This window comes from Pantoea sp. PNA 03-3, assembly GCF_003201175.1.
Taxonomy (GTDB): domain Bacteria; phylum Pseudomonadota; class Gammaproteobacteria; order Enterobacterales; family Enterobacteriaceae; genus Pantoea; species Pantoea stewartii.
Genome location: NZ_QICO01000005.1, coordinates 115,344 through 173,014, shown reverse-complemented (window position 1 = coordinate 173,014; position 57,671 = coordinate 115,344). Strand labels below are relative to the sequence as shown.

The 57,671-nt window shown below is 51.7% G+C and carries 50 protein-coding genes (2 of these 50 cut by a window edge); 21 read left to right on the top strand and 29 right to left on the bottom strand.

What is annotated here, in order from left to right; translation table 11 throughout:
• Both C7433_RS15585 and ascF read right to left on the bottom strand, forming a co-directional pair.
• Positions 1-1,257 carry the 5' portion of a 6-phospho-beta-glucosidase gene (locus tag C7433_RS15585; protein WP_033742371.1) on the bottom strand. It extends 174 nt beyond the left edge of the window, so only the first 1,257 of its 1,431 coding nucleotides appear in the window; it begins with the start codon at positions 1,255-1,257; its stop codon lies off the left edge, out of view.
• Between the two features lie 29 nt (positions 1,258-1,286).
• Positions 1,287-2,735 carry a PTS cellobiose/arbutin/salicin transporter subunit IIBC gene (gene ascF, locus C7433_RS15580; protein ID WP_110268504.1) on the bottom strand — a complete coding sequence of 483 codons (1,449 nt, stop codon included), beginning with the start codon at positions 2,733-2,735 and terminating at the stop codon, positions 1,287-1,289.
• A gap of 315 nt (positions 2,736-3,050) precedes the next feature.
• Here ascF and C7433_RS15575 point away from each other — a divergent pair, with 315 nt between their 5' ends.
• Positions 3,051-4,058 (top strand): LacI family DNA-binding transcriptional regulator, encoded by a 1,008-nt coding sequence (locus C7433_RS15575; protein ID WP_110268503.1) that lies wholly within the window; start codon positions 3,051-3,053, stop codon positions 4,056-4,058.
• A 15-nt stretch (positions 4,059-4,073) separates the two neighbouring features.
• Here the strand turns inward: C7433_RS15575 and C7433_RS15570 are convergent, their stop codons facing one another.
• On the bottom strand, positions 4,074-4,823 hold the full coding sequence (locus C7433_RS15570; RefSeq protein WP_033742378.1) for a DNA-binding transcriptional regulator YciT: 750 nt from the start codon (positions 4,821-4,823) through the stop codon (positions 4,074-4,076).
• 58 nt (positions 4,824-4,881) lie between these two features.
• Positions 4,882-6,144, bottom strand: a complete 1,263-nt coding sequence (locus C7433_RS15565; protein WP_110268502.1) for a DUF1479 domain-containing protein — start codon at positions 6,142-6,144, stop codon at positions 4,882-4,884.
• Positions 6,145-6,369: 225 nt separating this feature from the next.
• Between C7433_RS15565 and C7433_RS15560 the strand changes: the two genes are divergently transcribed.
• Positions 6,370-7,191, top strand: a complete 822-nt coding sequence (locus C7433_RS15560; protein WP_033742381.1) for a Cof-type HAD-IIB family hydrolase — start codon at positions 6,370-6,372, stop codon at positions 7,189-7,191.
• Between the two features lie 264 nt (positions 7,192-7,455).
• Here C7433_RS15560 and C7433_RS15555 read toward each other — a convergent pair whose 3' ends face one another.
• Positions 7,456-8,139, bottom strand: coding sequence for a hypothetical protein (locus C7433_RS15555; RefSeq protein WP_006121996.1), 684 nt, complete (start codon positions 8,137-8,139; stop codon positions 7,456-7,458).
• Between the two features lie 158 nt (positions 8,140-8,297).
• On the opposite strand from C7433_RS15555, the gene C7433_RS15550 reads away from it, so the two are divergent.
• Positions 8,298-8,609 carry a hypothetical protein gene (locus C7433_RS15550; RefSeq protein WP_039339500.1) on the top strand — a complete coding sequence of 104 codons (312 nt, stop codon included), beginning with the start codon at positions 8,298-8,300 and terminating at the stop codon, positions 8,607-8,609.
• 209 nt (positions 8,610-8,818) lie between these two features.
• A complete protein-coding gene (locus C7433_RS15545; protein ID WP_110268501.1) occupies positions 8,819-9,880 on the top strand; it encodes a diguanylate cyclase in 1,062 nt (353 codons plus the stop codon).
• Between the two features lie 63 nt (positions 9,881-9,943).
• On the opposite strand, the gene map is transcribed toward C7433_RS15545, so the two are convergent.
• From map to C7433_RS15530, 3 genes are all read right to left on the bottom strand, one after another.
• The gene (gene map / locus C7433_RS15540) at positions 9,944-10,729 is read right to left on the bottom strand and encodes a type I methionyl aminopeptidase (protein ID WP_006121994.1); all 786 of its coding nucleotides are present in this window, start codon (positions 10,727-10,729) and stop codon (positions 9,944-9,946) included.
• Positions 10,729-10,971, bottom strand: a complete 243-nt coding sequence (locus C7433_RS15535; protein WP_039339494.1) for a ParD-like family protein — start codon at positions 10,969-10,971, stop codon at positions 10,729-10,731. The genes map and C7433_RS15535 overlap by 1 nt, the downstream gene beginning before the upstream one ends.
• 221 nt (positions 10,972-11,192) lie before the next feature.
• The gene (locus C7433_RS15530; RefSeq protein ID WP_110268500.1) at positions 11,193-12,095 is read right to left on the bottom strand and encodes a LysR family transcriptional regulator; all 903 of its coding nucleotides are present in this window, start codon (positions 12,093-12,095) and stop codon (positions 11,193-11,195) included.
• A 98-nt stretch (positions 12,096-12,193) separates the two neighbouring features.
• Here C7433_RS15530 and C7433_RS15525 point away from each other — a divergent pair, with 98 nt between their 5' ends.
• From C7433_RS15525 to C7433_RS15510, 3 genes are all read left to right on the top strand, one after another.
• A complete protein-coding gene (locus tag C7433_RS15525; protein ID WP_110268499.1) occupies positions 12,194-13,759 on the top strand; it encodes an NADH-quinone oxidoreductase subunit L in 1,566 nt (521 codons plus the stop codon).
• Between the two features lie 34 nt (positions 13,760-13,793).
• On the top strand, positions 13,794-16,334 hold the full coding sequence (locus C7433_RS15520) for a YbcC family protein (RefSeq protein WP_110268498.1): 2,541 nt from the start codon (positions 13,794-13,796) through the stop codon (positions 16,332-16,334).
• A gap of 1,605 nt (positions 16,335-17,939) precedes the next feature.
• Entirely contained in the window at positions 17,940-19,019 is a 1,080-nt protein-coding gene (locus C7433_RS15510; protein ID WP_039339626.1) for a site-specific integrase, read from the top strand.
• A 60-nt stretch (positions 19,020-19,079) separates the two neighbouring features.
• On the opposite strand, the gene C7433_RS15505 is transcribed toward C7433_RS15510, so the two are convergent.
• Positions 19,080-19,475, bottom strand: a complete 396-nt coding sequence (locus C7433_RS15505; protein ID WP_006121986.1) for an H-NS family nucleoid-associated regulatory protein — start codon at positions 19,473-19,475, stop codon at positions 19,080-19,082.
• Positions 19,476-21,250: 1,775 nt separating this feature from the next.
• Between C7433_RS15505 and C7433_RS15500 the strand changes: the two genes are divergently transcribed.
• From C7433_RS15500 to C7433_RS15490, 3 genes are all read left to right on the top strand, one after another.
• Positions 21,251-21,811: a non-canonical purine NTP pyrophosphatase gene (locus C7433_RS15500; protein ID WP_033742402.1), complete on the top strand. Its 561-nt coding sequence runs from the start codon at positions 21,251-21,253 to the stop codon at positions 21,809-21,811.
• Entirely contained in the window at positions 21,808-22,602 is a 795-nt protein-coding gene (locus C7433_RS15495; protein ID WP_033742404.1) for an SIR2 family protein, read from the top strand. Before C7433_RS15500 ends, C7433_RS15495 begins: the two co-directional genes overlap by 4 nt.
• 113 nt (positions 22,603-22,715) lie before the next feature.
• Positions 22,716-23,030 (top strand): YebG family protein, encoded by a 315-nt coding sequence (locus tag C7433_RS15490; RefSeq protein WP_006121982.1) that lies wholly within the window; start codon positions 22,716-22,718, stop codon positions 23,028-23,030.
• A 349-nt stretch (positions 23,031-23,379) separates the two neighbouring features.
• Here C7433_RS15490 and C7433_RS15485 read toward each other — a convergent pair whose 3' ends face one another.
• Positions 23,380-23,718: a cupin domain-containing protein gene (locus tag C7433_RS15485; RefSeq protein ID WP_058702524.1), complete on the bottom strand. Its 339-nt coding sequence runs from the start codon at positions 23,716-23,718 to the stop codon at positions 23,380-23,382.
• 156 nt (positions 23,719-23,874) lie between these two features.
• Here C7433_RS15485 and C7433_RS15480 point away from each other — a divergent pair, with 156 nt between their 5' ends.
• Entirely contained in the window at positions 23,875-25,806 is a 1,932-nt protein-coding gene (locus tag C7433_RS15480) for a methyl-accepting chemotaxis protein (protein ID WP_110268497.1), read from the top strand.
• A 56-nt stretch (positions 25,807-25,862) separates the two neighbouring features.
• Here C7433_RS15480 and C7433_RS15475 read toward each other — a convergent pair whose 3' ends face one another.
• Both C7433_RS15475 and C7433_RS15470 read right to left on the bottom strand, forming a co-directional pair.
• Complete coding sequence (locus C7433_RS15475) at positions 25,863-27,137, bottom strand: Glu/Leu/Phe/Val dehydrogenase (protein ID WP_054687846.1); 1,275 nt, start codon at positions 27,135-27,137, stop codon at positions 25,863-25,865.
• Between the two features lie 495 nt (positions 27,138-27,632).
• Complete coding sequence (locus C7433_RS15470) at positions 27,633-28,514, bottom strand: LysR family transcriptional regulator (RefSeq protein ID WP_033742412.1); 882 nt, start codon at positions 28,512-28,514, stop codon at positions 27,633-27,635.
• Positions 28,515-28,618: 104 nt separating this feature from the next.
• Between C7433_RS15470 and budA the strand changes: the two genes are divergently transcribed.
• The 4 genes from budA to C7433_RS15450 all read left to right on the top strand — a co-directional run bounded on the left by budA (position 28,619) and on the right by C7433_RS15450 (position 32,490).
• Positions 28,619-29,401 carry an acetolactate decarboxylase gene (gene budA / locus C7433_RS15465; protein WP_033742414.1) on the top strand — a complete coding sequence of 261 codons (783 nt, stop codon included), beginning with the start codon at positions 28,619-28,621 and terminating at the stop codon, positions 29,399-29,401.
• A gap of 15 nt (positions 29,402-29,416) precedes the next feature.
• A complete protein-coding gene (gene alsS, locus C7433_RS15460; RefSeq protein WP_110268496.1) occupies positions 29,417-31,096 on the top strand; it encodes an acetolactate synthase AlsS in 1,680 nt (559 codons plus the stop codon).
• A 25-nt stretch (positions 31,097-31,121) separates the two neighbouring features.
• Positions 31,122-31,895, top strand: coding sequence for a (S)-acetoin forming diacetyl reductase (locus C7433_RS15455; RefSeq protein ID WP_033742618.1), 774 nt, complete (start codon positions 31,122-31,124; stop codon positions 31,893-31,895).
• Between the two features lie 178 nt (positions 31,896-32,073).
• A complete protein-coding gene (locus tag C7433_RS15450; RefSeq protein WP_006121976.1) occupies positions 32,074-32,490 on the top strand; it encodes a hypothetical protein in 417 nt (138 codons plus the stop codon).
• 215 nt (positions 32,491-32,705) lie between these two features.
• Here C7433_RS15450 and C7433_RS15445 read toward each other — a convergent pair whose 3' ends face one another.
• Positions 32,706-33,179 carry a nuclear transport factor 2 family protein gene (locus tag C7433_RS15445; protein WP_033742417.1) on the bottom strand — a complete coding sequence of 158 codons (474 nt, stop codon included), beginning with the start codon at positions 33,177-33,179 and terminating at the stop codon, positions 32,706-32,708.
• A gap of 86 nt (positions 33,180-33,265) precedes the next feature.
• Complete coding sequence (locus C7433_RS15440) at positions 33,266-33,700, bottom strand: 6,7-dimethyl-8-ribityllumazine synthase (RefSeq protein ID WP_006121974.1); 435 nt, start codon at positions 33,698-33,700, stop codon at positions 33,266-33,268.
• Between the two features lie 431 nt (positions 33,701-34,131).
• On the opposite strand from C7433_RS15440, the gene C7433_RS15435 reads away from it, so the two are divergent.
• The gene (locus C7433_RS15435) at positions 34,132-34,839 is read left to right on the top strand and encodes a phage antirepressor KilAC domain-containing protein (protein WP_033742419.1); all 708 of its coding nucleotides are present in this window, start codon (positions 34,132-34,134) and stop codon (positions 34,837-34,839) included.
• Between the two features lie 58 nt (positions 34,840-34,897).
• Here the strand turns inward: C7433_RS15435 and C7433_RS15430 are convergent, their stop codons facing one another.
• The gene (locus tag C7433_RS15430) at positions 34,898-35,695 is read right to left on the bottom strand and encodes a MetQ/NlpA family ABC transporter substrate-binding protein (protein WP_033742422.1); all 798 of its coding nucleotides are present in this window, start codon (positions 35,693-35,695) and stop codon (positions 34,898-34,900) included.
• Between the two features lie 239 nt (positions 35,696-35,934).
• Here C7433_RS15430 and C7433_RS15425 point away from each other — a divergent pair, with 239 nt between their 5' ends.
• A complete protein-coding gene (locus C7433_RS15425; protein ID WP_006121972.1) occupies positions 35,935-36,336 on the top strand; it encodes a cupin domain-containing protein in 402 nt (133 codons plus the stop codon).
• Positions 36,337-36,466: 130 nt separating this feature from the next.
• Here C7433_RS15425 and C7433_RS15420 read toward each other — a convergent pair whose 3' ends face one another.
• The 6 genes from C7433_RS15420 to C7433_RS15395 all read right to left on the bottom strand — a co-directional run bounded on the left by C7433_RS15420 (position 36,467) and on the right by C7433_RS15395 (position 42,331).
• The gene (locus tag C7433_RS15420; protein ID WP_033742424.1) at positions 36,467-37,147 is read right to left on the bottom strand and encodes an SDR family NAD(P)-dependent oxidoreductase; all 681 of its coding nucleotides are present in this window, start codon (positions 37,145-37,147) and stop codon (positions 36,467-36,469) included.
• Position 37,148: 1 nt separating this feature from the next.
• Positions 37,149-37,619, bottom strand: a complete 471-nt coding sequence (locus tag C7433_RS15415) for a YhcH/YjgK/YiaL family protein (protein WP_033742426.1) — start codon at positions 37,617-37,619, stop codon at positions 37,149-37,151.
• A 4-nt stretch (positions 37,620-37,623) separates the two neighbouring features.
• Complete coding sequence (locus tag C7433_RS15410) at positions 37,624-38,781, bottom strand: exo-alpha-sialidase (RefSeq protein ID WP_006121968.1); 1,158 nt, start codon at positions 38,779-38,781, stop codon at positions 37,624-37,626.
• A 1-nt stretch (position 38,782) separates the two neighbouring features.
• Entirely contained in the window at positions 38,783-40,204 is a 1,422-nt protein-coding gene (locus C7433_RS15405; RefSeq protein ID WP_006121967.1) for a sodium:solute symporter family protein, read from the bottom strand.
• 77 nt (positions 40,205-40,281) lie between these two features.
• Positions 40,282-41,163 carry a dihydrodipicolinate synthase family protein gene (locus C7433_RS15400; RefSeq protein WP_033742431.1) on the bottom strand — a complete coding sequence of 294 codons (882 nt, stop codon included), beginning with the start codon at positions 41,161-41,163 and terminating at the stop codon, positions 40,282-40,284.
• Between the two features lie 22 nt (positions 41,164-41,185).
• Positions 41,186-42,331 (bottom strand): iron-containing alcohol dehydrogenase, encoded by a 1,146-nt coding sequence (locus C7433_RS15395; RefSeq protein WP_033742434.1) that lies wholly within the window; start codon positions 42,329-42,331, stop codon positions 41,186-41,188.
• Between the two features lie 502 nt (positions 42,332-42,833).
• On the opposite strand from C7433_RS15395, the gene C7433_RS15385 reads away from it, so the two are divergent.
• Both C7433_RS15385 and C7433_RS15375 read left to right on the top strand, forming a co-directional pair.
• On the top strand, positions 42,834-43,820 hold the full coding sequence (locus C7433_RS15385; protein ID WP_006121964.1) for a D-threonate 4-phosphate dehydrogenase: 987 nt from the start codon (positions 42,834-42,836) through the stop codon (positions 43,818-43,820).
• Positions 43,821-44,674: 854 nt separating this feature from the next.
• Positions 44,675-46,147 carry a mannitol dehydrogenase family protein gene (locus C7433_RS15375; protein ID WP_110268494.1) on the top strand — a complete coding sequence of 491 codons (1,473 nt, stop codon included), beginning with the start codon at positions 44,675-44,677 and terminating at the stop codon, positions 46,145-46,147.
• A 38-nt stretch (positions 46,148-46,185) separates the two neighbouring features.
• On the opposite strand, the gene C7433_RS15370 is transcribed toward C7433_RS15375, so the two are convergent.
• The 4 genes from C7433_RS15370 to C7433_RS15360 form a co-directional block, all read right to left on the bottom strand.
• The gene (locus tag C7433_RS15370) at positions 46,186-47,220 is read right to left on the bottom strand and encodes an alpha/beta hydrolase (protein WP_110268493.1); all 1,035 of its coding nucleotides are present in this window, start codon (positions 47,218-47,220) and stop codon (positions 46,186-46,188) included.
• Positions 47,221-47,508: 288 nt separating this feature from the next.
• Positions 47,509-47,595 (bottom strand): magnesium transporter protection protein MgtU, encoded by an 87-nt coding sequence (gene mgtU / locus C7433_RS24140; protein ID WP_353247409.1) that lies wholly within the window; start codon positions 47,593-47,595, stop codon positions 47,509-47,511.
• A 9-nt stretch (positions 47,596-47,604) separates the two neighbouring features.
• On the bottom strand, positions 47,605-47,700 hold the full coding sequence (mgtR, locus tag C7433_RS24135; RefSeq protein ID WP_110268492.1) for a protein MgtR: 96 nt from the start codon (positions 47,698-47,700) through the stop codon (positions 47,605-47,607).
• Between the two features lie 597 nt (positions 47,701-48,297).
• The gene (locus C7433_RS15360; RefSeq protein ID WP_110268491.1) at positions 48,298-49,182 is read right to left on the bottom strand and encodes a helix-turn-helix transcriptional regulator; all 885 of its coding nucleotides are present in this window, start codon (positions 49,180-49,182) and stop codon (positions 48,298-48,300) included.
• A 169-nt stretch (positions 49,183-49,351) separates the two neighbouring features.
• Between C7433_RS15360 and C7433_RS15355 the strand changes: the two genes are divergently transcribed.
• Positions 49,352-50,257, top strand: a complete 906-nt coding sequence (locus C7433_RS15355) for a DMT family transporter (RefSeq protein ID WP_033742446.1) — start codon at positions 49,352-49,354, stop codon at positions 50,255-50,257.
• 4 nt (positions 50,258-50,261) lie between these two features.
• Here C7433_RS15355 and C7433_RS15350 read toward each other — a convergent pair whose 3' ends face one another.
• Positions 50,262-50,606 carry a gamma-glutamylcyclotransferase family protein gene (locus C7433_RS15350; RefSeq protein WP_033742448.1) on the bottom strand — a complete coding sequence of 115 codons (345 nt, stop codon included), beginning with the start codon at positions 50,604-50,606 and terminating at the stop codon, positions 50,262-50,264.
• Between the two features lie 312 nt (positions 50,607-50,918).
• Between C7433_RS15350 and C7433_RS15345 the strand changes: the two genes are divergently transcribed.
• The gene (locus C7433_RS15345) at positions 50,919-52,577 is read left to right on the top strand and encodes a methyl-accepting chemotaxis protein (RefSeq protein WP_033742450.1); all 1,659 of its coding nucleotides are present in this window, start codon (positions 50,919-50,921) and stop codon (positions 52,575-52,577) included.
• A gap of 252 nt (positions 52,578-52,829) precedes the next feature.
• On the opposite strand, the gene C7433_RS15340 is transcribed toward C7433_RS15345, so the two are convergent.
• From C7433_RS15340 to C7433_RS15330, 3 genes are all read right to left on the bottom strand, one after another.
• Complete coding sequence (locus C7433_RS15340) at positions 52,830-55,904, bottom strand: efflux RND transporter permease subunit (RefSeq protein ID WP_110268490.1); 3,075 nt, start codon at positions 55,902-55,904, stop codon at positions 52,830-52,832.
• Positions 55,901-57,034, bottom strand: a complete 1,134-nt coding sequence (locus C7433_RS15335) for an efflux RND transporter periplasmic adaptor subunit (protein ID WP_110268489.1) — start codon at positions 57,032-57,034, stop codon at positions 55,901-55,903. Before C7433_RS15335 ends, C7433_RS15340 begins: the two co-directional genes overlap by 4 nt.
• Before the next feature lie 117 nt (positions 57,035-57,151).
• Positions 57,152-57,671, bottom strand: partial view of a cell wall metabolism sensor histidine kinase WalK gene (locus tag C7433_RS15330; protein WP_110268488.1) — the 3' portion only. It continues 668 nt past the right edge of the window; only the last 520 of its 1,188 coding nucleotides appear in the window; its start codon lies beyond the right edge, outside the window; it ends in the stop codon at positions 57,152-57,154.

Below are 57,671 nucleotides of genomic sequence, written 5' to 3'. Positions count from 1 at the left end.
GGTATAACCCAGTACGGGAATACCGTCGCCAATCGCGTCAGCCATGGCGCGAATATGCTCACGCAGGTAGCTGATACGATAATCGTCTATGATTTCGCCTTCTGGTGTTAACTCGTCACGTGCACCCAGACCGTTCTCGACTAAAAACAGCGGTTTCTGATAGCGGTCGTACATCATATTCATGGTGATGCGAAGTCCAAGCGGATCAATGCCCCAACCCCATTCACTGCGTGCGATGTGCGGATTAGTCAGCGATTTGACGACATTGGCTGCGCTGCTGTTCTGGTCATGCATATCAGCAGATGCGCAGCGAGAGGCGTAATAACTGAATGAAACAAAATCGACAGTGTTTTTAAGGATCTCCGCATCGTCTTCCGCCATAACGATCTCAATGCCTTTCTCTCGAAACAGACGCGCGGAATACGCGGGGTAGGCGCCCCGTGCCTGCACATCGATAAAAAACAGATTTTCACGATCCTTTTGCAGTGCCGCCCAGACATCGTCGGGTTTACTTGACCAGGGATAAAAATTGCCGCCGGCCAGCATGCAGCCTACCTGGTTGGCCGGGTTGACCTCATGAGCAATTTTCGTTACCAGCGCACTGGCAACCAGTTCATGATGGGCGGCCTGATATTTAACCTGCTCGGTATTTTCACCCGGTTCAAACACCAGTCCAGCGCCTGAAAACGGACTATGCAGCATGATGTTAATTTCATTGAAGGTAAGCCAGTATTTCACAAGGCCGTCGAATGCCTCAAAACAGCTTCGTGCATAGCGTGCGAAAAACGCGATCATTTTACGATGACGCCACGATCCATATTCCGTTACCAGATGCATCGGCACGTCAAAATGGCACAGCGTCACCAGTGGCTCAATGCCATAGCGACGACATTCGGTAAACAGATCACGGTAAAACGCCAGCCCCTGCTCGTTGGGCGTTAATTCATCCCCTCGAGGGAAAAGTCGGCTCCAGGCGATAGAGGTGCGAAAGACGGTGAATCCCATTTCTGCCATCAGCGCAATATCTTCGCGATAGCGATGATAAAAGTCGATAGCGGTATGGCTGGGATAAAATTCATCATCGCGCAGTGTGACGCGTTTTTCCTGCCCCAGTTTCACCGGCATGCGTGCCGGGCCAAGCGGTAACATGTCAACGGTCGTTAATCCTTTCCCGCCTTCAAGAAAGGCGCCCTCTGACTGGTTTGCGGACAGGGCACCGCCCCATAAAAATCCTTCCGGGAATACTGACTCAGACATGACATCCTCTTTGATACTGTAATCATTAATTAACTGGCGTTAACCGCGTTCGCTTTTTCTGCGGTGACGACGGACGAGGGCGCAGACGGCTGGGTCGTTTCAGGGATATCTTCAAACCCCAGAATGAGAGTAAGAATGAACGACAGCACGACAGAAAGCACCATTACCGCCACGACCCAGACAATCGACAAGGGGTTGGACGGATCAAAAAACTGCACGCTGGTAAATAATCCTGGCGAAGCCATTGAATGGCTGGCAAGCCCGCCGATTCCGGCAACGGCACCGCAGATAAAGCCACTCATCAGGCTGGCGATTAATGGGCGTTTCAGGCGCACGGCGACACCGTAAAGAGCAGGCTCAGAAATACCGGCCACAATAGCGGAGGCCGCGGCTGCAAGCGCCGTTTGGCGTAATTCGCGGTTTTTCGTTTTGAAGGCGACGGCCAGCGACGAACCGCCAAGTGATAAGTTGGCCCCAATTTCTGAAGGCATCACCATGCCTTCTTTACCTGTTTCTGCAATCGTCTGGATGATGGTAGGGGTAAAAACCCGGTGCATGCCGGTCATTACCAGTAGCGGCCACAGCCCGCCCATGATGGCCACGGAAAGCCAGCCCAGATAGCCGTGAATGGTGTAGACCAGCGCAGAGATACCGCTGCCGATCCAGATGCCAATGGGACCTATTAATACAATCGCAATCGGTGCCGCAATCAGCACAATCAGCATGGGCTTGAGGAAGTTTTTGGTGACGGCAGGCGTAATTCGATCCACGCCACGTTCGATATGGGACAGAATCCACGTCATCACGAGGGCGGGGATCACTGTATAGGTATATTTCACCGCCGTCACCGGAACAGAAGCAAACTCGACATGCTGGCCTTGAGCTGCTTTGGCCATTAAATCGATGAAAGTGGGGTGCACCAGGACGCCGGCAATAGCAATCGCCAGTGACATATTGGTTTTAAATTTCAGTGCGGCAGAAGCCGCTACCATGACCGGTAAAAAGAAGAATGCCCCATCCCCGATAACGTTCAGGATGGTCAGCGTGGACGAGCCTTTGTCAAAAACGCCCGCCATATCCAGAATCATGGCCAGCAGTTTGACCATCGATCCGCCAATGATCGCCGGAATCAGTGGTGACATGGTACCGACAAGCGCATCGAGAATACCGGCACCAATGCTTTTCAGCGTGATACGACGTTTAACTGGCGAAGCGCTTTCAGCCTGCGGTTGACCGAGGGCCAGAACGGCCTGATAGGCTTTGGCAACATTATTCCCGATGATCACCTGATATTGTGTATCGGTATGCACGACGCCCATGATGCCGTTGACGGCCTTCAGGGCCGCCAGATCGACACTGTCGTCGTCTTTCACGACAAAACGCAGGCGCGTCATACAATGCGTAATGGCGCTAATGTTGTTCAGGCCACCTAAGGCGGTAACGATGGCCTGTGAAATCCCGGCATAATTTCCTGACATGATGTTTCTCTCGTAGGGTAGAGGGAAGTGCGTTCTGGTTTCCGCTCATGACGGCTGCCTTATTGTTTTACGTCTTTCGCCAGGGGAACGTTGCGTGACCACTGACGATCGGCACGGCAAAATAGGAAACCGGTTTCACAAAATCATGAAGCTGTTTTGGGGCTGACACAAGCGCCAATAATCACCCTGTGTTATTTCTGTGATTAAGGTCACTGTCAATGATCTGGCGCGCCCTGTGGGCTGGCGTGTAAATATTTCAAATAATGAAAGACTTAGGTAGACTGCTTTCAGGCTGAGAATTCTGGCGATCCTCATATGACAACGATTTCAGAAGTGGCAAAACGCGCCGGTGTCTCAAAAGCAACGGTTTCCCGGGTGTTGTCGGGCAACGGTTACGTCGGCAAAGAGAAACGTGAACACGTTTTGCAGGCTATCGCTGAAACAGGCTATCGGCCCAATTTACTGGCCCGTAATCTGGCAAATAAAAGTACACAAACCATAGGGCTGGTGGTGACTAACACACTGTACAGCGGCAATATTTTCAGCGAGTTAATGTCGCATTCCGCCAGGATTATGGAGCAGCAGAATCGTCAGTTAATTCTGGCTGACGGGAAGCACACTGCCGCTGAGGAGCGCGCGGCGATTCAGTTTTTGCTCGATCTACGCTGCGATGGCATCATCATCTATCCGCGCTTTCTGAGTATTGATGAACTGGATGCTATTATTTCCGACCACAAACAACCCATTCTGGTAATCAATCGCCGCCTGCGCATTCATGAAAGTTTTTGTGTATTCAGCGACCAGCAGGCAGCAGGGCGGCTGGCTGTCAATCATCTGCTTGAACAGGGGCATCGTGATATCGCGTTTATCACCGGCTCGCTGGATTCTCCTACCAGTCAGGAACGACTTTCCGGTTATCAGGCTGCATTAAGCGCGGCGGGCATTGCGCCTAATCCCCAGTTGATTGTGCAGGGTAAGTGGACCGCACAAAGCGGCATGCTGGCGGTCAAATCCCTGCTCGCCAGCGGCGAGTCTTTCAGCGCTATCGTAGCCAGCAACGATGAAATGGCAATTGGTGCCATTAAACAACTCACGGAAAACAACATTGCCGTACCGGCCAGAGTTTCGGTGATAGGTTTTGATGACATCCCGCTGGCTCCGTATGTGATTCCCTCGCTCTCCAGCATGAAGTTTCCGGTTACCGACATGATCAATGAAACTATCAACCGGCTGGTCGCCATGCTCGATGGCGGCGAGTTAATGCAGCGTAAGCCTTTTATCGCCAGTCTGGTGTCGCGCGATTCTGTCAGCGTCGCACCCTGAAACCGATAGCCACCTTTAAGCGATCGTCACCGGTATCACCTCGGTGCCTTGCTCTGTAAGCCGGTTCACGGTATCCGCGGGCAACCCGTGTTCCGTGATGACATGACGCGGCGCATAACCGGGCGATAAAGGATAGGGATAAAGCTGTCCGAATTTACTGCTGTCTGTCAGGACATAGCTCTCAGCGTTTTTTGCCAGTACAGCGTCCACCACGTCACACCGTAGCATGTCGCGACCGGTAAAACCGGTTTCCGGGTGCCAGCCATCAGCACCAATAAACGCTTTATGAAAGTGGGTCTGCTGAATGCAGTAACGCGTCAGTGGCCCGGTCATCGATTCACTGCTCTTTTGTAACCGGCCTCCCAGCACAATGACCTCACAATCGGCTTCTTTCAGCAGATGAGCGATATAGTGACTGACGGTGATAAGCGTCAGATTTTTTCGACCGGCAAGCGCAAGTGCCAGTAAGGCATTCGTACTGCCGCCCTCGATAAAAACTGATTCGCCCTCATTGACGCGTCCGGCGGCATAACGGGCCAGAGCCTGTTTGATGCTGAAACGTGTGTTCATCCGTGTGCTCACATTATCACTGTCCAGGGCGATGGCTGCACCGTGAACGCGACGTAACACGCGCTGCTGTTCAAGTTGTGTTAAATCCTGCCGTATCGTCACCTCAGACACACTGACAACGCGAGCCAGTTCACTGACGGTGATGCTGCCACGCGCATTGACCAGTTCGATAATTTTTTCCTGGCGCGTATTCATACCGGCTCCCTTTATCCTACTGAACCAAAGCGGGCATTAACCCGCTTACTCTTCTTTATCAGGACTGGCACAGGCTGCGTTTCCCGAGTGAGTTAAGATCGGCCAAGGTAAAGCGATTCTTCCAGTCAGCTTCGTAATGCTCCGGTGGGAAATCCGCAGGGGAATGACCTTGCTTCAGCGCATGCGCCACATGATGCGCATACGCACGGTTTTTATCGCACATCGGCGCAGCAGGAATATACATCACATTTCCCCAGCCTTGTTGGTTTTCGACCGGCGCGACCGCGTGAATAAGGTCACAATGCCACCAAACGGAATCGCCGGCGGTAATAGCCGGTACCGGGCATAAGCCCTTCATCAAATGGGGATGCCATTTTTCATTAACAGGCAGGACGCGGCCGGGTGCGACACCGCACAGTTCATCTTCCGGCACATCGGAGAGCAGTGGACGTAACAGAAGATAGGCCATTGCCATGGGGACGGGCACAACGTGAAGTAAACCCTGACCCGGGATCATATCGGACAGCGCGGTCCAGCCCTGGAAAGTGCGAAAGACAGAACATTTTGTGGTGTCCGGTACATCGTATTCATCGACGTCGCTGCGGTGAGCGGCATTCCAGGGATCGTAGCGATCAATATCCCCGTTAAAAACGGCGTGAAAGACGCGTTGATAAGCAGGCAACAGCCACCGTTCCAGCGCGCCTGAATCGGTATGCGCACCCAGTCCCTTTGACGTGGTGCCCGGTAGCCGTCGACGAATACGGTCTGGATAGAGGATATTCACGTCAGGATCAAACCATCGCTGCCCCTCCGATTCATAGGTCCATAACCGGTTCAGAAACGACTGTACCTGATGCATTTCCGGGCGTTGACGGGCCTGCATTTGAGCCTGAGACCAGTAAATGGGGTAAATTTCTGGACGGGATGCCTCAAGACTGCCGAAAAAATTGTCTCCTGGCCCGCGGTACTGTGCATCAAACTGGTTTTCATCCAGATAACGCAACATGTCGGCGTCCCAGGCCAGTGCCTGCTCACGGGGGAAATGCTGCCGGACGACGACACAGCCGCGCCGCTTGATACGCGCCCGCGTTTCCGGGGAAACCGTGCCTGAGGCTATCGCCTCGCCCGTGACGATGGGCCAGGCGCTCCCGGTTTGAGCCTCTTCCTGCCTCGCTTCGGCAATGGCCTCTTCTGTTTTCTGACAGACTTGCCGAAATACGCGCTCAACGTCGCCGATCTGCTTACGTGCGCGCTGCTTAAAGTTACGGATAGAGGCAGAGATGTCCTCAGGAAGTGGGGTGTAGTGAAGTCCTTCGCGCATAGGTTAACCTCTTAACAGATGATGTTATTTCGAATGAAATTTATGTAACCTTCATTCGAAGGTGATGGTCATTATTAACAGAGCTTTAACTTTCAATCTGGGCGCGACGGCACAATTTGCCATAACAGGCGGAAATTCAGCGTTTGTAACTTTCAATAATCCTTACAGCGAGTAAGCTTAACCACACAGTTAGCCTGTTAAGGCCGGGAGCAAAGGGGGAGTAAAATGGCAGTAAGGATGATTGCAGTGGATATGGACGGTACCTTTCTTGATGAAAACAAGCAGTACAATGTCCAGCGCTTTTCACGCCAGTATGCTCTGCTCAAAGAAAAAGGTATTCATTTTGTGGTCGCCAGCGGCAATCAGTATTACCAGTTACAGCGATATTTTCCTGACATCAAAAATGAAATTGCCTTCGTGGCAGAAAACGGTGCGTGGGTGTCGCATGGCGATGAAGTGATATTTTGTGGCGAGCTGGCAAAAGAAAGGGTACACAGCGTACTCGATATTCTGGCCAGAGAACCGGATATCAGCGTCGTTGTTTGTGGCCGCAAAAGCGCTTATGTTCACGCGTCCATGCCGGATAGCGTGATCGGCATGCTAAAAAATCATTATTACCGACTCGAGAAGCGCGACAACCTTTACGATATTGATGACACTGTCTTTAAGTTCTCGCTCAATCTGGCGCACGAAGGGATTGAAAGCCTGATGACGCGTTTGCATACCCAATTGGGCGAAATCGATCACATCATGCATCCCGTTTCCAGCGGTTATGGCTTTATTGACCTGATTATTCCGGGTTGCCATAAAGCGCACGGTATCGCTTTGCTTCAGCAAAAATGGGGCATTAGCGATTGTGAAGTGGTGGCTGTCGGCGACAGCGCGAATGATATCGAGATGTTACGTCAGGCCTGCTTTAGTTTTGCAATGGCCAATGCGGGTGAGGCTGTCTCGGCTGTCGCGCGTTTTAAAACCGAGAGTAATACGGACGAGGGCGCGCTGAATGTGATTGCCCGCGTTCTGGCTCGTGAATTTCCATTCGACTGATTTCACTAATCAGATATCAACCAACCCAAATCACGTCTTACGGAAACCAAAGGTGACGTTGTCACTTGTAGCGATGTTTTCAGGGGCTGCTCACTCATCGTGAGCAGCCTCCCTGACGAGCCTGAACGTAAGCTGAGCATCAACGAGGCATAATATAGTTACAACATACTTTAAGCGTTTTAAGTTATCCCTGGCATTAACCTATGTGCCTGTTTCGCCTGCCAGATGCAAAGGCTGGCCCGATGCATATCGGGCCATGGAAGGTTAGCGATCGGCTTTATTTTCATCAACACCGGAGGGATCGTTTTCAGCCTCTGACTGCCACGGTTTCAGGAGCTGAATATCCAAAATGACATAAACCATCGTACTGATAAACAGTGAAATGACGCTACCAAACACACCGCTGGTGGTGAAGGTAAGGTAGTTATAGATGATTAACCATGTGAGGCAAATGAACATCGCGAGCGCCAGCATGATGGATGAAAGCGAGTAGTTGCTGGTACCCGCGCCTTGCTGATGCGTCAGTTTAAATACATGACCTGTGGTATACCTTTCCAGAATCAAAAGTGTTCGTTGCCAGTTACGGCGTTGACGTGAACCCGCGCGCACAAGAAACAGGTAAAGCACAGAAATAAAAAAGCCGGAAAAGGCGATAAGCACCGGCACGGCTTCTAACGCGTATTCAATACTTTTGTGACTCGCCCCGGCGGGACTCAGGTCCAGCGTCAGTGATGCACCCAGCGCCGCATAGAGAAAAACGAACAGGGCCAGAAACGTGATCGTCCGTTTCCAGTCTGCCTCAGCCTCATGATTTTTTTGCTGTAGCGCGACAGTATAAGCGCGATCAATGTGTTCAGCGTGGGGAGAGTGCATCTCAATGACGTCAACGGGTTCGTCCAGAAGTGCGGTGATAAATGCTTTATGATCGTCAGGCAGGGGGATTTTCATTATCCAGATTCTCGTTGTTAATTTTCGCTTATTTTAGCTGTCCTGAGACGAAATGATACTCACGTTCCCGGTTAAAATGCGTTAAGAGGCAAGCAAATGCCTTTTATTCATCCGGCTTGTTGTACACTGCCGATGATCCCACGACGAGGAAAGCGACGATGAATGACAAGAAAATGATTTCCATCGATCAGTTCAGCGATGAAGAGCGACTTGCCGTCAATGAAGTGCTTCATCATTTGATTGAAAAATACCGCCAGCGTACGGGTAAAGAACCGGACGTCAAAAAAGAGAAAGCGCTTAACCTTGAAGCGCGTCAGCAGGTGATGGCGGATAAATTGCTTAAAGAAAAAGTAAAAGCAGAAAAGGAAAACAAAAAACCTGTCCGAAAAAAGAAACCGTCCTCACTGACTGCCAGTGAAGTCAGCGATTTTAACTGGTCTGCGTCGGTCGCGAAGGGCCGCAGGAGATAGCGGCAATGTATTGCTAAATTGACAGCCTGATGCATGACAATGAGGTGATGTTGCGCGTTGGGCTTAAACGTATTTTTTAAATGCGGGCAGCTAACATTTTTTCTCGTCAGAAAAGATAATAAATAAAGCGGAAAGAATCTTAAAAAGTCATGCTGCCTGCTCTTTTTGTAGATAAACTGCATTATATAGACTGCTAATTACGCCTTCGAATGACCTATTACTCACCCGATGATAATCATCTCAAAATGCGATCGACGCGATTTGTTCGTCGCATGTTCGCAATGCGCCAATTAGGGACGATTTTATGTGCCATGCCAATCGCTTCTGTATTAGTCGAACAGGGTCACGGCATCTCTATTTTTGCGTTACTGATCGGTAATGTCATCGTCTGGCCGTCTCTGGCCTATCGCCTTGCGGCTTCCGCGCGTGATTCAACCGCGAGGGAAAGAATAAATCTGACACTTGATGCGGCGTTTGGCGGTATCTGGGTCGCGTTGCTGGCGCTGAGTCCCATGCCGTGTTTTGTGATCATGGCAGTATTAATTTCCGACCGTTACGCAGCAGGCGGCTGGTCACAGCTCTCGTCCGCATTTCAGTCATTTCTTTTTGCCTTTCTTCTGGTCTGGACGCTTGAAGGTGCGCCGGTATCAATGACGTTCAGCCTCCGTACAGCCTGGCTGACATTACCGCTGGCGACCTTTTATATGCTGGCGTTAAGCGTTGTATCCCATAATCTGACGTATATGCTGCGTCAAAAAAATCGCGAACTTGAACGCATTGCATTAATGGATCCGGGTTTGCAAATTCCTAATCGACGTCTTTTTGAACGTCGACTCGAAAGCGAATTTCTTCGTACCCGCCGTGGAGACAGTAAAGCCTATCTGATTCTGATCGATGTTGACCATTTCAAACATGTTAACGATACCTATGGTCACGAAGCAGGGGATTTTCTTCTGGCGGAAATTTCAGGTTTATTACGTGACAGTGTGGGAATGAAAGACACACCGGCGCGGTTCGGTGGCGATGAGCTGGGCGTCATTGTCCGTGATGCTGATGACGCTGGCATCGTCAAACTCGCTGAGCATATTCAGTGGCGCATTACGCAGTTACGGTTGCCTGCTTCGCCCGATTTTACCTGTTCAGTCAGTATTGGTATTGCCTGTGCAGAAAAAGCCAGTTCGATACACGAATGGTTGCGCCGTGCCGATGAAGCGTTATATGACGTTAAGCGCTCAGGACGTAATGGTTTAAAGTTATGGCAAGGTCTTTAAGCACAGGGCGCGATATCTTATACCGCAAAAATAAAGCCGCCTGTTAAGGGCGGCTTTATTGACTCAGATAGCGGGATAATCGCCCGTTCCCTCGGGCCAGGGCGTGAGCAGGTCAAAACCCGTGTCGGTAACGGCAACGGTATGCTCCCACTGTGCGGAGAGTGATCGATCCTTCGTGACTACCGTCCAGCCATCGGAAAGCACGCTGGTGCCCGCTTTTCCGGCATTGATCATCGGCTCGATAGTAAAAATCATACCAGCTTTCAAGGGCATCCCTTCACCGGGCGTACCGTAATGCAAAATTTGTGGGTCGGTATGATAAATCTCGCCGACGCCATGACCGCAATATTCTCTGACAACCGAAAAGCCGGCATTTTCAGCAATGCGCTGAATGGCTGCCCCTATATCGCCTAAGGTCGCGCCAGGACGGACAGTTTTTATACCGGCAACCAGCGACTGATAAGTGATATCGACCAGGCGTTTGGCGCGCACGGACGGTGTGCCAACAAAATACATGCGGCTTGTGTCGCCATACCAGCCATCTTTGATAATGGCGACATCGATATTCACGATATCACCGTCTTTCAGTTTTTTTGCCGCAGGGATGCCGTGACAGACAACGTGGTTTACAGAGGTGCAGGTGGTTCGCGTATAACCGTGATAACCGATATTAGCCGGCGTCACGTTGAGTTCATTGACAATAAAATCGTGGCAAATATCGTCCAGCTCTTCCGTCGTAATGCCTGGACGAACGTGCGGTGTGATCATGGCCAGCACCTGTGCTGCAGCATGACCTGCCGCGCGAGCTTTTTCGATTTCTTCGGCGGAATGTATTTTCACTGTTCCCATTACACTTCTCCCTGTGGGGCCAGGTCACTCTTATGCAGCACCTGGCGAATATCAGCACCGCCGTTCATTTCTATACGAATGAGCGTTTGCGCCAGTTCATTTTGCGTTAACTGCGGATAGAGCTCGGCCAGCATGCCCAGTTTTAACCAGTGCTCAGCCTGCGAGTTGATCGAGCGGCTCATTGCCTGACTGGCAATACGAAGATTCTCATGCATCACGTCGGATATTTTTACGATGCCCATACTCATCCTGTATATAAAATGTATGCGTTTTATATACAGGGTAATGCCTGCAGTGGAAATTGCAATGAAAATTCATGGGCATCTGAAAATGTGTGAAATTTACGCGACGTTCTTCTGTATTTTTTACACCAACGCCTATTTATATTTTAGTGTGAAACCTCAGAATTTTAGCTATTGGACGATTCAATACATTGCCAGGCAACCTGCAATCGGCGTGATACTCAGTTGGGCACCTGTAATTTTTGCGCCCCTGCCAGCAGTTGCTCCAGCACTTCAATACGATGCCGGTGTGGTGTTGTGATGGCAAAGAAGCGCTCCTGCAGTTCATCTGACTGACCCACGGAGACAAGAATGCCGGCGCGTAGCTCATCCTGAACCACAACCTCGGGCAACACGGTGAGCCAGCCGCTGTCGCGGGCGATCAGACGCAGCATCGCCATGTCGTCCACCTCGGCTCGCAGTCTTGGCGTCACGCCGGCCTTAGAACATAAAGCATCAAATTGCGCACGCAGGGCATGGCGCGGGCCGGGCAGGGCAATCTCCACGCCATCCAGGTCTTCCGGGATGCGCAGGCTTTGTGACGCCCATTTGCTCGCGGGGCCGACGACGGAGATAGACTGGCTGCCCAGGAACACGCAGCGCAACGGACGATCGGGATCGGCAGGTACCGTCTCATTAGCCAGCACCACATCCAGTTTATGCTGCGTCAGCCTGACCAGCAGGCCCTCCAGTAATCCGGACTCCAGTGTCAGTACTATGGCAGGGTCGGTAAGCGCGGGCCGAATCCAGTTTTCCTGATAATTGCGCGACAGCGTTGCCACGCTGCCCACGCGTAACCGTGTAACACCGGCTGACGTGCCTTTTAACCGTCCCAACATCTCCTGGCTCAGACCAAAGATGTTGTCGGCATAGGCCATAACCAACTGACCTGTGTCTGTCAGCATCAGACGGCGACCTTTACGGATTAACAAACTTTCTCCAAGTCGATCCTCTAGTTGCCGAATTTGCACCGAAACGGCCGATTGCGAGGTGGCCAACTCTTCGGCAGCCCGCGTCAGATGCCCAAGCCTGGCCACGCGCCAGAAATAATAAAGGTGATGAAAATTCAACTGGTTGAGGTTCATTATTCGTTTTTTAATATTGAAATGTGCAAATAAATATATTTTACAGAATAGTTCAGGTCAATGATCATACAGCTAATTAAGCGTATGAGGGAAATACAATGAATATCCTTGATGTTCTGCATCTGGTCTGTTTTTTGGCGCCTGCATTTTTAATGGCCGCATTAGCGGGGCTGACGCGGTTTAGTTGGATTACCACGCCGATGCTTTGGCGTGTATTACAGGGAGTTTCGTTGAGTACCATTGCCTTAACCGGACTGTGTCTTGCCGCGGGCATCAGTGGTACGCAATGGACGGGCGTAATAATGGCAACCTCTTTTGGCCTGGTTTTGGCTTTACTGGTACAAGTGCTGGGTAAGGTTATCGCTTCATTTTCTGCGCGTTACCTTGAAGGGGAAGCCAATCAGCGAGGCTATATTGGCGCACTGGCCGTTGTGCTGTGCAGCGTGCATCTGCTCGTGATCGCCGATAACTGGCTGCTGCTCATCGCGGCCTGGGCCGCAGTCGGTGTGGCACTTCAGCACTTGCTTTGCTTTTATCCCGATCGGCCTTTTGCGCGGCTTGCGGCACACAAAAAGCACATTGCGGATCGCATGGCTGACGTGATGTTGCTTGGCGCTGCCGCGCTCGCCTGGTGGGATGTAGGTAGTTTCTCGCTGTCAGCTCTGGGGATGCATATCGCTCAGCATGGCATGTCCCTGTCCTTACAGGCGAGTGCCGTTCTGCTCGTAATGGCGGTCATCTTTCGTACGGCCTTGCTACCCGTGCATGGCTGGCTGATACAGGTGATGGAGGCGCCAACACCGGTATCGGCGCTCTTGCATGCTGGCGTCGTCAATCTGGGTGGCTTTGTGCTTATGCGCTTCGCTCCCATGTTAGATCAGGCAAACGCTGCGCGCATCCTGTTGCTGATTTTCGCGCTGGCGACCGCTGTGCTGGCAGGCATTGTCATGTTGACTCGCATCAGTATCAAAGTGCGGTTGGCCTGGTCGACCGTTGCGCAGATGGGCTTCATGCTGCTCGAATGCGCGCTTGGCCTTTATACGCTGGCGGCACTGCATCTGATTGGCCATTCACTCTATAAAGCCCATGCTTTCCTGTCGGCCTCGGAAGGTGTAAGGGACACTCGCCTGCAGGCTTTGCACCGGGCCGCTTTGCCCAGCACCCTTAGCGTGTTTTTTGCCCCCGTGCTGACAATTACCGCCGTGTTTCTGGTGCTGATGCTCTCAGGTCTTGCCGCCTGGCCCTGGTGGTGGAGTGTGGTGCTTGGTATGGCCTGGGCACCGTTACTGTGGTTACCCGAGGCTTCAGAGGGCGGGTCTGGAAAGTCGGCGCAGCTTCTTTTCGGGTGCGTCACGGTGATCGGTCTGACGACAGTTGCGCTGTCAGCACATGCGCTGCCGCTTGGCCTGCAGGATATGCCGGATGACAGTCTGGGTCTGATCGCGCTGGCAGGGATGGCGGCCCTGTACCTCTGTCAGGTGTTATTGCAAAAGCAGCCGCAACACCTGTCGCGCTTGCGTCAATGGAGTTATGCGGGTTTTTACCTTGACGAAGCCTTCACACGTCTGGCGCTGCGCTTATGGCCAGCTAACCTCACATCCCGGGTTTCCATACACGTTGAACCTGAAGTGCCAACCGCGCCTGTTGCTGACAGGCTGAGCTGAACTGAACCATACGAATAAACTGGAGAGCCTACTGATGGATACCTTAGTCAATAACGAAAAAACCGGTTCGGCGAGCCTGACGCAATCGACACAAAACGCCTGTTCCCGGCATGCTGCAATTGAGCAGGCTTGCAGCCAGGCCTGCCAGGCGATTGCACCAACATGGCCGCTGGATCGCGCCATTGCTGTCAACCCTCACTGGTCGCGTATTGGCATGCCGGTACGCAGGGTGGCCGCCCGGATGGAGGTACTCGGCGGTATCCGGGTATTCCCATCGCGCGATCAGCAGTTCCTGGCCTGGCGCGAGGGCCGTATCAGCCTTGCCGATCTCAATCTGGCGCTACATCAGCTGCCCGAAGCACAAGCGACCGGTCTGACGGCTGAACAGTGCCTGGATGCGTTACAGGCAAGAACCTCACCAGTGCAATTGCCGCTGCTAATCGATGTGCTCGACAACGATCCTGATCGGCACCAGAGATTATCCTGGCGGCAGGCTATCACGCACCAGGTTGGTCAAACCTGCGCCGCCTACTTCGATGAAGATCAGGCGAACTGGCAGCCTCAGCGACAGGGCTTATATGCCTTCTGGCGGGATACGCTGGGGCACGATCAGGGTATCGGTTTGTTAATGGGGTTGCCCCATATCACAAACGCTATCAATGCCTTACCCGATAATGCTACCGATGCGGAGCGTTGGCTTATCGCACGTCTGGGCCTGCCTGAAGCTGTATGGGCGGATTATCTGGAATCGGTACTGCTTACCGTGAATGGGTGGGCTTCCTGGTGTGCCTTTCTGAGCTGGCAGGCGGGACTGGCGGGGGGTAAGGACCCACACCTGCGCGAGTTGCTGACGATTCGCTTAGCCTGGGGCGTAATCCTGTTGGAATGCAAAGATGATGCAGCAACCCGGCACGCGCTTGCTTCGCTTCAGCACGCCTGGAAACAGGCTCACCAGGTGCTGGAGGCGGCGGAACAGGCGATGCTGGTTGACGAAGTATGGCAACTGGCGCTGGAGATTGGCTATCAGCGTGAGTTGGCGCATCGGCTGGCCTCGGCAAACGGTCATGGTACGGAACATCAGGCAATCGAAGCCCAGGCTGCTTTCTGCATTGATGTGCGCAGTGAACCGTTGCGACGTGCGCTTGAGACCGTGAGTGCTGGTATACAGACCATCGGTTGTGCAGGATTCTTTGGCCTTCCCGTGGCCTACACACCGCTGGGCACGCAAGCCCGCCGTCCCCAGTTACCCGGCTTACTTGCCCCTTCCCTGGAGGCCGCTGACCGTATCGTGGAGGCGGGTTCGCAATATAAAGCCGATGCGGCACTGCAAAGCCAGGCCAGTCGTTCGCGTCACGCCCGATTTGCCATGGCCGATCAATGGAATGCGATTAGCCGCTGGCCGGGGGCTGCCTTCTCGTTTGTGGAAGCGGTTGGACTGGGCTACTCGGTCAAGCTGGTAAACTGGTTACGCCCGGGCAATAAAGCACGTGCCAGAGATGATCTTGCTGGCTTACCTGCGCGGTTTCGGGAGACGTGCCGCCCACAACTGGTTGGGCTGGATACTGAGGCTAAAGTTAAGCTCGCTGCCGGGGTTCTTCATGCCATGGGCCTGGAACAGCATCTGGCACCTATAGTGCTCCTCGTTGGACATGGCAGCCAGTCAGCTAACAATGCCCACGCAGCGGCACTGGACTGTGGTGCCTGTTGTGGCCAGACCGGTGAAGTGAATGCACGCAGCCTGGCGCAATTGCTTAACGAACCACAGGTTCGCCAGGGGCTGCAAGCGCAAGGAACAGTGATTCCGGACTCTACGGCGTTTGTGGCCGCCCTGCATAACACCACTACCGACGAAATCGAGTGGTTTGATCTCGATTTGTTGCCGCAAAGTGCCCGCGCCTGCTGTGAGCGATTGCAACCGATTTTTAATCAAGCCAGTGATCAGGTCCGCCGCGAGCGGGCACCCGCCCTTAAACTGGACCCGCGTGCGCCCGAAGATGTGTTGCTCGGACAACTACGTCGTCGCGCTAATGACGGGGCGCAAACCCGTCCCGAATGGGGACTTTCGGGCAACGCAGCCTTTCTCATTGCCCCTCGTCACAGAAGTCGTGGCGTAGTCCTGGGCGGGCGCAGCTTTCTGCATGACTACGATGCGAGTCAGGATAGTGATGGTACTTTACTGGAAGGCCTGATGACCGCACCCATGCTGGTCACACACTGGATCAACTGGCAGTACCACGCGTCCACATGCGATCCGCAAAGGTTGGGGAGCGGTAATAAGGTGCTGCACAACGTAGTGGGGGGCCGTATCGGTGTCTTTGAGGGCAATGGCGGCGATCTGCGGATCGGTTTATCACGTCAGTCGCTCCATGACGGCGAGCACTGGATGCACGAGCCGTTGCGCCTGACCGTTGTTATCGACGCGCCGCAAAGCGCCATTGACACAGTGATTGGTAAGCATGAGGTTATCCGGAAACTGCTCGATAACGGCTGGCTCCATCTCTGGCGCTTTGAGGAGGCCGGTCTGGCACGCTATGCACAGGGTAACTGGCTCCCACTGAGTCTGGAGAGTCTATAAGAACGCCTGTGTGCTAAGGCCTTCGCTGAAAAAATGAAGCGACTGTCTGCCAGACCAAAAAAAGTGACAGTGTAACTAGTAAATGATTTTTTTATTCTGTACAAAGGGGCAGTTGTCCCCCTTTTTACAGACATAAAAATCGTTCCAACCATTTTCAGGATAACGCGAGCAGGCCAGTTAACGGCCTGCATTTTTTTGCCGGTAAGCTGGCGTTCAACATGACGTGGCGATCAATCCTGTATGGCACACGAAATTGAATGGGTGTTTTAGAAAGTGATGTCTGTCTAACCACCTGAAAAATAGGGATTTATCGATGTCATCCAGGCGGCAGAATTAACGACTGTCGTCAGGGTGAACAGGCGAGTCGTCCACATGCAGCACGGCCATAGCCGTCACCTTCAGCCTTTGTCTCGCGGTGGCGAAACCGGAAATCGTATTGACAGAGAGCAGCGATAATTCATCACGCAACGTTTTTAATAATGTCTACATGCCAGTACGGAATTTTAGTACGCCATCGGGCGGTCTGTAGGCCATAATACGCATTCGGACATTTATTGCAGTGAATGCTTATTTTGCCGATATCATAAGAAGATAGTACAACCCTTGTAACACAGCGCGATGCAACGCATGTCAAACTCATCTCCGGGAACAACGTAATGCGATCACTAATTATCATGGGCCTGGTGTGGGTTCTTGCTGCATGTTCTAACTCTGTGGGACACAATTTCGATACGGCGACTATTCAGAAGATTAAACCCGGTCAGACGACACGCGCGGAGCTCATTCGTATGTTTGGACCGCCTGATACAGAATCACCTTATCCCAACGGGCAGCAGGTCATGATGTGGAAATACAGTCAGGCCAGGGCCCTGGATACATCGGCGGGAAAGACGCTTACTGTGCAAACTCAAAACGGACGAGTTTTTAACTATACGTTTAGCAAGAGCTGAAGCGGCTGGTGTTACGCGCAATTGTTTCATTTTCAATGTTAGAGTGCGGTGCCGCTGTATCAAATGCATTCTGACCACATGGTCAACCCGAGAGTGCCTTGTTATCGATAATCTCTCCCGTAGCCCGAGCCAGGTATTGCAGAGATCTTACTGGCGGTGCGCCTCATAATTTATGGCAGGGGGCGTACTCATGAAGCGGTAGCACGACGATCAGAACCCCGTAATTTATCTGCGCCTCCTGGTATTAGTGAAGCTATCTCACTTGCTATTACTGCGCCTGTTCATCTGAACGTGCGCAGAGGTTTCCTGCCCGGATCTCCGTACAGCGAATAGCTGTCAAATGCACAAAACGCATCGCGGAATTTTTGACCGCATACTTTTCAGTTAGCTGACGTATCCCATTCATCGTCTTTATCTCCTGAGAAAGCGCCGTTGTGGAAATAATCCATCATTTATCGCGTTGTTCTCTGCGGGTTTATTAACCAGTCCATTTAAAAATAATGAGAGTCTTTTCCTTAATGACTTTCTTAAAAAGCGCACAGCGCTACCATTGTGACTCCAGACTTAACAGGTCTGGAGTCACAGGCTGTTGGAAGGTAGAATCTGGCCGACAGTTTTACGATCAGGAGAGGCAGTGGCAGAAATTTTGACAGAAATGACATCGCCGCATGTGGGCCGTCACGTCATGTGTTGGCTCAATCAGATCAGACATGCTTCCTTGTCTGATCTGGATAATTTTGGCGACGAAGGAACAGTGGAGCAGGTTATCCGCGTGTGGGTAAAACTGTCGTTGCTTGTCACCCGACGTCGTCCCGAAATTGCCATATCATCACTACTCAGGCATGTGTTGCCGAATATTGGCACTTTACCGCTAAAAAACCTGACGCGTTTACGATTAAACAGGCTCTATAACGTCCTGATTTCTGAAGGTAAAAAAGAGGAAGCCCGGCGCGTTTTTGCTCTGACTAAACAGTTTTTGTCCTGGGCCGAAATGCAGGGTTACCTGGCGCATTCGCCCGTGGCTTCACTGAGGAAACGTGATATTGCGGGCCGTGCGTCACCTCCACGAAGCCGGCAACTGTCAGACGCGGAGATTTGGGTTTTCTGGCATGGTCTGGATAACTGGTCGTTGTCAGAACAGGTACGCTGGGCCTTACGTCTGTGTCTGGTCAGTGCCCGTCGGCCTGACGAAGTTGTTCAGGCGCGGAAATCAGAATTTAATCTGCAATCCGGATTATGGAAGCAGGGAACACGTAACAAGTCCCAGCGCGAACATACTTTACCCATTTCAGCGTTAATGCGCCGTTGTATTGAGGCCTTAATTGCCGCCAGCGATCCGGCTTCTCCCTGGCTCGTACCTGCGCCGCGTGATGTCATGCAGCCGCTTTCGAAAGGTGCGCTGAATCAGGCACTACGCCGGATGTTGCGTGCGCCTCGGGGATTAGGGCTGGAACCTTTCACGCCGCGTGATTTACGTCGAACGGCACGTTCGAAACTCGCCGCGCTGGACACGCCAAACGATGTGGCAAGAAAAATTATGAATCATGCATTAGAGGGAATCGATCGGGTTTACGATACGCATGATTATGTTGTGCAAATGCGGACTGCGCTGGAGCGGTATTCAGAAACGGTTGAGCGTATTACTGAAAGCGACAGCTACCATCATCTCCCTCATCGGTATGAGAATGAGACGCTACAATTAGCCAGTTCATCAATAATGATGATGAGCAGATAATCTCTTAAAACAATGTTTCCAATAAAATGCGCGGTATCGAAATCAATACCGCGCATTTTGTCAGATCAGGAAATCGTCAAGCGAACCGCCAGCGTCCAGCGCCTTTTTAATTGGCGATGGTGTACGGCCCTGGCCTGTCCACGATTTAGTTTCACCGTTTTCATCGGTATAGCGATATTTAGCAGGGCGAGGTGCGCGCTTAGCTTTTGTTTTTGTCTCTGTGGGCAAATCAACCAGTTCAGAAATATCAATGCCGTCATTCATCAGCATTTCTTTATACTTAGCTAACTTATCTGCTTTCTCGCGCAGCATAGCTTGCTCAGCTTCTTCTTCTTCACGGCGTTCAGCGACAACGACAGAAAGCTTTTCGAGCATTTCATTTAACACATCAAGCTCAATTTCCCGGGCTTGTGCGCGTAGAATACGAAGGTTATTTAATGCTTTGAGCGCATCCATTGGTTAATCCTTAAATTACAGCGAATATTTAAACAGGGTCATTCTACGAAAAATAATCAAGGAAAGAAATATCTCTTCTGTCTGAAATGTACAAATTTGTTACCGCTTAGGATTATTACGGCATTTTAAACGCATTAAACATACATAAAATTTAAATGCCAGACGCATTGTCAGCGCCTTTTTCGTTGAGGTCCAGGTGATAAACGGTAGCATATTACGGTGACGTATTGAAAATAACGCCCATTTATTTACTTAAAAAAGCAATAAAAATCAGTGTGTAATGCATTGCCTCCTTACCAGTTACAGGGATATTACGGCATAATAAAGTCGCTTCATTCCAGCGCAGGTAAATGATAACGTCAGGTTAATAATCCCCCATGATAAATTGTCCTTATCTTCATTCTGCTCCAAAATGGTTGTGTCTTAATCGCCGGATAATGCGTTAACCGTCTTGTTCATTCCTGTTCACGGGATTAGTTTTTGTGAAGCCAGACGATTACTGAAGTCTGCAACTTTTCTTACAGGACAAATCCTTCTTTTAACACGGTTAGTCAGCGCAATATAGATCGCTATGATGGATAACATTGTGGGTACGCGCGCCTGTCTGTCTTAAGGTTTAATCACACATTTCGTGCTGTAAAGCAGAGCTATAAGCGGAGCGTTGACAAGTGACGGCAAGAATAAAAACGGGTAGCTAATATCATCCTGATGGCCTCTCTCCGTCACTGTACTTAAAGCCAGTCGGGAGGTTATCGTCGCTATAAGAATTTATCAGATCAACAACATTTATATGGCTGCGGACGTGATGCCGTTTGCTTATGAAAACACAACGTATTGCTGCCATTAGATTCTTGCACTTTTCGCTAAGGCGGATATTGTCATCTTTTCCGCTATGGGATGCTTTTCATTCCACGTCTGAAAAGTGAGTCGCTCTGTCTGACAGAATAACGTGCAGGGGGTTTCTGGAACCATTCAAAACCGCTTTTCACAAAAACATGCGTAGTGCGGCGTCTTTATCATTTTCCTCAGGATGAATTTTGAAATGCCGGAAGGGTGAACAGTCGGTGTGAAGGGCGGCACTGGTCTGCACATGCCGTACATCAGCAATAAAAGATATAAACGTTCATCGCTGCCGTTTGCAAAACAGCTTTGCCACCGATAAATACACAGGTCCTTGTCAGGGCGTCACGTCCGACTTTCTTCCCGATTCTTTTATACAGCCTCGCCAGAGCACTCTCTGCCAGTGAAAGACAGGTTCAGCCCCTGACGAGTGATGCGGCTTTGACGAACGGAACAGAGAGCGCAGGATAAACGGCTTATGCTATGCGTAATATTTTCGATTCATCTGTCAGGCACTGGATGGAAAATAAAACGTCAGTGACTTGATACTGTCAGTACTATGATGACGCCTGCATCAGTCTGGCTGGCGAACAGAGCCCCTGAAAGAACTTCGCGGCCGGTTTCTCTGTGGCTTACGGTATTTCCGCGCTTTGGAAAGGTGCAAAAACGCAGACGATGCGCAAAAGATGGTGTGTCTTTAAATAGCCAATGCAGCGGGTGCTTATTAAACGGAGCGGTGTTTTACATCATGCCTTATTCGGACTTATTCACGTCCTGCGTTGTTCTGTTTTATCCGCTCTACTCTGTAACCCCGCGTTTTGCGCAAATGTTCACGCCAGAAAGGCGCGAATTTGCGCTACACTCACCAGCGATAACCTCTTGTTCTGTCTCAATGATAAATTTGACTGAGGCAGCGTAATCAACGTGGAAGAAGCATGAAAATCAGATTCCTTTCGGCCAATGAGCAAAAACTGGCGGAGGTCCGCGGAATACTGGAACCTGTGGGCGTGGACGTCGTACCCATCGCGCGTCGCATTGAAGAAATTCAAACGGAAAATGAACTGGATTTAGTGCGAGATAAACTGACGAAGGCCTTCTCTATTATCGGACGTCCGCTTTTTGTTGAGCACACCGGGCTGTATCTGGATGGCCTGAATGGTTTGCCTGCGGGGCTGACGCGTATTTTCTGGAATCGCCTCGGTGCCGATCGCTTTGCATCGCTGGTACAGGGCCTCGACAGTCAGGGTGTAACCGCCAAAACCGTACTGGGTTATTGCGACGGACGCAAAATGTACCAGTTTTTCGGCGAATTGCGCGGCACTATTGCACCTGAACCTGCCGGTCCCCATGGATTCCAGTGGGACTGTATCTTTATTCCCGAAGGATACGATCAAACCTTCGCTGAGATGGGCGAGAAGAAAAACGAAATTTCCAACCGTCGCATTGCGCTGGATCGTTTTGCTGCCTTTTTAAAAACTGCACGAGGCGTGGCATGAAACCTGAGCTCAAACGCGCATACGATTCCGGCAAGCTCATTCTGTTTGCCGGAGCCGGTCTTTCCCGTAATCTCGGCCTGCCTGAATGGCATGAGCTTATCGCTCATCTGGCTAATGAACTGGGGTACGATCCGAAAATTTTTAATACTTACGGTACGCACCTCTCTCTGGCTGAGTACTACAAGCAGAAAAAAGGTTCGTTAGGACCGTTACGAAGCTGGATGGATCGCGAATGGCACCGGCCTGATATTGATGTCCGCAGCTCTGAAATTCATACCATGATCACTCAGGGCAACTTTTCACGCATCTATACCACGAATTACGATCGGTGGCTGGAAGCCGCGCATGAGGCCCATGGCGTGCCTTATTCAAAAGTGGCGAATGCAGCCGATCTGGTTTCACTCACCGAAGATAAACGTCATATCATCAAACTTCATGGCGACTTTGATGACGATACTTCTATCGTACTGGATGAAAGCAGCTACTTTGAACGCCTCTATTTTGATTCGCCGTTAGATATCAAGCTGACCCATGATGTCATGGGCAATTCGGTTTTGTTTGTTGGCTACAGCATCAGTGATTTTAATATTCGTCTGCTCTTCTATCGGCTGACAAAAATGTGGGGGCGCACAGGCCTGGCAACCGCCCGACCCAAATCTTACCTTTTTACCAATCGCAATAACCCGGTGGCAAAAGAAGTATTGGGGCAATGGGGAATCGAAATGATCGTGTCGGAAGAGGACGATCCCCGTAAAGCGCTGGCTGAGTTTATGGAAGAATTACTGGCCTGATGCACACCGAATGGCGTAAGCAGGGCAGGTTTAACCGTTGTGTCTTCTCTTCACTGGAAAACGTCGCCGACTGTGTTATACTGTATAAATAAACAGTATGTGAGGGCAATAAAATGGCTGTCGAAACCAAATTTGTAGTAGTCAGAAAGGGTGAAGAGAAGATGACATTTGCCAATAAGAAAGAGGCCGATGCCTACGACAAAATGCTGGATATGGCAGAGGCGTTCACCGACTGGTTACTGGCACACCAGGCCGATATGGACGAATCGCAGGCTGAAACCTTAGGGTTGTTGCTGGCAGAGCAAAAAGACGCGGTACAGCATATTCTTCGCACCAGCAAATTACCTGGCACGGCGCAAAATGTGTCAGAAACAGCTGACGCGACTGCGCAAAGTGAGAAAAAAGTCCGCGCCGTTAAAGCGGCCTGATGGTTCATTCCTGGCAGTTCATTACCTGTGAACTGCCTGCCTGTTATCCCGCACCACGCTCTCTCCATAACGCTTCGCGCGCACTGACTGGTTTACGCCGTGCTTGCCTGCATTACGATCAGCAAGTCAAATGTGTGATGGCAAAAGCGTAGTGATGGAGATATCTGGCAAGCCAGCCAAAACAAAGCGCAGAGCTGTGAAGCCAGCCAGTATGATTCCACATGAATAAGTCCGGTTTTAATCCCGCCAAAAAAGAGGGCACAAACTGACATATTTTTTCCGCCCGTTTATTGTTTCAGGTCAAAATCATCGCGATAAGTTACCAAAATTTCACTTTCCCGCCCGGTGTTCAGACGACATCGTGACGATCGCCACGCGTTGTGGGATGAGAAATGACTAAAAAAGTGACGCTGTTATCGCTGATATTGCGAGCCTGATGTTTTGCGCCGGGGGGAATTTCAATTCCCTGTTGCGTCTGCAGATGATGCACCACACCTTCCACCTCAAGGCTGAGCTGGCCTTCCAGCACAAAAAAGAACTGCCGCGATCGCACATGATAATGCCGTATTTCATGTGTTGCAGGCGGCATCTGCTCATAAATAATGCTCAGATCGTGTCTTTTAAGCAGATGCCAACCCTCACACTGCTCACCCCAGAAATAATGTTCTGCGTTCTCTTTCGAAATCATGCGCTTTCCCCCTGATGATGAACGTTGTGATTAAGGTCTGACTTGAGTCATGAGAATTAAAGTTCGTTTATTGAGCGCCGATAGATCCTTAAGGAACATAAAAGCGTCTGTCTGGCAGGGAAGTCAATTAAGCCGATCGATTTCAGGGGAATCCGCATGACTTCTCAACCCGCAAAAAAAACACTGACCACCCGCACCCAGATGCTGCTTGCCGGTGGCCTGACTATTACGCTTGGTTTTACCGTCACCATTGGCGTCCTGAGCTGGCAATCGGCAAAAGAGCAAAAAAACTTAGCGGAAAATTATCTTCAACAGATTGCACAAAGTCGCGGCCTGCAGATTCAGCAAGAGCTGAATTACGCGCGCGATATGGCACACAGCCTTGGCCAAAGCCTGATTGCCTTACCAAAAGCGGGCGTTAATGACCGGAAAATTGCCGACAAAATTATGGAGTATTCCCTCAGGGCCAACCCTGACTATCTCTCTATGTCCGTGATTTTTGAACCTGACGCGTTTGACGGTCGCGATGCGGAGTTTGTTGGTCAGAAAGGACAGCCACCTCAGGGCCGCTATGCCTGGTTTGTTGACCGCGATCAGTCCGGCAACTATGCCATGCATCCGCTGCTCTCCTATTTGACGCCTGGCCAGGGGGATTATTATCTGGTCCCTCAACAGTCGCGTAAAGATACCCTGATAGAGCCTTACAGCTACCCGTACAACGGCGTGCCAACCTTACTGACCTCGGTTGCCTCACCCATTATCGATCAAGGCAAGCTCATGGCGGTGGTCACATCGGATATTTCGCTTGCGTCATTACAGCAAAAAGTGAACCAGATAAAACCCTGGCAGGATACGGGTTATGCGCTGTTGCTTTCGAACAGTGGCAAAGTGGTATCTTCACCTGTCAAAAATGACGCTGGTAAGGAATGGAAAGGCGACAAAGACAATTTTACCCGTCAGATCGTCGAACATGATGATCCGGTGTTGGGTGAAAGAGCCATGTACACCTGGTATCCGGTGGTGACAGGCAACAGCGATAAGCCCTGGTATGTGGGAATTGTCGCCCCTGTCAGCCAGGTCATGGCCGCCGCAAACCGCCAGCTCTATTGGGCTATCGGTTTAATGCTTGTGAGCATCCTGCTGGTAGGTGCCGTACTGGGGTTATTGTTTAATCGCAAAGTAATGCGCCCGCTTGGTGGCGAACCCGCAGAAGCAGCCCGCATTGCGCTGGCCGTTGCGGAAGGCAAACTCAGCAATGACATTCAGGTCGCGCACGGTGACAACGCCAGCCTGTTTTACGCCCTGCACACCATGCAAAGCCAGTTGCAATCCATTGTGGGCCAGATTAAAGATGCCAGCGCGTCTGTCAGAGAGGGGGCCAGTGAGATAGCCAGCGGCAACCTGGATTTAGCCTCGCGCACCGAACAACAAGCGGCAGCACTGGAAGAGACAGCAGCCAGCATGGAACAAATCAGCGCCACGGTTCGCCTGAACGCGGATAACGCCCAGCAGGCTACGCACCTGACCGGAAATGCGACAACCATTGCCAGCCGGGGCGAAAACCTGGTGGGCCAGGTGGTACAGACCATGTCGCAAATTGATGATAGCTCAAAGAAAATTGGCGATATCACGACCATGATCAACAGCATTGCCTTCCAGACCAATATCCTGGCGCTCAACGCAGCCGTTGAGGCGGCCAGGGCGGGCGAGCAAGGGCGCGGATTTGCGGTAGTGGCCTCTGAGGTCAGAAACCTGGCGCAACGCAGTGCCGGTGCGGTCAAAGACATTGCCGCGCTTATTGAGGAGTCCAGTGCCCGGGTACAAAGTGGCGTCACGCTGGTCAATGAGGCAGGCAAAACGATGCATGAAATGACCCAGGCTGTCTCCTCTGTACAAAGTATCATCAACGAAATCGTTGCCGCGTCAGATGAACAGGCGCGAGGAATTAGTCAGGTGACGATTGCGTTAAATGAAATGGACGGAACAACGCAGCAAAACGCGGCTTTGGTGCAACAAATGTCGGCGGCAGCCAGTTCGCTTGAAGATCAGGCGCAACAGCTGGCCCAGACGGTACAGCAATTCCGTTAAGCGAAAGCCGCTGAATAAAAACAACCCGCGCACATCGCGGGTTGTTTTTTACTGGCTTAGCCCGGATAGATACCGCGATCTTTACGGGCCATCAGAATACGCTCACAGGCAACGATATAGGCTGCGGTGCGCAGAGAGCAGTCTTTCTCTTTGGCTTTTTCCCAAACATGAATCATGGCTTCAGTCATGATTTTATCAGACCGTTTATTAATCTCGTCTTCACTCCAGAAGAAACTGGCCATATCCTGCACCCATTCGAAGTAACTGACCGTCACACCGCCGGCGTTACAGATAACGTCTGGGACCACAATCACGCCACGGTTTGCCAGCACATCGTCAGCATCCGGATAGGTAGGACCGTTGGCACCTTCAAGTACCAGTTTACAGCTCAGGGTCTCAGCGCGTTCACGCGTAATCTGACCTTCAAGGGCTGCCGGAATGAGAATATCCATTTCCGTGTGCCAGAAGGCCTCTTTATCAATGCTTTGTGCGCCTTTGAAGCCAGCAATCTGTTTGTTTTCGGCCTGCCATTGCGTCAGTGCATCCATATCAATACCGTCGGCATTGAACAGGGTAGCGGTATGATCCTGAATCACCACGACGCGTGCGCCAGCCTGGCTGAACAGACGTGCCGCTTCACTGCCAACGTTACCGAAGCCCTGAACGGCGACGCGCGCACCTTCAATCTCAATACCGGCACGGCGCGCCACTTCGCGACCTGTAACAAATACGCCGCGACCGGTGGCTTTTTCGCGACCCAGCGATCCACCCAGGTGAATAGGTTTACCTGTCACGACGCCCGTCACGGTGGTGCCCAGATTCATGGAGTAGGTATCCATCATCCAGGCCATCACTTTACCGTTGGTACCGACATCGGGTGCCGGAATGTCTTTTTGTGGACCGATGATGATACCAATTTCGCTGGTATAGCGGCGGGTTAAACGCTCAAGCTCACCTTCAGACAATTTGAAGGGATCTACACGAATCCCGCCTTTAGCACCACCATAAGGCAGGTTCACAGCGGCACATTTGATGGTCATCCAGGCGGAGAGTGCCATGACTTCATTCAGGTCAACATCCGGATGATAGCGGATTCCGCCTTTGCCGGGGCCGCGTGACAGATTATGTTGAACACGGTAACCCTCGAAATGACGAATTGTACCGTCATCCATTTGCAAAGGAATATCAACAATTAAGGCACGTTTAGGATGACGTAACGTATCGATCCAGCGAGAGAGATCGCCCAAATAAGGTGCAACGCGATCGATTTGTTGAAGGTAGGTAGACCAGGCGGATGTACTACTGTCAGACGCGTAAGATAACTTATCCATACAAAACCTTCTTATCGACGTTATTTATTGTGTTGAGCCGTGGAAACAACACGCTTTTCAGCGCATGTATAATTTATCACTGCCAGAAAAAATATGATGTCGGCCCGGCACGCATTATCGCTATGCTATTTCGATTAACGCTGAATAAGAGTGAATAATAGTGCAGATAAACCGGGTAAAATCCCCGCGCTGGTTGCATAAGAAATGCATAAAAGATGCATAAAATAAAAAATCAGCCATTTATCAGTTCTTTGAGAAGGTTCAAAAAGTTAATTAAATGTTAGAAATGGCATTGACTTTTTTGCACCAATGTGGTGCATTAATTCAGCTAATGCGAATGAAAATTTCATTTATGTGAAAACACAAAGGCAACATGAAATAGCCCCAATGACGCATCAGGGGGATATATTCGCAGCGCTTATTTCCCCTTTTCATACTGCATCTTTTATTTTTCCCGCTTCGTTTCTGCCACCGAAAGGAGTGATCGCTGAGTGTTTAACGCGCAGGAATGAGTGCTAATAAATGGTTCACGGCCTTGGACGCATTATTACGCCGCCAGGCAAAAGCGACATCCGTAAAGAGCGTATTCTCTGCAATGTCACGAAAGCAAATGTGGGGATTCTGTACGCAAATCATGGATTCAGGGATCAGCGCAATCCCGCAGCCCGCGCCGACCATCCCCAGCGAAGAGCTGATTTGCGGGGCCTGCTGGAAAGAGGAAGATGAAAAACCTGCCCGTAAGCAGGCACTGACAATGAGTTCATACAAACTGGGCGAAACTTCACGTGGAAAAATAATCAACGTTTCGTCTGCCAACTCACTTAGCGCAATGGCCGTTTTATGTTTCAGATGATGGTCGGCAGGCAGTGCCAACACCATCCGCTCGGTCGAAATAACCCGCAAATTAAATGACCGACTGCTTTCACAGGGTAAACGAATAAACGCCGCGTCCAGTAGTCCTTCCTGAAGATCCTGTATCAGTAAAGACATGTTTTCTTCGCGGGTCATTAATTCCAGTGCAGGATAGCGGGCTTTAAAGTGCCGAATGATTTCGAATACACGAGGATTAAACGCCACCGAACTCGCAAAACCTAATGACATTTTTCCGCTCATCCCACGGGCAACGCCTCTGGCTTTCTCCAGGGCATAATCGGCCAACTGAACAATTTCAATCGCGTCTGTCAGAAAAGTCTTTCCAGCCTCTGTCAGTTCCACACCACGTGTCAGCCGCTTCAACAGCGGGGTACCAATTTCATGCTCCAGGCGCTGAATTTGTTGACTCAGCGGCGGCTGCGAAATGCCCAGTAGTTCAGCCGCTCGGGTGAAGTGTTGAGTCTGTGCGACCGCAACAAAATAACGTAGATGGCGCAGTTCCATATTAAAAACGTCTCAAAGTTAACAGGTTTTGCTATTGGATTCTGTCGGCAAACGGGACCACCATAATGTTAACACGGCTTAACAGTTAACCCATGAGGCATCCAATGAGCAATTTTGTAACTGATTGTTCCTGCGAGGATCAACTTAAAGATACGGTGAACAAACTGCAAAAAAATATGCCAGAAAGTGTTATGTATCAAACCTCTTTGATGAGTGCACTTCTGAGCGGTGTTTACGAAGGTGAAACCCGAATTGCAGATTTACTGCGTAAAGGCGACTTTGGCCTGGGCACGTTCAACCAGCTCGACGGAGAATTGATTGCATTCGACAGCAATGTTTATCAGTTACGGGCGGATGGCAGCGCCCGTCCTGCCCATCCTGAGCAGAAAACGCCCTTTGCGGTTATGACCTTCTTCCAGCCTCAGCATAAACACACTTTCGAACGTGCTGTTCCACGTCATGAGCTGCACCAGTTAATTGACAGTGAAATCACCTCAGACAATCAGTTCTGTGCCTTACGTGTCAGCGGCCACTTTTCATCGGTACAAACCCGTACCGTTCCGTGTCAGTGCCGCCCATACCGCTCGATGCCAGAAGTGCTCGGCAATCAGCCCATCTTTGAATTTTCTCATCGCAGCGGTGAGCTTATCGGGTTCCGTACGCCACAGTACATGCAGGGCATTAACGTCGCCGGGTACCACGAACATTTTATCACCGACGACAGAACCGGAGGCGGTCACATTCTCGACTACGTGCTTGAAGAGGGCACGCTGACCTTTGGCGCCATCAGCAAGCTGGTCATTGACCTGCCGGAAAACAGTGATTTCCTGCACGCCAATTTGACGCCCGAAAACCTGGATGACGCTATCCGTTCTGTCGAAAGCTAATAACGAGGCCTGAATATGAAAACCCTCTCAGATACAACCCTCTGGACCTGCGGCGCCGACCTGGTTGTCGCGCAACTGGAAGCACAGGGCGTCAGCCATGTGTTTGGTATTCCGGGTGCAAAAATCGATAAAGTCTTTGATTCATTGCTGGATTCGTCTGTTCAGACCATTCCCGTGCGGCATGAAGCCAATGCTGCGTTTATGGCCGCTGCGGTGGGCAGACTGACCGGAAAAGCAGGGGTGGCGCTGGTCACCTCCGGTCCTGGTTGCTCCAATCTGGTGACCGGTATGGCGACCGCGACCAGCGAAGGCGATCCGGTTGTGGCGCTGGGGGGCGCCGTCAAACGCTCTGACAGCGCCAAGCAGGTTCACCAAAGCCTGGATACCGTCTCTATGTTCCGCCCGGTCACAAAATATGCGGTAGAGGTGACCGATCCCTCCGCCCTGGCTGAATGCGTGTCAAATGCCTTTCGCCATGCGGAGCATGGTCGCGGAGGCGGTGCGTTTGTCAGCCTGCCACAGGATATTGTCGACCAGCCGGTGACGGGCAAAGTCCTGGCCAGCAAAGGCGGTATCACCCTGGGGGCGGCACCCGACGTCATGCTTGATGCGGTCAGTCGTGAAATAGCCAAAGCAAAAAATCCGGTGATTCTGCTTGGCCTGATGGCAAGCCAGCCTGAGAACAGCGAGGCCATTCACGATCTGTTAAACCGCAGCCATATCCCTGTTACCAGCACCTATCAGGCAGCAGGCGCGATACGTCAGGAGCACTTTTCCCGTTTTGCTGGCCGCGTGGGTCTTTTCAATAACCAGGCCGGTGACAAACTACTCCAGCAGGCGGATCTGATTATCACGATTGGCTACAGCCCGGTTGAGTACGAACCGGCGATGTGGAATACCGGTAATGCGACGTTAATTCATATTGATGTCGTCCCGGCGGAAACCGACAACCGCTATTTACCTGATGCTGAGTTAGTGGGGAATATCGCGGCAACGGTGGGCAAGCTGGCGACGCGGATAACCTCACCCTTACAACTTAGTCAGCAGGCTGCCAGCATACTGGACGATCGCCAACAACAGCGACAGTTACTGGCGCTTCAGGGGGCCAGTCTGAATCAGTTTGCACTTCATCCCCTGCGTATTGTCCGGGCGATGCAGGACATCATCAACAGTGACGTCAGTCTTACCGTGGACATGGGCAGTTTTCATATCTGGATTGCCCGCTACCTCTACAGCTTCCGTGCGCGTCAAATCATGATTTCTAACGGACAACAAACCATGGGCGTTGCGCTGCCCTGGGCTATCGGTGCCTGGCTTGTCGATCCATCACGTAAAGTGGTGTCGGTATCAGGGGATGGCGGTTTTCTCCAGTCCAGTATGGAGCTGGAAACGGCGGTCAGGCTCAACGCCAATATCCTGCACATTATCTGGGTCGACAATGCCTACAACATGGTGGCGATGCAGGAAGAGAAAAAATATCAACGTGTGTCCGGTGTCAATTTTGGGCCCATTGATTTTAAAGCCTATGCCGAGGCGTTTGGCGCTGCGGGGTTTGCGGTGACCAGCGCAGCTGAACTTGAGCCGACACTGCGCAAAGCAATGGATGTGCAGGGGCCGGCGGTTGTGGCTGTACCGGTGGATTATGCGGACAACCCCCTTTTGATGGGACAACTCCATCTGAGTCAGCTTCTTTAATCACGAAGGAACGGAGGACATGATGATGAAAAATCGAGTGGCGCTGGTAACAGGTGCGGGCCAGGGCATTGGTGAGGCGATTGCGTTACGCCTGGCGAAAGATGGCTTTGCCGTTGCGGTAGCGGATTTTAATTTTGATACCGCTTCTCAGGTCGCGGAAAAAATTAAAAAAGCGCAGGGCAGTGCATTAGCCATCAAGGTTGATGTATCGAAGCGTGATCAGGTTTTTCACGCGGTTGAGCAGGCACGTGAAGTGCTGGGCGACTTTAATGTCATTGTCAATAATGCCGGGATTGCGCCGTCCACGCCTGTTCAGGACATTACGGAAGACATCATTGATAAAGTCTACAACGTCAACGTGAAAGGCGTGATTTGGGGGATGCAGGCCGCGGTTGAAGCCTTTGCAGCGGAGGGGCACGGCGGAAAGATCATTAATGCCTGCTCCCAGGCTGGCCACGTCGGAAATCCTGAACTGGCGATATACAGTTCGAGTAAGTTTGCCGTGCGCGGTCTGACCCAAACGGCAGCCCGGGATCTTGCACCGGCGGGCATTACCGTAAACGGTTTTTGTCCGGGCATTGTCAAAACCCCCATGTGGGCAGAAATTGATCGGCAAATTTCCGAAGCCGCAGGTCAGCCTGCAGGTTATGGTACCGAGGCCTTCGCCAAAAGAATCACACTGGGCCGTTTATCCGAGCCCGACGATGTGGCCGCCTGTGTAGCCTTCCTCGCAGGACCGGACTCGGATTATATTACCGGCCAGTCTATCCTGGTTGATGGCGGAATGGTCTTTAGCTGATCGCGATCAGGCCTGGCACGCTTGTGCCAGGCGACCTCTGTTCAGCCAGGCTGTTTCTCGTTACCCTTCGCATTGCTTACTGACAAAATTCAGAGCATGCCGAGCGCCTGCGGGCTTCCATCATGCTCTGAAATCGCTAAAATAACGTGCTCATTTGTCAGGGAGTCACACAGCCACAATGCGTTATCGTTATCTGTTTGCCGCACTCGCGGTCGCCACTGCCTTGTCAGGCTGCGCCAAAAAGCAGCCTGCCGCCAATCCTGCTGACGCCTTTGCCGAAGGACAAACGCAGATTGATGTCTCTCATGTGATTACGCGTGCTGACGACGGTTCCCATATTTACCTGACCGTGGATGGTAAAGATGCTGGCGAATTGCCGAATGGCGAAAGTAAAGTCCTGCATGTCCCGGCGGGTAAACATGAAGTCGGCGGTTACGTCCGTACCTTATTTGGTCTGGGACGCGTAACCATTGATCCCCTTGAGGTGACAACGTCACCTAACGACGTGAAAAAAGTGGCCTACACGGTGACGCGCAATAAAGCGACCTTTGTTGAGCAGCCTAAATCAAACGACGCTGCGCAGGAACAAGGTTAAGGCATCAGGCGGGAGGGTCAGTCCGATGTGACTGACCTGAATTGTCGGCGTGAACAGCCTTGCCGGAACTAAAATGCCCAGGTAGTGGAAAAGTCAGGGCTGCTGTTTACGGCCTGAAGGTGAACGGTTCAGACAATATGGTGCTGTTCTTTTCTGTCTCACCCGACGCGAGAAGGTGCGTCAGGTGGATCTCAGACATGTTTCACGGAAATTGCCTACAGGCCAAGATCACTGAGTGAAGGATGGTCGTCCGGTCGGCGGCCCTGAGGCCAGTGAAACAAACGCTGACTCTCGGCAATCGCCACGTCGTTTATGCTGGCGTGGCGCCTGACCATGAAACCATTCTCGTCAAATTCCCAGTTTTCATTGCCATAAGAACGAAACCAGTTTGCCGCGCTGTCATGCCATTCATAGGCAAACCGAACCGCAATGCGGTTTGAGTGAAAACTCCACAGCTCTTTTATCAGCCGATACTCGGCTTCTCGCTGCCATTTCTCGCGCAAAAACGCCACGATTTCGCTACGTCCGCTCAGAAAGATATCGCGATTTCGCCAGACGCTGTCAGGTGAGTAAGCCAGTGAAACGCGTTCGGGGTCGCGGCTGTTCCAGGCATCTTCGGCCAGACGCACTTTCGTTATGGCCTGTTGTACATCGGTAAACGGTGGTAAAGGCTGGCGTGGGGCTTCCATACTGTCTCCTGAAATAGCGGCACTCTGGATAAGCGCGCCGCCTGGCTGTGATAAACAGACTGTTAAACAGACAAAACCACGTGCGTTTACAGTGAAATGGCGTGAATTTGACGGACTGCGCGTGCCGCTTCTTTGCCTTTTTTCACAAAATGCTCGGTGTAGAAGCGAATGAATTCATCGGCAGGCTGAAAATTATGTGGTGTCAGTGAGACGGAAAACACGGGCACGTTGGTCGCCAGTTGTGCCTGCATGAGTCCGTTCACGACGGCCTGAGCGACAAAATCGTGGCGGTAAATGCCACCATCCACGACCAGAGCCGCACAGACGATTGCATCGAACTTACCAGTTTGTGCCAGGCGTTGTGCCAGTAACGGCATTTCGAAGGCGCCAGGCACATCCCAGGTTTTGATTTCACAGGGCGTGCTGCTGTTGTCCATTTCCTGCTGAAATCCAGCCAGGGTTTGAGAAACAATCTCGCTGTGCCAGTTTGCCTTGATAAAGGCGACTCTTAACGGTTGCATAACTTACTCCAGTCAACGTGACATCCGGTTCCTGAGAGATCGGCAGACGCGCTCATCTTCCCGAATGACTATAAATTCTCTGATGCGTACCATTGCCAGTCACACATCATAAAGACATCGATCACGCTGCCGGACAGCAGTATCCGGCTGAATTCAGTGATGAATAGCGGACAGTATAAACCGATGTAAACCCCGTGCGCTTACCTTTCACTCGCTTTTGCGGTCTTCCGCGTGTGCCCTGGGTTCCCTGGCAAGGTGAAAAGCACAGGGCCATGCTTTGCGTGCCTCCGGTATCGCGATCGCTGTTCGATTGTGTAACGCATTCCATTTATGATGTTGCTTAAAAATAATACTGGATATTTAAACAGGTAATTGTATAATTATTCCACTGCCCGCTGGGTGTTGTCTGGAATGATTAGGGGGTAAAGCCCATGATGATGTCGACAGAAACTTTCAACGCAACGGATCATGCCATCACAATGAGTAGCCGGGAAATTGCTCAAATGACCGGAAATACACATGGTGAAGTTAAACGGTTAATCAAAAGCCTTGAAACGGCACAGCGCCTGTCCCAGCCACTTTTGGTCAATCTCTATGAACACCAGGGCGAAATGCGCCAGGAATATCACCTGAATAAACGCGATTCCCTTCTGGCGGTGGCCCGGCTTTCGCCTGGCTTTACCGCGGAAGCGCTTGATCGCTGGCAGGCGCGTGAAGAACGCATTCATCTCCCTGATTTCACGAATCCCGCCGAGGCGGCCCGCGCCTGGGCGGAGCAGTTTGAACAGCGCCGTGCTGCAGAAAAGCAACTGGCCGAATCTGCGCCAAAAGCCGCCTTTTTCGACGATTTCGTGAATGTGGACACCGCGCTCGGTTTTCGTCAGCTGTGTAAAATGCTGAAAGTGAAAGAAACGGATTTTCGTCAGTTTCTGCTTGACCGCAATATCATGTACCGTGAAAAGGGCGCACTGACACCACAGCATTACCATCTGCAGGCGGGTTACTTTACCCTGCACGCAGGAACGGCAGAAAATCAGCATACCTTCTCACAGGCGCGGTTTACCACGAAAGGGGTCCGGTGGATTGCCAGCTTATGGGCCGGGCATCTGTCCGCACAAACCAAAGGCGCTGCCGCCTGACGGCACGTTATGCCTGGAACAGGCCGCCTGCTGCGCGACTTGCCCCAGGCTAGCGGATTTACCAACCTTTAATGGCATCGCCTTTATAAACGTCTTCTGCTTTTGCTGCGACCTCAGGAGACTGAAATGCAGCTTTCAGCTTTTGAATCTTATCGCTGTCTTTATTGTCCTGACGTGAAACCAGGGCGTTAACGTACGGCGAAGAGGCGCTTTCCATAAACAAACCATCGCGATGAGCAGATAACCCCGCCTGCGCAGAGAAGTTGGTATTAATAATGGAAAGGGTGACGTTTGGGTCGTCCAGCGTGCGGGTAAGCTGTGGTGTATCCACTTCGACCAGCTTCAGATGTTTGGGATTATCGGTAATATCCAGCGATGTTGGTAAATAACCCACACCGTCTTTTAGCTTAATCAGCCCCTGAGCCTGTAATAGCAGCAGGCTGCGTCCAAGCGTGGTGGCTTCATTTGATATCGTAATGGTATCGCCATCCTTCAGCTCACTGATATTTTTAATTTTGTGCGAATAGGCAGCGATAGGGAAAACAAACGTTTTGCCCACAACGGCAAATTTATAGCCGCGCTCCTTTGACTGCTCTTCAAGGTAAGGCAGGCTTTGAAAGGCGTTCGCATCCACTTCTTTATTATTCAGTGCTTCATTGGGCAAAACATAATCATTGAAGTTCAGCACTTCAACATCCAGCTGATACTTATCTTTGGCTACTTTCTGTACTTCTTTCCAGATAGCTTCATCAGGACCCGTATTAATAGCCACTTTCACTTTATGATCGTTATCAGGCGAGCAGGCGGACAATAATAATACGGAACTGGCGATTAGCGCCGTCAATAAACCTTTCATGTGTAGGGATTCCCGTCAGTATTTGATGCCGAAAGCCTAATACAAATTCACGGTATTGCGTACTTACGCGTCGCTATAAGATATAACCATCATGCTCTGATTGGGATAAAAAAACATCAGCGCTGTTATCGCTGTCTCTGCCGCCTTTCAATTGCTGATATTAAGTGTGCTGGCGAATTATCAGCTATTTTTAAACAAGTCACTCAGCCCGGCCCGGGGCGTCATTAACAGGAGAAACGATGTCAGGTGAAAACAGCGATAACGCATCAGCATCAGAAATTAAGGCGGTAACGCTGCTCAAAAGTTGCCAGGCATGGAATGGCCAACATATTGACGCTTATCCGCAGGGCCAACCCGAACTGACAGTCATACGCTTAACCCTTCCGGCGCAAACCGCCTTGCCCTGGCATACTCATCCGATGCCCAATGCAGCATTTGTCCTTTCAGGGACGTTAGTGGTGGAGGATAAAGAAACGGGTGAGCAGCAAACTTTTCAGGCTGGTGAAGCGTTGAATGAAACCATCAACAGTGCGCATCGTGGTTTTACGCTGGAAAGTCCTGCTGAGCTGATTATCACGTACGCGGGTGTGAAAGGGCAGGAACTGACCGAACCGCTACCCGGCGAGCCGGAAGAGTTTTAGATCGCTATGCGGGCAAAGCCCGTGACGTAATGTGAATAAAAAAGGGGAAGGGCTCACGTCATTTCACCGGAATAAGCGCGACAGCCGTGGTTAAACCAGCCGGTAAACGCGGGTTTAACCACGCGGCGAATCAGGCTTTAAGTGAAGCGCCTCCACATATCACCAGCTCCTGACCTGTGATGGGAGCAGCGCGTTCACTGAGTAAATAACTCACCAGTGAAGCCACTTCTTCTGGCTGAATCAGGCGTCCCATTGGCGGCAGGATGGGGGCGGATGAGGCCCGTTCAGGTTTGGTCAGCATCGGCGTTTCGGTTGCGCCGGGAGCGACAACATTCACCGTAATCTGCCGAGGAGCCAGTTCCATTCCCCATGAGCGGACCATGCCAACCAGCGCCGCTTTGGTTGCCGCATACTGCGAGCGATTGGCGGCACCGCGCGAGGTACGACTGCCGATAACGACGATCCTGCTGCCTGGCTTAAGCGTTGGCGCAAAGTGATTGATCAGCACTTCGGCTGCGTGAACGTGCAACGACCACAAGCGTTTGCTGGCCGCTCCGTCCAGTTCGCCCAGCGGGGCGGCGACGATCATTCCTGCGGCGTGAATCAGCGCATCCGGCGTATCAAGCCCGCTGATTGCCGACCTGAGTTGATCGGCATCAGTGAGATCAACGGCGATGCCGTTGAGGTTGGGTAAGGCTGCCTCGCCCTGCGTCCGGCTCAGCCCCGTAACTTTCCAGCCCTTTTGCAATAAATCCTGAGTAATCGCTTTGCCGATGCCAGAACTGTAGCCTGTAACGATAGCGTGACGCATCTCAACCTCCTGACATCGATTTCGGTACCTTAAAGACGGCTTTACGAACGGCTACTGGCGCGCCTGCGGCACACAGGGCCTGATGGGGTTCACCGGGCAAAAAGACCGCAAAGTCTCCCTTACGCAAAGTGATGTTAACCGGTAATGGTTCTGGCTGCGCGACATACAAATCGGGTTTGCGCTCTTCATCTCCGGCCCTGGCAATGGACTGGGTGCCAGCATAAATGACCTCTTCACCCTCCAGCATCACCTGAATGTCAGTCCAAAGATGGTGGTATTCCGTATGACGCAGCGTGGCGTCCTGGGTGGTGGCCTGTTGGATCGTGCAAAACCACGCTGCATTTTCCGGCTGCCATCTACCGATATCCCTTGCGGCCAGTGCTTCAAGAGAACAGTCGGGTAACCGGAGCAGAGCCAGTAAGGATTCGGGTAACCCTGCCAGCGGCAGGGCGTTCAGATTGCCGATAATCATCTGCTTACTCCTTCACCCAGTCGGGTGTGACGCGCGCATATTTAATCGCCTGGCGGAAATAGGTATACGCGATATGTAAGGTACCCTGTGCATCCTGTTTAATGCTCGGGTAGGAAAACTCACGGTTCAGTTTTTCCTGAGAATTGTTTGTCATACAGTAACCGTCACCTTCATCCAGGTTTTTCTGCCACGGCCAGGTTTTGCCGCCATCGGCGGAAATTGCGACAGTCATTGGGGCGCGTGGCGCCCCCCAGAAAGCGCTTCGTCCGGTTGCTTCTGGCTCCTTTCTGCCGTCACCGTCATCGATCTCATCATAGAGTGACGCGCGACGTTCCGTTGCCCCGGCTGCACTCATGCTATTAAACACCAGCGCCAGTTCGCCACTTTGCAGCGTCGTCACCTGAATTGACGAATTGTTGTTAGGTAACACCGTGGCTTCAGGCGCTGACCAGCTCTCACCACCATCGGTGGAGCGGCTGAGATAGATATTGTCTGCCCAACGGCTGCGGTAAAGGGCAACCAGCGAACCATCCTGCAGGGCAGTGATATTCATATGCACGCACCCCAGGCTTTCCGGCACAACCACATCCCGCCAGCTTTGACCCTGGTCGGATGAAATCTTCACCGCACTGATATCGTCGTTACCCACCCACTTTTCACCCGGCTGTGTGCGGCAGTAAAACACCGGGAGTAACCAGTTGCCGTTTTCCAGCACGGTGATGGGCTGACGAATAAAGGTGCCAGGTTTATCCAGTAACGTGTCAATGGGCCCCCAGGTTTTACCCAGATCGCCAGACTGGCGGTAGCGGACAATCGCCGTATCCTGATTACCGGACAGCTGTGCGGTCCACAACAGCCACAGCACGTTGTCGGGCGCGAGGAACAGAACGGGATTCTGCTCAGAACGGGTTGGATCGTCAGACAGTTTTACCGCCTCACTCCAGATATGGCTGCCTGCAGGTAAGCGCGAGCACCAGACAGAGATATCGGCTATGCCTTCCTGTGTGCCGCCAAACCAGACGCAGAGCAGGGAACCATCGTGCAGCGGTAAAATATTGGCGGCGTGGTTCTGTGGGCATGACGAAGGCAGCATTGCGGTCAGTACGCGGTCATCTTTTTCCCATGGCGTCAGGATGCCATCGCGCGTTACGGTTACAGTCATTTTATTCTCCTTTTCCTGCGGCAGCTCTGGCGTGTTCAGCCGCTGCGGTTCTGGCTTTGCTGGGGATCATATGGTCAATCGCCATGATCAATGCGGGCGTCAGTAGCGCGATATACATGTTATTAATACCGAACGGATCGCCTGCCAGATACCAGACTGAGGTCACGACACACGCACCAATCAGGCCGGCATTGGCACCGCGAGTACTTCTGTAGAACGGGGCATAGAAGGCAATGACCGCGACAACGGTAATAGACAGGCGAATCGCTCGGGTAAAAAAGGACAGTTTCAGAACTTCAGGGACAAACAGGACAAAGATCAGCGGCAGAAAGCCAATCAGCAGCGACAACCAGCGCGTGGTTTTAAATTCCTGCTCTGTCGTGGGTTTGAAATAAGGCACATAGAAATCCTTCACCACCAGCGACGCGATAGCCAGGGCAACGGTACTGACGCTGACAAATATAGAGGCAACCAGTGAGGTCGTTACCAGACCAGCCAGCCAGGGATTCATATCCTGCAGAAACACCGGCAATGCATACAGGCTGTCAATATTGGGGTGGAGATATTTGGCTGCCACACCGATAACGGCAATCGCCAACGCAATCGGCATACAGAACAGAAAGGCAATCCAGGTCGAGCGCTGCGCCGACTTCACACTTCTGGTCGACGAGATAGCCTGAATGACAAACTGGGTGCAGAAGATCGAGCCAATCGTCCCGATAAGCCAGGCGACAATGGTTGACGCGCCGATATTACCGTCCCAGGTCCAGTAATAAGCGGGCATTTCATTGATCATAGGCTTGAGGCCACCCGTTTGTGACAATGCAAACCAAAGAATAGCCAGGATACCAAAATATTTCAGCGCGCTGTGTAGCATGGTGACCCAGGCGATTCCTTTTAAACCGCCGAAGGCAAAATAGAACGTACTGACTACAGCCGTAATAAAAGCGGCAACCGGCAATGTCACGTGTAATACAGTGGCGATTGCCGCCGCACCACTGACATAATTTCCCACATTGACCAAAAGCAGGGCATAAATCATGATCAGTGAAATAATATTTTTGGTGCTGTTACCGTACTTTTCAGCAATCGCACCCGAGATGGTAATTTTACCCGTATTATAAATGCGTTTTACCAGAATCATGCCAAAAAGGGGAAAGCCAATAGCGGCGCCAATGACTGACCAGGACGCGGCAATCCCACCTTCAAAGGCGGCCTGAGCCGTGCCGATAGTCGATTTTGCACCGATATATTCTGACATCAGCAGAATACCTACAATAAAGGCTGGCATGGCTCTTGAGCCTTCCATAAAATCGCCCGAGTTTTTACTACGTAACCGGAATGTCAGCCAGGTGGTAAAAAGAATATATGCCAATACAATGCCGATAATTATCAGGGTGTCCTGAGCGTTGAATGTTTTCATTATAGCCTCAGATAGAGCAAGATAAATTCGGGGAGCGCTTTATGCTCCCGGTATTTAAAATTTATAAATTCTTATTATCATTTCAGGTACAGGTTAATGATTCTGCGAATTTCCTCTTTCTGCGCAGCGTCAAAATGAATGGCATAACGGCTCTCGCCCACGTTATGGCCTAAAATTTGTAGCGCTTTTTTTACTGCTGCAGGTGAAAAGGCGACCTTATAAAGATCGGTGCGTAACCCTGTGACCTGTTCCTGCGCCTGACGTGATCCGTCAATATCGCCGGCATGAAAGCGTGACCAGATCGCATTTATCTGGTGCGGTGCAACGTTAGCCAGACCTGATATACAGGCAGAGCACCCTTCAACAAAGCCTTGATGGATAAGTGAATCGGGGCCGTTAAGCACGTCAAAGTTATCGCATTCTTTTACCGCGTCCAGATAGTCGCGCAGGCTTTCATAACTTCCGGCACTGTCTTTTACACCAATGATATTGGGATGGGCAGCAAGGGTGCGGGCGGTTTCTGGTTCAATCGTATTGCCTGTTCTGGCCGGAATGTTGTACAGAAAAACCGGTACGGAAAGGCCATCCGCAACTGCCGTGTAATGGTTAATCAGTTCGCGTTGATTTAACGGCACAAAATAGGGCGTGATTACTGAAACCGCATCCACGCCCAGCTTTTCAATTTGTTTACCCAGGCGAAGGGTGTCCCGGGTCGAGATCTCACCAATATGGGCAACAACCTTTGCCCGCCCCGACACTTCGTTAACACAGGTTTCTGTAACAGTAAGCTTTTCTTTTTCGTTGAGAACAAAGAACTCACCATTTGTGCCGCCGCAAAAAATACCGTTACCGGCATTGAGTTGTCGGGTAACCTGGCGTTTCAGTTCATCAAGATAAAGATCACCTTCCTGAGTAAAAGGCGTCACAATCGCTGTAAGTACACCTTCTATTTTTTTCATCTTTACCCACTCCTTTCGGCGGTTAAATTTTAGGGAACAGGGTCCGGTAAATATCAGCCACATCCTGATGACTTACAGCGCAGGGTGAATTGTTCATTAAACGCTTCACATTGAGTGCAGATTCGCTCAGCGCATCAATATCACCTGACGGCACACCTAATGTTTCCAGGTTATCCGGCAGATTGAGCCGTTTAACTAATTTGGCGAGATAGTCGACCAGCGCGTGCGATTTTTCTTCCGGGGTCAATGTGATATCGGCGCCCGGAATCAGGTCCCAGACAGTGGCAAATTTGTCGATGGCAAACGGGCGCACCACTTTCATACAGGGTGCCAGCAGAATGGCATTGGCGACGCCGTGAGGCAGGTGATAAGTGCCTCCCAGAGGATACGAAAGCGCATGAACAAGATGGGTGCCGGCGTGCGCGATTGCCGCGCCGCCATAATAAGAAGCCCATAGCATTTCCAGCTTCGCGTTCAGGTTATGCGGTTCAGTGACGGATGTTTCCAGATTCCGGAACAGCTTATGCAGGCCCATCAGCGCAACGTTGTCACCCATAGGGTTCGAAATGGTGGCGGTATAACATTCCAGTAAATGGCACAGTGCATCAATGCCCGTTGATGAGGCGATATGCGCAGGCATGCTGGTGGTCAGTTCTGGAATTAACGCGACATAGTCCGGCAGCATCACAGGGGAAATGATGCCTGATTTGGTGTTTTTTTCAGGGATAGCCAGAATAGCATTGGGCGTTGCTTCCGAACCCGTTCCCGCCGTCGAGGGAATAAGCAGTGAGGGTAAACGGGCTGTAATTTTCCCGCCATCAAGCAGCGCCTTAAGGGAGGGTGACGCAACGTGACATAACACAGAAAGCAGCTTCGCCACATCCAGTACGCTTCCACCGCCAATGCCCACCACTAAATCAAACGTTTTACCTGCTGTACGCGACAGCACTGCTTCAACATCGGTATGCGTGGGTTCTGCCGGAACATCATCGATCAGTTTAACGTGACGGCCATCCTGACTGAGCAATGTCATGATTTGCGTGGTCGCGGGCAAATTTACAATGTTCTTGTCTGTTAAAACCAGCAGGTGTTGTTTGTCCGCGACGACCGGCGTCAGTGCCTTTATCGCGTCGGAACCGCTCAATATTGTGCTGTTAATTAATGCCACGTCTGTCTCCCCATAAATGACTGAAATTCTTCATTCCGCTTAACTTCGCTCACTCACTGGCTAAATTTATAAATAAAATGGCGCTTTATTAAATTGATCTTGCTCACATATAATCTAATGTGATTGAATATAATCATTAAGGTGAGGGGTAAAACTGATGAGGTGCGTTGTGGCTCTGATCTTCAGGCGCTTTTGACGACATGGGGCGACAAAACAAGAGGGCCATATCTCTGACCGTTGACCGGATGAGTGAAATCGCTCAACGACGGCAATGCGGGTTTGCACGCTGGGCTGATTTTAGCGACAAGGCGTCAGGGATGGCTAAATGGGCTGCTGCAACCGTCTCGGCCCGGACGCAACGCGGCACAGAAGGGCGGCGGAATATGTTCCTGGTGGGCATGCATCCGGTTGTGACTGACGTCAGGCGGTATTAACGAAAGCCGGTGTTTGGGTAATGAATCTCCCCCTTTAAAAATTTTGAGCGTCGTTGAGGAGAAAATAAGTGACGAATGTTGTGGCGATTACGATGGGCGACCCGGCTGGGATCGGTCCTGAAATTATTATTAAGGCCTTAACCGAGGGCGCGTTAGCGGGTTCGCCCGTTGTGGTTATCGGTTGTGTACAAACGTTCCGCCGCATACTGGCAATGAACATAACGCCGCAGGCGGAATTAAACGTCATTAATAACGTGTCCGAAGCCACCTTTATGCCCGGCGTTATTCATATTATCGATGAGAAAGTGGCACATCCGGAGGCACTACAGTGTGGGGTTGTGCAGCCTGAAGCGGGCGATGTGGCTTATCGATGCATCAAACGTGCAACAGAAATGGCGATGCGCGGTGACGTGAAAGCGATTGCGACGGCTCCGCTGAATAAAGAAGCGCTGCATATGGCCGGCCATCATTATCCAGGCCATACGGAATTACTGGCAAAATTAACTGACACCAAAGATTATTCGATGGTGCTCTACACTGATAAACTCAAAGTGATCCACGTCAGCACGCATATTTCTCTGCGGACATTCCTGGATACGCTCAGCCAGGCGCGCGTTGAAACGGTAATCAGAATTGCCGATACGTTTTTGCGCCGGGTCGGTTATAGCCAGCCGCGTATTGCGGTTGCGGGCGTTAACCCACACGCGGGTGAAAATGGGTTGTTCGGAGATGAGGAAATTCGCGTGCTGACACCGGCGATTGACGCGATGAAGGCGCAGGGCATAAACGTCTATGGCCCGTGCCCGCCGGACACCGTATTTATGCAATGCAATGAGGGCATGTATGACATTGTTGTGGCTATGTATCATGATCAAGGCCATATTCCGCTCAAGTTGTTGGGCTTCTACGACGGCGTAAACATTACCGCAGGCTTACCGTTCCTGCGCACCTCAGCCGATCATGGCACGGCCTTTAACATTGCCTGGACCGGTAAAGCGAATCCCGAAAGTATGGCTATCTCGATTGATATGGCGCTGCAAATTACGCAAGCATAGCGTTGTGCGGGAAGGGAGGCTCAGGGTGACATGATTGCGTTGCCCTGCATACGGCTTCTGGGCGGCTGTGCAAACCTTCGCGATAAAACAGGCACCTGAACCGATATAACCTTAATACAGCGACGCGTCGGGAAACGGGTGTCTGTCATCGTATGCGGGTGCAATATCAATACAGCACCGTATCGGGCTGGTTTCCAAAATGCTCCGGCTCCACAGAGGCATAACTGACAGCCTTACCACGTACACGTCGAATGACGCCAGATGGGGGAATAAAAAGCGTTCAGCGTTAATGTCCCGCCAGTCAAATACGGCGTTGAGTTTCTGCCTGATTTCCGTTTTGTCCGTAGCGAAATAGCTCATCCTCAAACCCGAGTGCTCTTAAACCCATTGGTGCGATTAAGTCTTTTTATACATGACGCCTGATGAGGTTGGCCCTTTTTAAAAGCAATCTTTCGGATTTTTTTAAATTTTGGTTATTCACCCGAACCGCAAAACAGCGTGCTAATACGTATCAGCCTGTTTGAAGGTTAATTCTTCTGTAGTGCCAGCAATATTTATAGTTATAAAGAAGTTGTGATTTTTATTTTCTTTGTTAATTAATGCAATTTTACCCAAAGACATAATTGCCATTCATCACATTTTTTAATTATAACTGGTATGGTAGTGGAACAATTCTGCCGCTGACGATAGGCTTCCCGCACCAATTCTGTTTTAAAAACTTTCCTTTTGCCGTGGTGTTCTCAGGCGCTTGATCCAAACGGCGCCGCACAGGAAAACATCAAGGCGATCTCCTGGTGCTGCCGTTATTTAACGTCAGTGTCCACGCAGCTAATAAAAAATAAGGTGAGAAAGAAATGCAAACTACCCTACTGAATGCGAAGGCGACGGTTCCAAAATGGAACAGGAATAAGCTCGTCCCGCGTATTGTCCATCTTGGATTCGGTGCTTTTCATCGGGCTCATCAGGCGGTCTATGCCGATGTTCTTGCAGCAGAACATAACAGCGACTGGGGCTACGTCGAAGTTAATCTCATCGGCGGGGAACGACAGATTGCCGATCTGAAACGTCAGGGATTACTGTACAGCGTGGCAGAAATGTCGGCTCATGGCTGGGAAGGGCGCGTGATTGGTGTGGTGAAGCAGGCGCTTCACGCTCAGGTCGATGGAACCGAAGCCGTACTTCACGCCCTGTGTCAGCCCGAAATTGCCATCGTTTCCTTAACGATTACTGAGAAAGGCTATTGTCATTCACCGGCAACGGGCGAGCTGATGCGCGACCATCCTCAGATTGTCGCTGATCTGGCTCAGCCTCACCAGCCGCTTTCTGCGCCAGGGATCATCGTTGAAGCACTGGCGCGTCGCAAGGCTGCTGGTCTGCCTGCGTTTACTGTGTTGTCCTGCGACAATATTCCAGAAAACGGAAAAGTGATCGGTCAGGTCGTGCGTGCTTTTGCCCGACAACGTGACAACGTCCTGGCAGACTGGATTGAACAGCAGGTGACGTTCCCTTCAACCATGGTGGACCGTATCGTACCGGCGATGAATCCGCAGAGTCTTGACGCGATCGCGGCGCTTATTCAGGTGGCCGATCCCGTCGCGGTAGCCTGTGAGCCCTTTCGCCAGTGGGTTATTGAGGATAATTTCGTCGCAGGGCGGCCGGCATGGGAAAAAGCCGGTGCAGAGTTAGTCAAAGACGTGCTGCCTTACGAAGAGATGAAACTGCGTATGTTGAACGGCAGCCATTCATTTCTGGCTTACCTGGGCAACCTTGCGGGTTATGAGCATATTTATGACTGTATGCAGGACCCGAACTTTCGCCTTGCGGCACGACGCTTAATGTTGACAGAACAGGCACCGACGCTAACCGTTAAGAACGTTGATTTGATCGATTATGCCGATCGGCTGATTGCACGCTATGAAAATCACGCGCTACAGCATCGTACCTGGCAAATTGCGATGGATGGCAGCCAGAAGTTACCGCAACGTTGGTTACATTCCGTTTGCTGGCACCTCAAGCGTGGCAGCCGTTTTGATCTGCTTGCATTAGGTATTGCCGCATGGATGCGCTATGTCAGCGGTAAGGATGACCAGGGAAAAGAGATTGAGATCTGCGATCCTTTATTGGCGTCTATACGAACCGCCGTTGACGGCAGCGTAGAAGGGGAGGCGAGGGTAAAAGCGCTGTTAGGACTGGAAGCTATATTCGGCCACACGCTGCCCGATAATCCCTGTTTTGTGCAGCAGGTGGTTAAGTCCTATCTCCATCTACTGGACAAAGGGGCAAAACAGACTGTCGCTGACCTGATGGCTGACGTGTCAGCAGACTGATGACCAGGCAAACCACATAAAGTGGTTTGCCTGGTGCATTACAAATTGTCGTTTAAATTGGCTGTGCTCTTGCTGCCTGTTCGTGTATCAGGGTGCAGCACCTCTGAAAACCAGTTCACAACCAGGCGGATGACGTCAGGTTGATACCAGACCTCATCACCATGTTCTGCACCTTTCACCACGACGTACTCAACCTGATCACCTGCCTTTTTAAGCGCATCAAAGAGTTGCGCACTTTGATGCGGTGAAACGAGTGAATCTTTGTCACCGTGCATAATCAGGAAAGGCGGTTTGGGGTTCGCAAGATGGCCCATGGGACTTGCCTGACGGGCTTTATCAGGATCATCCATGACAGACGCGCCTGCAAAATCGTGGAAGGCCGGTCCATGAATCAAAAGGGCTTCAGTGACGGCCGGTGAGGCATGCACCTGTTGATTCTCTTCAGAGAAGCCTTCGCCAATATTGCGTAAATCTGAAATACCGTAAATCGTGGCGGCGGCCTGGACGTCAGATGATGTTTCTGTAAAATCACCCTGATCGAAAGCGGTCTGACCATTTGTCATGCCCAGCATTTGTGCCAGCCAGCCTCTTGCCGAATCGCCTAAAACACCAATACGATGAGGATCGATACCGTACGTTTCTGCATGCTGTCTCAGATAGCGTACGGCCGCTTTCCCGTCAACAACCGGCGCAGGGAAGGTATCCGGTACAACACGATATTCAGCTGCGGCCACAACAAAGTCCGCTTCTGCCAGCGCCATGCGCATCTGAATAAATTTCTCGTGGTCGGCACTGGTAAACCCCCCGCCCGGAAAGTAAACAATTGCGGGTTTGACTGCATCGGTGCGGGGCACCAGTAATGACATGTGAAGCGGTCTGACCGATCGTAGCGTTGTAATCTGCGAATAAACCACGCCAGTGATCGCATCAATCTGGTTGCGCACAGGTTGGACTTCAATCACCTTTGCGCCTTCACGGTATCCGGTCAGTTCAGTATTTTTCGTTGCCATCGCGTTACTCATCGTCATGATTACGGCCAGTCCCCCAATAAAAAAAGTGTGGCATACATTCATAATTATTCCCTGAGACGTTGAAAGAAAGTATGAATTGTTAAGGGTTTTTAAAAGGTTGCAGGGGCGTTCAGCCTTTGCCAGCAGACGGTAGCGCATAAGGCATAGCGCGGTGTTGAGCAAGATTATGAAAGCGAAGGTTTTAAGGGGGGTGGTTACGTGTGTTCCGCGAAAGTGGATGTTTGACCAGAAAATTTAATGGGTTCTCAGGCACCGTCGTGGGCATTACGCTGCGCCCACCGGGTCCGGTATCTGACGGACCAGACGCAGGTAATGTCTGGTCCTGAGTGGTTAACGAATCACGATCGTCAGCAGGATGAGGATGGCCGCTATGGCAACAACCTGAATAAAAATCTGGTTAAGCGTGAACTTGCGCATTGCCTTCCCTCACTGCGTCAGTATTTGCCAAATACCTGCCGACATCACGATAAAGCCGACAAAAAGAAAGATCAGGGTTATCGCGGTTTCGGATGAACGATTCATAGTATTCCTCCCTGGTTAATGATGAGCGCCTGACCCTACTGTGCAGAAAGCAACAAATCGGGGCAGGACAGGTCTGTTTCATGGCTTCAGGCAGAGCAGGGGCTCACCGGTTTCCGGTAAAGGCGTAAAGCCGCCTCACTCAAAAAGGGGTTAGCGCGTCACAGGAACAGCGTGAGGTCTGCCAGTACGTCAGTGGTGTGGTTCCGTTGTGCAAGGCAGGATCGCCGCATTGCCGTTCCGCGTTTAAAAACGCTTTACGGATGCCTTACAGCAAGGATGCCGTCCATCCGGGAGGCGGGAATAGCGCATTTTTGAACATAAACATGACGGTGGTCCTTATGGTCTGATTCATGATTAACCGGACAAAAGGCCAGTCATCGCGACGGGAAGCCTGCTGTCGCCCCAGGGCGAGCAAAACCATCACGAAAGCGTTTTACTCATCGGAAGGGTAAAAAGAAGGTTATCCCGTCACAGGGCGTCCGAATGAATCTGCACGTAGTGTAATCAGGTTACACAATGCGTCAAAGCACGAACCGCCAATGTGTGAGGATTGGTTTAGGTTAACTCGCGGGATGCTTCGTCCATGACTGAGACGATTCACAACAATTCAGGGCCGCTGGCCATGCGTAACTGCGACGGTGTCGATCCGGTCACCTGCTTAAACCGGTTACTGAAATGGCTCAGTGAGTTAAAACCATTCTCCAGTGCAATCTCGGTTAACGACAATGATGTCGATACGATCATCTGACGCGCGTTTTCCATCCGGCGCTTCATCACGTACTGGTGAGGTGCAACGCCGAGTGACTGACGAAACATCCGGGCAAAATGATATTCACTCAGACTGGCCTGGCTGGCGAGAACGTTCAGAGTAAGGGGCAGAGCCAGGTGCGCATCAATAAACGCCAGGGTATTGCGCAACACATAGGGAGCAAGTCCGCCCGTGACAGAGGGAAGCCGCCACTGGACACACGAATAGAGTTGAATCAGATGGGTTAACAACAACGTGCTGGCGGTGCTCAGCATCAGCTGATTGGCTGGCTGCTGCCAGTCGCAGCTAAGTAAAAACTGGCGATACAACGCCGTAATCGTGTCATCACTGGCAAAAATCTTTTCATCAAGGGATAACGAGGCCGGGCTGCGATCCCAAATCTTTTCACCGACCTCTCGCAGGTGCTCATCTGTGCAGTAGAGATGCACGAAGGAGAGATCGCTGCGTACATCCCAGGTCGATTCACTGTGCTGCGGCATCAGGCAAAATTTATTCGGTCCGCCGCCGTTGCGCCATCCGTTTGCCGTTTTGTGGTAACTCTCATAACCATCAGCAATATACAGGCTGAGCGTATGATGATTGCTGTTAACGGTAACGCGGTCTTGTTTGTTGTGCCAGGCGGCCAGTCGGATGCCCGAATTAAGCATCACCGATTCCCGCAGCACGGCCTTTTTTTGACGCAGTGTTTCAAAGGTGTCGTAAACGCGAGACATGGCATGCTTCCGCTTGATAAACAGAGGTCCAGTCTAGGATGACAGACGTCAGGTAGCCAGATGTATCACGCTAAAATGCGCAAGATTTTGCAACCCGACCGCAACATGATGAAAGCCGACCCCTCGCGATTACGTCACAGTGAAGAGAGTCTGAGGCAGAGGGATAACGATGAACGCAATACTTTACGCCATTGTGGTCGTGATTTGGGGAACAACCTGGATCGCTATTTTTTTACAGCAGGGGCCTGTAGATGTCACGGTTTCGGTATTCTGGCGGTTTGCCATCGCCAGCGTCATTATGCTGATCCTGTTAACGCTGCTGGGACGCCTGCGCCGCCTGGCATGGCAGGACCATCTGTTTTGTCTGATCCAGGGATGCTGTGTGTTTTGCTTTAATTTTTGGTGTTTTTACACGGCTGCGGCTTACATTAATACAGGCCTGGAGTCGGTGATTTTTTCGATGGCCGTGCTCTATAACGCGGTAAACAGTTATATTTTCTTTGGCCAGCGCCCACTCCCCCGTTTCTGGTTTGCCGCCGCACTGGGATTAACCGGCATGGTCGTCCTGTTCTGGCACGATCTGCATATCAGCGACTGGAACAGTACCGCGCTCATGGGAATGGGGCTGTCAGCACTGGGTACCTTTGGTTTTTCATTAGGCAATATGATCAGCCTGCGCCATCAGCGTCGGCATCTTGAGACAATGACCACCAACGCCTGGGCCATGTTTTATGGTGCCCTCGTTATGGGCCTTATCGCTATTATTCGTGGTGCCAGCTTCTCACCGCAATGGACCTTCACTTATCTCGGTGCCTTACTTTACCTGGCGGTGTTTGGTTCCGTCATTGCTTTCTGGGCTTATTTCACCCTGATCAAACGCACAAGTGCGGGCAAAGCCGCCTACACCACACTTATGTTCCCTCTGGTCGCGTTATCGTTCTCCACACTTTTTGAAGGCTATACCTGGCAAAGTCATAGTGTGGCCGGCTTGCTACTGATTTTAAGCGGTAACCTGGTAATGTTTGCCCGCCCCATGCAGTGGTTCAGGCGTAAAGCGCTGACAAACGCGCATTAGCTGTTTATGCGCGCGGCGGTGTGCATTGCGGTTGCAGTTGATAGACATAAGCGGTGACAGTGTCACCGTTTTCAAGGGTCACTTCCGTCCTGAGGCGATCGTACCCGTCTTCAAATTCGTCCAGCATGGGCCAGTATGATAAGAGATTATCAGAACTAAAAACGTAACCCTCAACGCGCGGACCTCGGCTATCCAGCACCAGACCAGGAAAGCCTGCGGCTGCCCCGCACCCCTGAGGATAGAAAATGCCGCTTACAAAACCTGCCTGCCAGTTGCCTCCGACCCTGTCGAGAATGTGGGCATTACTGTGGCCCGGGCGCAAAGTGCCATAAACGAATAACCTTTCCATCATTATCTCTGTGTAAAAACCGCTACCTTAGCTGCACGAACTGCGGTTGTCATTATGGAGAACGTTCTATTTTAACGCACAGGCGGTGCGTAGCAATATGCGCTTATTATCATGGATTTATATTTTAATGAAACAACCTGTTCACATTTAACCCTATAGTTTCTGTTAGTGACAAAATATCCCGTCATAGTCGCTGTTTTCTTTTTTTCAAGGTTCTGGAAATAAAATTACGTTGTAAAGCCGGTTAGTTATTTGCCGATAAAGGCCTGTGAAAATAATTGTAGTTTTTACCTATCCGGGGGAGTTTTTTCTATGACAATCACGCAGCGTTTAGTGCTGGCATTTTCTTTGCTTGCTTTATCACTTTGTGCGCTTGTTGCTGTTTCTTTATCTGTGATTTCGGGCTTTCAGTCGCGCTTTGAATATGTTCAGGTTAATGCTATTCCCAGCATTAAAGATCTGAATAAGTCAATTAGCGCAACTAACCAACTGGGGCTGGCCCTGTATCGCCATCAGACGGCGACAGACAGCGCTAAGCAGGCTGAAGCAGAACAAAAAATTAATACCATTATTAATAACATCAAGTCATTAAATGATTATTATATGGCGAATGATATTTCCAGTGATGAAGATAAAGAAATGACCGTTGGGGCCAATCGTAACCTCGATGCGGTCCGCAGCGCGTTACCTGCTTTTCTTGCTGCGTCACGTAGCCATAATAATGAACTGTCACTTTCTCTCCTGCAAAGTGACAATGGCATTGGCGCTGCCGCACGTAAAATGGAGTCTGATTTCACTAAACAAATTGAGCTGAACATTCAGATTGGTGATGCACTCAGAGCACAGAATAATCAGATTTATTCTAAGACCGTCTGGATGATGACCTGTGCATCACTGTTGGTTATTTTGCTGCTCGGTGCGTTCTCAATAAATATTATTGTTGGCATTAAACGTAGCCTTACCAGCATCAAAGATACCATGGCTGAAGTGAGCAGCAATTTGGATCTGACACGCTTAGCGCCGGTGTTGAGAAAGGATGAGATTGGTCAAACGGCTATGGCGTTTAATGATCTGCTTAAGCGTGTATCGACTACGCTGCTGTCAGTCAATCATGCGGCGCAATCCGTCAGCACAGGATCGACGCAGATTGCGGCTGGCAACGAAGATTTGTCATCTCGCACTGAGCAACAGGCCGCCTCGCTGGAAGAGACATCGGTTAGTATGGCTACGCTCAGCGATACCGTACGGCAAAATGCCGAGGGCGCAGTCCAGGCCAGCAACCTGGCCAATAACGCCAATAAACTGTCCAGGCAGAACGGCGAAGCCGTGAGTCAGATGCTGACCACGATGGATGAAATTCGCGGTAGCTCAGCCAAAATATCTGATATCACAGGGCTGATCGAAGGTATTGCATTTCAGACGAATATTCTGGCCCTTAACGCCGCCGTTGAAGCTGCCCGTGCGGGTGAGCATGGCCGTGGTTTTGCGGTCGTGGCATCAGAAGTTCGCAATCTGGCACAACGTTCGTCATCCGCGGCTCGTGAAATTAAAGAGTTAATCACCACATCTGTTTCGCAGGTTGAACAGGGGCTGACGCAGGCAACAAGCGTAGGCAGTAACTCCGATAACGTGGGCCATGCTATTCAGCAGGTTGCCGATCTGGTTAATGAAATTGCCGCTGCTACAGCCGAGCAAAGCAAAGGCATTGAGCAGGTGCACCAGGCTATCGGCCAGATGGATGAGGTCACGCAGCAGAACGCCTCCCTGGTTGAGGAAGCTTCATCTGCATCCAAATCTTTACAGGAGCAGGCGGAAACGTTGTCGAGACTGGTGTCAACGTTCAAAGTTAACGAGAGCGTCACGCAGGTGGCAGTATCGTCCCCTGTAGCCGTGAGCTATGCATCGCCTGTGTTAAAAAGACCGCAACTGAATGCCACCGGTGCAGACAAGGTTAACTGGGAAAGTTTCTGATGCGCTGTCACTGGGCCTGATCACTTCAGGCCCAGAACACGAGCGCTGCGATATCGCAGCGCTTTCTTATTGATATGCGTTTTGCGTGGCGAAAAGCCTTCTTTTTGGCGCATAAGACGCGTTTCTCTCTTTCGATGCACGCTAGTGATACTGTGCAGGCCTTGTGCGCCATTCATGCCCTCCATACCAAGACCGTATGCCTCATTCCGTTGCGCACTGCGATCAGTAACCCAGTGACAATATTCGCCGCCCTCATGTGCGCGATCGGGGCGCGCCGCGGTTTTCCCATGCCATTATCAGGCTGAGTGAGGCAGGCAGCAGGGTCAGCGTGACCAATGTGCCGGTGATCAGCCCACCGATGATCGCGAATGCCATTGGCCCCCAGAAAACCTGATGTGAAATAGGTAACATGCCGAAGATTGCCGCGCAGGCAGTGAGCAGGATGGGACGCGCCCGGTGCAGTGCGGCATGGCGGATGGCGTCACCCTGTGCCATGCCAGCCTGCGCATGGCTGTCTACCTCGCTGATCATGATTACGGCGTTACGGATAATCATGCCCGCCAGCGCAATGATGCCCAGCAGTGCGACAAACCCCATCGGCGTGCCACCCGGTAACATTGCCAGGACAATCCCCGGCAGGCCGAAAGGTGCCATCAGCAGCGCAAGCAGCATTCTGAAGAACCGCTTCAACTGCAGCATCAATAACACAAGCATGCAGCACAGGGTGACCGGCAAAACGGCAAACACCGAACTGTTACCTTTATTCGACTCGGCGACGGTTCCACCTTCTTCAATGGCGTAACCTGCGGGCAAGGTTGCCCGCAGAGTATCCAGGCCAGGTCTCAGTTGATCAGACACCGTTTCGGCCCGTTGCTCAGGTGCAATATCGGTTTGCACGGTGATATAGGGCAAACGCTGTCGTCGCCAAATCACCGGATCGTCGAGCTGCCATTTCAGTGTGGCGACCTGCCCAAGCGGAATTTTTTGCCCGGAAGCTGTGTTGAGCATCAGGCTGTCTAAGATGGCTGTGTCCTGTCGTTCCCGATCGTTGCCGCGCAGAACCACATCTATCAGCCGGTTATGATCGCGAACCGTGGTCACGGTACTGCCGGACATGACAGTATTCAGTGTGGAAGCAATGCTTTCTGAGGAGACGCCGACGGCGCGTGCAGCAGTCTGGTTTACCTCAACATTGATTTCCCGCTCGGGCTCGCCAGCCGTCATATTTACCTCACGCGTATTCGGCGAACGCGAAAGTTGAGCAGCCAGTTTTTCCGCGATGTCCCGTACTTTGCTGTAGTCAGGGCCGGTGACGCGGTATTTCAATGGCCAGCCGACGGGTGGGCCCAGTTCGAGAGGGGCCACACGGGCAGTCAGATCGCTGAAATCCCGCGCCAGTGTCGCCTCCAGGCGGCGTCGAACGCGATCGCGCGCTTCCAGGTTCTTAGTCACCACAACCAGTTGCGCCACATTTTCATTGTCCAGCAAGACTTCCATGGGCAAATAAAACCGCACGGCACCTGCGCCGACATAGCTGGAGAAGTGATCGACATCGTGATCGGCGCGCAACAGGGTTTCCAGCTGTGCGGTACGCCGTGTCGTTTCACTTTGAGAGGCATTTGCCGCCAGCGAAAGATTCACTAACAGCTCGGGACGATCGGACGCGGGGAAGAATTCGCCCTGCATCAATGTAGTTCCTGCAATCCCCATTCCCAGCAATAACAAGGCGCTTATCACGGTTGTCCAGCGGTAGTGTAAAACCCGATCAAGCAGACGACGATAGCAGCGGGCCATCAGCCCGGGAGGTGGTGATGGGGCTGTCACCTGCTCAGTTAACAGCCAGGTGCCGATAACCGGGGAAAACAGAATCGCCACGACCCAGGAGCACAGCAGCGAGATCAGCACGACTGCAAAAAGGGAGTAACAATATTCACCGGCGCTGGAGGCCGCAAAACCGACCGGAATAAAACCGGCGATCATCACCAGCGTTCCCGTCAGCATAGGAAAAGCGGTGGTTTTAAACGCAAAGGTTGCGGCCTGCGCTTTGCTGTCTCCCGCCTCAAGGCGGGAAACCATGGTTTCAACCGTGATCATGGCATCATCGACCAGTAAACCCAGCGCAATAATGAGAGCCCCCAGCGAAATGCGTTGCAGGCCAATACCGGCCACTGTCATGCCGACGAATGTCATGGCCAGAACGAGGGGAATCGCAGCGGCGACCACCAGCCCGGCACGGAAACCCAGCGAGAAAAACGAGATTGCCAGAACGATCAGTACCGCTTCCGCCAGCACCCGCACAAAGCCACTGACGGCGGTTTTAACAACGGTGGATTGATCAGCGATCTTCACCATCGTGATGCCGTGCGGGAGCTGGGCGGCAATCGTCTCCATGCGCGCATGAATGGCCTGACCAAATTTCAGCATATTACCCGTCGGGGCCATGGAGATGGCCAGGCCAATGCCAGGCTCGCCGTTGACCCGGAAGGTTGACGCCGGCGGTTCAGCAGGCTGAAGCGTTATCGTGGCAATACTGGTCAGCGGGATAAAGCGCTGGCCGATATGTAAGGTAATGGCCTTAAGGTTATCAGCCGAGGTCAATGCACCACTGACATGAAGTGCAATATTTTCTTTATCAGTGCGTATTACACCTGCGGGCGCAACGGCATTTTGCGCGGCCAGAGCATCACTTACCTCCCGAAGCGTAAGGTCCATGCCCGCTAACTGCCGTGGCGAAAACGCGATAACAATGTGTTCTTCCTGTTCGCCGGGCAGGGTAATTTTACCCATGTCTGGCACATCCATCAGGCTTCGACGGATCTCATCGACTTTATCCCGCAGTTCTCGCGGACTGAAGCCATCGGCCGTAAAGCCATAAATCGTGCCATAGGTGTCGCCAAATTCGTCATTAACAGCGGGACCCTGAACGCCTTGTGGAAGCGATGAGGCGATATCCTGCATTTTTTTCCGAATCTGGTACCAGATAGTCGGGACCTGATCCGGCGGCGTATCATCACGCAGGTTAACAAAGATGACGGCCTTTCCCGCCCGGGTTTCACTCTCGATAAAATCCAGGAACGGTGTTTCCTGCAGTTTTTTTTCCAGCGTATCCGTCACTAACTGCATCGTGTCTTCCACAGTGGCACCGGGCCATTGTGCGGACACGACCGCCGTTTTGATGGTAAACGCCGGATCTTCATTACGGGGCAGATCGATGTAACTCAGTACACCCGTCGTCATCACCAACAGCATGAAAAACACCACCAGTTGCTGATGTGCTAACGCCCAGGCAGAGAGATTAAAGCGGGCTCTTTCAGCCGATCTTCTCATTTTTCATCCTCCCCAGGCTGTACCCGCTCTCCCGGCAAGAGCGTTTTCACGCCTGCGGTGACTACGCGCTCACCCGGTATCACGCCGGCACTGAGATAGATATGTTGGGCATCGAAGCGCGCCAGCGTGACCGGCCTGAGTGAAAGCTGATGGGACTGGGTGTTCACCACAAAAACGGCGGGACGATCACCGGCACGCGTGAGAGCGCTGGCGGGCAGGGTGACAACCTGTTCGGTTTTACCGGGAAAGGCCCCCACGACGGTCGACCCCAACGCCATAGCGACCGGCGGTTGAGGCAGCATGACACGCAGCCGCCAGGTGCGGGTCTGCGGATCGGCCTGCGGACTGATATCGCGAAAATGCCCTTGTGTCTTTATCGCAGGGTTCGATAACAGCGTAATGCTGAAGGGCGTGGAGGAGGCGTACTCCGCCAGCGAGGGTTCAGCAAGGTCAAAGACAGCATCGCGATCGCCATCAGCAGCAAGCGTCATTACGGACTGCGCGGCGCTTACCACCTGACCCGGCTGGACATTGACGGCGGTAATGACACCGGCGCGCGGTGCGGTAAGCTGCGTCCAGTTGAGATTATCCTGGGCATTTTTAAGCGCGGCTTCACTGCTCTGACGCCGTGAAACGGCCGCCTGCCAGTCACCTTTTGCACTGTCTAACTGCGAACGGGAAATGGCCCCACCGGGCATCAGCTGCTGCATACGACGCAGCGTAAGTGCGGCAACATGTTCTGAGGCGCGCGCACTCGCCAGATCGGCAGTGGCACTGCTGAGCTGGTTTTGAGCGGCATTACTGTCTAAGGTCGCCAGAACCTGACCGGCATTCACATGCTGTCCAATGTCCGTGGTGCGGGTAATGACGCGGCCATCCAGTCTGAAAGCCAGCGAAATTTCTTCATGGGCACGAATTTCACCCGTCTGCGTCATCAGTCCACCGCTGGAGAAGGGCGGAACCAGTACTGTCCGCACGGGACGAGGCGCTTCACGTGCAGGCGGCGCTTCCTCCCGGCAGCCTGACAGGATAAGCATGCCTGCCACGACAAACAGTGACGGTAACACATAACCCGGAAAGCTCAGATGACGCAGCGCCTGACGGGCAAAAGCGGGAATAAAATCTGTCATAACCGTATTCCTGAAATGAGACAGGCTCATTTAAAGCGGGTTATGTCCAGAAACCTTCGATGAATTATCAAGAAATGGTCAAGGCAGACAAAAAAGCCTGTCCAGGCCAGCACGCACTCAGATTGAGCGCGCGTCGTCAGATAAAGGCAAAGCGATCGTAATCTGCAGTCCGCCGTCCGCAGGCAAACGTGCAAATATCTCCCCACCGTGCGCCTCCACGATAGCCTTCGCAATAGACATGCCGAGACCGCTTCCGCCGGAATGCCGTGCGCGTGACGATTCTGCCCGGGTGAAACGGTCGAAAATGACAGGCAGAAACTGAGGATCCACGCCCGGTCCATAGTCACGAAACTGCAGTGTGACAGCGGCGGGCGAGGTATGAGCGGTCACAGAAAACCGTTTCCCCTCTGCGGCATAGCGCAGTGCATTTTCCGTCAAGATGGTTACCACCTGGCCCAGCCGGGAGGCATCGCCAGTGAAAGAGAGTTGGCCGGGCGACTGCACCTCAATCACCATCTGTTCGGCTTCAGCCTGAGGCGCCAGCCACGCTGTACGTTCGCGTAACAGCTCGGTAAGGTTAAACCGGCTCAGGCTGAGCGTAAGCTGGCCAGCTTCCGCTAACGATAATAAGTGCAGT

Bases quoted from the DNA above. Each gene is read 5' to 3' on its own strand.
- ascF (WP_110268504.1), bottom strand. From the start codon at position 2,735: ATGTCAGGAAATTATGCCGGGATTTCACAGGCCATCGTTACCGCCTTA.
- C7433_RS15575 (WP_110268503.1), top strand. From the start codon at position 3,051: ATGACAACGATTTCAGAAGTGGCAAAACGCGCCGGTGTCTCAAAAGCA.
- C7433_RS15570 (WP_033742378.1), bottom strand. From the start codon at position 4,823: ATGAATACGCGCCAGGAAAAAATTATCGAACTGGTCAATGCGCGTGGC.
- C7433_RS15565 (WP_110268502.1), bottom strand. From the start codon at position 6,144: ATGCGCGAAGGACTTCACTACACCCCACTTCCTGAGGACATCTCTGCC.
- C7433_RS15560 (WP_033742381.1), top strand. From the start codon at position 6,370: ATGGCAGTAAGGATGATTGCAGTGGATATGGACGGTACCTTTCTTGAT.
- C7433_RS15555 (WP_006121996.1), bottom strand. From the start codon at position 8,139: ATGAAAATCCCCCTGCCTGACGATCATAAAGCATTTATCACCGCACTT.
- C7433_RS15550 (WP_039339500.1), top strand. From the start codon at position 8,298: ATGAATGACAAGAAAATGATTTCCATCGATCAGTTCAGCGATGAAGAG.
- C7433_RS15545 (WP_110268501.1), top strand. From the start codon at position 8,819: ATGACCTATTACTCACCCGATGATAATCATCTCAAAATGCGATCGACG.
- map (WP_006121994.1), bottom strand. From the start codon at position 10,729: ATGGGAACAGTGAAAATACATTCCGCCGAAGAAATCGAAAAAGCTCGC.
- C7433_RS15535 (WP_039339494.1), bottom strand. From the start codon at position 10,971: ATGGGCATCGTAAAAATATCCGACGTGATGCATGAGAATCTTCGTATT.
- C7433_RS15530 (WP_110268500.1), bottom strand. From the start codon at position 12,095: ATGAACCTCAACCAGTTGAATTTTCATCACCTTTATTATTTCTGGCGC.
- C7433_RS15525 (WP_110268499.1), top strand. From the start codon at position 12,194: ATGAATATCCTTGATGTTCTGCATCTGGTCTGTTTTTTGGCGCCTGCA.
- C7433_RS15520 (WP_110268498.1), top strand. From the start codon at position 13,794: ATGGATACCTTAGTCAATAACGAAAAAACCGGTTCGGCGAGCCTGACG.
- C7433_RS15510 (WP_039339626.1), top strand. From the start codon at position 17,940: ATGACATCGCCGCATGTGGGCCGTCACGTCATGTGTTGGCTCAATCAG.
- C7433_RS15505 (WP_006121986.1), bottom strand. From the start codon at position 19,475: ATGGATGCGCTCAAAGCATTAAATAACCTTCGTATTCTACGCGCACAA.
- C7433_RS15500 (WP_033742402.1), top strand. From the start codon at position 21,251: ATGAAAATCAGATTCCTTTCGGCCAATGAGCAAAAACTGGCGGAGGTC.
- C7433_RS15495 (WP_033742404.1), top strand. From the start codon at position 21,808: ATGAAACCTGAGCTCAAACGCGCATACGATTCCGGCAAGCTCATTCTG.
- C7433_RS15490 (WP_006121982.1), top strand. From the start codon at position 22,716: ATGGCTGTCGAAACCAAATTTGTAGTAGTCAGAAAGGGTGAAGAGAAG.
- C7433_RS15485 (WP_058702524.1), bottom strand. From the start codon at position 23,718: ATGATTTCGAAAGAGAACGCAGAACATTATTTCTGGGGTGAGCAGTGT.
- C7433_RS15480 (WP_110268497.1), top strand. From the start codon at position 23,875: ATGACTTCTCAACCCGCAAAAAAAACACTGACCACCCGCACCCAGATG.
- C7433_RS15475 (WP_054687846.1), bottom strand. From the start codon at position 27,137: ATGGATAAGTTATCTTACGCGTCTGACAGTAGTACATCCGCCTGGTCT.
- C7433_RS15470 (WP_033742412.1), bottom strand. From the start codon at position 28,514: ATGGAACTGCGCCATCTACGTTATTTTGTTGCGGTCGCACAGACTCAA.
- budA (WP_033742414.1), top strand. From the start codon at position 28,619: ATGAGCAATTTTGTAACTGATTGTTCCTGCGAGGATCAACTTAAAGAT.
- alsS (WP_110268496.1), top strand. From the start codon at position 29,417: ATGAAAACCCTCTCAGATACAACCCTCTGGACCTGCGGCGCCGACCTG.
- C7433_RS15455 (WP_033742618.1), top strand. From the start codon at position 31,122: ATGAAAAATCGAGTGGCGCTGGTAACAGGTGCGGGCCAGGGCATTGGT.
- C7433_RS15450 (WP_006121976.1), top strand. From the start codon at position 32,074: ATGCGTTATCGTTATCTGTTTGCCGCACTCGCGGTCGCCACTGCCTTG.
- C7433_RS15445 (WP_033742417.1), bottom strand. From the start codon at position 33,179: ATGGAAGCCCCACGCCAGCCTTTACCACCGTTTACCGATGTACAACAG.
- C7433_RS15440 (WP_006121974.1), bottom strand. From the start codon at position 33,700: ATGCAACCGTTAAGAGTCGCCTTTATCAAGGCAAACTGGCACAGCGAG.
- C7433_RS15435 (WP_033742419.1), top strand. From the start codon at position 34,132: ATGATGATGTCGACAGAAACTTTCAACGCAACGGATCATGCCATCACA.
- C7433_RS15430 (WP_033742422.1), bottom strand. From the start codon at position 35,695: ATGAAAGGTTTATTGACGGCGCTAATCGCCAGTTCCGTATTATTATTG.
- C7433_RS15425 (WP_006121972.1), top strand. From the start codon at position 35,935: ATGTCAGGTGAAAACAGCGATAACGCATCAGCATCAGAAATTAAGGCG.
- C7433_RS15420 (WP_033742424.1), bottom strand. From the start codon at position 37,147: ATGCGTCACGCTATCGTTACAGGCTACAGTTCTGGCATCGGCAAAGCG.
- C7433_RS15415 (WP_033742426.1), bottom strand. From the start codon at position 37,619: ATGATTATCGGCAATCTGAACGCCCTGCCGCTGGCAGGGTTACCCGAA.
- C7433_RS15410 (WP_006121968.1), bottom strand. From the start codon at position 38,781: ATGACTGTAACCGTAACGCGCGATGGCATCCTGACGCCATGGGAAAAA.
- C7433_RS15405 (WP_006121967.1), bottom strand. From the start codon at position 40,204: ATGAAAACATTCAACGCTCAGGACACCCTGATAATTATCGGCATTGTA.
- C7433_RS15400 (WP_033742431.1), bottom strand. From the start codon at position 41,163: ATGAAAAAAATAGAAGGTGTACTTACAGCGATTGTGACGCCTTTTACT.
- C7433_RS15375 (WP_110268494.1), top strand. From the start codon at position 44,675: ATGCAAACTACCCTACTGAATGCGAAGGCGACGGTTCCAAAATGGAAC.
- C7433_RS15370 (WP_110268493.1), bottom strand. From the start codon at position 47,220: ATGAATGTATGCCACACTTTTTTTATTGGGGGACTGGCCGTAATCATG.
- mgtU (WP_353247409.1), bottom strand. From the start codon at position 47,595: ATGCGCAAGTTCACGCTTAACCAGATTTTTATTCAGGTTGTTGCCATA.
- mgtR (WP_110268492.1), bottom strand. From the start codon at position 47,700: ATGAATCGTTCATCCGAAACCGCGATAACCCTGATCTTTCTTTTTGTC.
- C7433_RS15360 (WP_110268491.1), bottom strand. From the start codon at position 49,182: ATGTCTCGCGTTTACGACACCTTTGAAACACTGCGTCAAAAAAAGGCC.
- C7433_RS15355 (WP_033742446.1), top strand. From the start codon at position 49,352: ATGAACGCAATACTTTACGCCATTGTGGTCGTGATTTGGGGAACAACC.
- C7433_RS15350 (WP_033742448.1), bottom strand. From the start codon at position 50,606: ATGGAAAGGTTATTCGTTTATGGCACTTTGCGCCCGGGCCACAGTAAT.
- C7433_RS15345 (WP_033742450.1), top strand. From the start codon at position 50,919: ATGACAATCACGCAGCGTTTAGTGCTGGCATTTTCTTTGCTTGCTTTA.
- C7433_RS15340 (WP_110268490.1), bottom strand. From the start codon at position 55,904: ATGAGAAGATCGGCTGAAAGAGCCCGCTTTAATCTCTCTGCCTGGGCG.
- C7433_RS15335 (WP_110268489.1), bottom strand. From the start codon at position 57,034: ATGACAGATTTTATTCCCGCTTTTGCCCGTCAGGCGCTGCGTCATCTG.